Below are 57,671 nucleotides of genomic sequence, written 5' to 3' on the forward strand. Positions count from 1 at the left end.
GCCCATCTTCGGATGAGCCGCAGTGAAAAGGTCCAGGCGACTGTTTATCAAAAACACAGGGCTTTGCTAAATTGAAAGATGATGTATAAGGCCTGACACCTGCCCGGTGCTGGAAGGTTAAGTGGAGTTGTTAGCTTCGGCGAGGCAATGAAATGAAGCCCCAGTAAACGGCGGCCGTAACTATAACGGTCCTAAGGTAGCGAAATTCCTTGTCGGGTAAGTTCCGACCTGCACGAATGGTGCAACGATCTGGACACTGTCTCAGCCATGAGCTCGGTGAAATTGTAGTATCGGTGAAGATGCCGATTACCCGCAGCGGGACGAAAAGACCCCGTGAACCTTTACTATAGCTTCGTATTGGTTTTGGATAAGTAATGTGTAGGATAGGTGGGAGACTATGAAGCGGCGTCGCTAGGCGTTGTGGAGTTGTCCTTGAAATACCACCCTTTGCTTATCTAGAATCTAACTCAGCAATGAGAACAGTGCGTGGTGGGTAGTTTGACTGGGGTGGTCGCCTCCAAAAGAGTAACGGAGGCTTCTAAAGGTTCCCTCAGCACGTTTGGTAACCGTGCGTAGAGTGCAATGGCATAAGGGAGCTTGACTGAGAGACATACAGGTCGATCAGGTACGAAAGTAGAGCATAGTGATCCGGTGGTTCCGCATGGAAGAGCCATCGCTCAAAGGATAAAAGGTACTCCGGGGATAACAGGCTGATCTCCCCCAAGAGCTCACATCGACGGGGGGGTTTGGCACCTCGATGTCGGCTCGTCACATCCTGGGGCTGGAGAAGGTCCCAAGGGTTGGGCTGTTCGCCCATTAAAGTGGCACGCGAGCTGGGTTCAGAACGTCGTGAGACAGTTCGGTCTCTATCTGCTGTGGGCGTTAGAAATTTGAGTGGATTTGACTTTAGTACGAGAGGACCGAGTTGAACTAACCTCTGGTGTATCTGTTGTTCCGCCAGGAGCATTGCAGAGTAGCTACGTTGGGAAGGGATAAGCGCTGAAAGCATATAAGCGCGAAACCCACCACAAGATGAGATTTCTTTAAAGGGTCGTGGAAGATTACCACGTTGATAGGATACAGGTGTAAAGGCAGTAATGTCATAGCCGAGTATTACTAATAACCCATAGGCTTATGTATAGTTCCCGGTCTTCGAGCCGGGACGCAAACTCTTTTGATAATTTACGATATGATTTTACTAGTATGTTAACTTATACAGTTGAAATATACTGAACGATTTAAGGTGATTATCGCAATGGGGCTCACCTCTTTCCATCCCGAACAGAGAAGTTAAGCCCATTTGCGCCGATGGTACTGCCAATGGTGGGAGAGTAGGTCGTTGCCTTTCTTTTAAACCTCAATCTATTTATAGATTGAGGTTTTTTTTTGCGCTAAAATGAAATGAAGAATAATGATGGGCAGGACCAATAGTTGTGGGATTTGGATATATTGATGTAGAGTTTTATAAGAAGATGTTTGTAACGATTCATCCTATTTATTGGAATAGATTGGAAAAATAGAGTGAAAAAAAATAAGACTTTCATCAGATAGTAAAATGGTTTACAGGTTATGATGAAAATAAATTACAATCACTTATTGAAATAAATTAACATTTAAAACGTTTTTTGAGAGTGCAAAAATCCATTCTAATGCACATATAATTAAAGGAGTTGTTTGTGGCTATCTAATTAAAAAATAAACGATGAATTTGAAGTATACAAACAATACATGCATTTTTAAAAAATTGATAGATAAGTTAGTTATAGGGAGAAAAATGGAAAAAATATTAAGATTAGAATAAAGTATAGTCTTATTCTGTTTATAAATAATATTGGCTCTTGTTAATTTATACAAATTACTATCTTAAAAAAACTATTTTTACAACTTTAAGAGAAGCGTAGCATAATTTTGCAATGACAGAAAACAGAGAATTAGAGCTTGCCATTCAGTTTATAGAAAAAACAGATAGAAATCTTTTTATAACAGGAAAAGCTGGTACCGGAAAAACTACTTTTTTACATAAAATAAAAAGTGAGTCTTTAAAAAGAATGGTTATTGTTGCGCCAACTGGTGTAGCAGCAATTAATGCTAAAGGAGTTACTATTCATTCTTTTTTCCAAATGCCATTTGAGCCAATCTTACCCAATCAATTAACAAATACAACCAATCAACAACGTAAATTCAATAAAACTAAAATAGACATTATAAGATCGTTAGATTTAGTTATTATTGATGAAATTAGTATGGTTAGAGCGGATTTATTAGACGGTATAGATCAAGTTTTACGTAAATATAAAGACCGTAATAAAGTTTTTGGAGGCGCCCAAGTTTTAATGATTGGCGATTTGCAACAATTGTCACCTGTTGTAAAACCAAACGAATGGAGCTTGTTACAACAGCACTATAATTCGGTTTATTTTTTTAGTAGTAAAGCCTTTCAAGAATCAAACACAGTAAGTATTGAATTAAAGAAAATTTACAGACAAGATAACGAAGAATTTATCGCTATTTTAAATGAGATTAGAAATGATTCTTTATCAGAAAAATCTGAACAAATATTGAACAAAAGATATAATCCGGATTTTGAACCACAGAAAAACGACGGTTATATTACTTTAACAACGCATAACAGACGTGCGGACGCTATTAATAACTTAGAATTAGAAAAGCTAAAGAAAAAAAGTGTTTTTTTTAAAGCAATTGTTTCTGGTAAATTTAATGAGAATGCTTATCCCAATAGTGAAAAACTTGAATTGAAAGTTGGTGCTCAGGTAATGTTTATCAAAAATGACAGTTCACCTGAAAAAAGATATTTTAACGGTAAAATCGGTAAGATTACAATGATAGATGATGATACTATTTATGTAAAATGTCCGAATGACGATGCTGAAATTGAAACTAAAAAAGAAACTTGGGAGAATATAAATTACTCGATAAATGAAGAAACCAAAGAGATAAAAGAAGATGTTACTGGTGCTTTTTCTCAAATTCCATTACGATTGGCTTGGGCAATTACCATTCATAAAAGCCAGGGTTTAACTTTTGAAAGAGCGATTATTGATGCAGAAGCATCTTTTGCACATGGGCAAACTTATGTAGCTCTTAGTAGGTGTACAACTTTAGAAGGAATTGTTTTAAAAACACAGATTAAAAATAGTTCGATTATTAATGATAAAACTGTAGATTCTTTTAATAAAAATGTAAATGAGAATCTTCCTGATGAAAGCGTTTTAAGTGAGGCAGAAAAAACCTATCAACTAAATTTAATTGCTGAATTGTTTGATTTCAGGACATTTTTATATCCAGTAACCAGAGCTATTGATATTTTTTATAAAAATAGAACGAGCTTAAACGGTACTATAATTGATCAGTTGTTGACGATAAAAGATAACGGCGCTATTGCCTTGTTAAAGATTGCAAACGGTTTTAAAATTCAACTACAGCAACTTTCAGAAGATGATATTTTAGCTGAAAATAGTGAAGCTATTAATGAACGTTTTATAAAAGCAGTGGCTTATTTTATCAATCAAACAGAAGAATTTATTAAAAAACCATTGGAAGAAATTTCTTTTTCTACGGATAACAAAGCCGTTGAAAAAGATTTAGAAAAACAAATTTATACGTTGCAGGATGCATTGTCTATAAAGTTATTTTGTTTTTTGAAATTAAAAGATGGTTTTCAAGTTGAAGACTATTTAAAGATTAGAGCTAACGCAGTTTTGCAAAATGTAGAAAAAGCTAAGAAGAAAAAAATAAGTTCTTCTAGAGATCCTATTTTAGCATTAAGTTTACGTGATTTACGTGATGAAATTCATAAAAAAAATAAGATTCCTCATTTTCAAATTTTCACTCAAAAAACGTTATATGCTATTTGTGATACGCTTCCTAAAACCGCACAACAACTATTAAAAGTTGATGGAATGGGGAAAATTAGAGTCCAAAAATATGGTGGTAGAATTTTAGATACTGTAAGTAGTTATTGTAAAGAACACGGAATTAAACAGGAAGAACAATCAAAAAAAGATAAAATCCCTACAAGAGAAGTAACATTTAAGCTTTTTAAGGAAGGTGTTTCAGTTAGAGAGATAGCATCAAAAAGAGGATTAACGGTTAATACAATAGAGAGTCATTTAGCTAGTTTTATTGAAACTGGTGACATTGATGTGTTAGAACTCATTCCGTTAAAAAAATATAACAAAATTGTAAAAGCTATTGAAAGTGTAACTTTTAAAAGTTTAACCGACTTAAAAGAAAAAGTAGCGATGGATTATAGTTATATGGAATTAAGAATGGTGTTGAAATCATTAGACTTATAATAAAAATAATATCGAAAAAACATCAAATGTTTTTCCGATATTAGGGGAGTAAATAAGGGGCTGCGTTTTATATTCCGTTTAAGTTCCAGTTATATTCTAAATAACTAACGCTAGCATTATCGTTCACTTGAATATCAGAATATTTGTTTATATAATCAACTAAAGAATATTTTATTGTAAAATCTTCTTGATACCACTCAAACATTTTTGAAACTTCAATTTTACTAGAAGATATTTTATTTTTAGTATTATCGTTAATAAAGCCTCGCATTAACGATTCTAATTCCGATTCAATATTCTCAGCCGTAAAAGCATAATTTGCAAAACGAGGCCTGATTTAGAAGCTGCATTTATAGCTACATGAACTCTAGGATCGTCATGCCAACGACGTAATATTTTATGTTCAATATAATCAAGAGAATATGTTTTTCTGCCTACTATAGCAAAAGGTATTTTCCATGCATTTCTCCCTTTTCTTTTAATATCTGTAATCTTCTTTAAAGGGTAACTATCTAATATTAATTTAATGGTATATGCGTTGTAAGCATTAATCCAAAATGCTTTTGCTTTTGAAGTTGACCATCTTTTACCAGGGATTGTTTTTTCTAAATGATTTAAGTATAAATCTAATAAAGCACGATTTTTTCTTAGTCCTTTATAATCTACATTTCCTGTTGTACTAACATAAGTTTTAAGTAGAGCGTTAAAAACATCGGTTTGTGATTGCGATTGAATACTAATAAATAGTAAACTGAAGAGTATTATTGTTTTGCGCATCTTTTTCTAGTTTTAAGTTTTGGTTATTCCTTTTGACGAAATGTTTTTTACATCATTACAAAACCCAATTAAAAAAAGAAAGACCATTCAATACTGAATGGTCTTTTATAGTAAAATGCTAATTTTTATGTTATAAATCGAATCCGATATTAACACCTAATTTATTAGCTATTAATTTGTTAATTCGTTTTTTAACTTCAGGTATTTTTACGCTTTCTAATACTGTATTAGCAAAGGCATACATTAATAAAGCTTTTGCTTCTTTCTTCGGAATTCCTCGTTGTTGCATGTAAAACAACGCATCTTCGTCTAACTGACCAATAGTACAACCGTGAGAACACTTTACATCATCAGCAAATATCTCTAATTGAGGTTTTGCATTGATTGTTGCTTTATCGCTAATTAAAATATTATTATTTTGCTGATAAGCATTTGTTTTCTGAGCTTCTTTTTCAACAACAACTTTTCCATTAAAAACAGCTGTAGAGCGATCACCATAAATACCTTTGTAATCTTGATGAGACTCACAATTAGGCTCTATATGATGTACTAATGTATGATGATCTACATGTTGCTTTCCTTCAGTAATAGTAATTCCTTTTAAGATAGAATCGATATGCTCTCCTCTTTGATAAAAGTTTAAGTTATTACGTGTAATATTTCCTCCGAAAGAAAAAGTATGTACAGAAACGACACTATTTGATTTTTGCTCTATGTAAGAATTATCTACCAAAGAAGCATTTTCATTATCATTCTGAATCTTATAAATATCTACCGTGGCATCTTTTGCAGCATACACTTCTGTTACGGCATTTGTTAAAACCGAATTAGAAGTTAAACTCTGATGACGTTCTATAATTTGAACATGTGCATTTTGTTCTGCAACAATTAAATTACGAGGCTGTGTCATCGTAGCTTCCTCAGCGCCTGTAGTAAAATAGATAACCTGAATTGGCTTGTCTACTTCTACATTTTTAGGAATGTTGATGTAAGCACCTTCATTAGCAAAAGCAGTATTTAACGATGTTAAATTATCTTGCTTAGCAATTTTATTGAAATAGTTTTCAATAACAGCTTTATATTTTGGCTTTGTTAATGCTGATGACATTAAACAAACATCAATCTTATCATGTGTAGTTTCAGATAAGAAAGAACTATATTTTCCGTCGATAAATACAATTTTATAAGTATCTATATCATGAATAAAATATTTCTTAACATCTGCCAATTCTACAGTGTTTTCCGAAGAAGGAAAAATACTATAGTCTTGTTTTAATACAGCGTTTAAAGAGGTGTATTTCCAAGCTTCTAATTTCTTAGTAGGAAAGCCTAATTCTTCAAAGTTCTGTAGCGCTTTTGTTCTAATATCGTGTATATCCGAATTGATATCCAAACCATTTTCAAAAGCGACGTACGACGTGGTTAATTTATCTTTTAACTCCATTTTTCTTAAGAATTAACTTCTTCCTTAATCCAATCATATCCTTTTGCCTCTAACTCTAAAGCTAAAGAAGCATCACCTGATTTTACAATTTTACCATCGTATAATACGTGTACAAAGTCAGGAACTATATAATCTAATAAACGTTGATAGTGTGTAATTACAACTACAGCATTGTCTTTAGATTTTAATTTATTAACACCGTTAGCTACAATACGCAATGCATCGATATCTAAACCAGAATCTGTTTCATCTAAAATAGCTAATTTAGGTTCTAACATTGCCATTTGAAAAATCTCGTTACGCTTCTTTTCTCCTCCAGAAAAACCTTCGTTTAAAGAGCGAGATAAAAATTTACGATCTATTTCTAATAATTCAGATTTTTCGCGAATCATTTTTAACATGTCTTTAGCAGGCATATCTTCTAAACCTTTAGCTTTACGGTTTTCGTTAATTGCTGTTTTAATAAAGTTCGTAACAGAAACACCAGGAATTTCTACAGGGTACTGAAAAGATAAAAATACACCATTGTGCGCTCTTTCATCAGAGCCTAATTCGCTTATATCTTCGTTATTTAACTCTATTGAGCCATCTGTAACTTCGTACTCTTCTTTTCCTGCAATTACGTTGGCTAACGTACTTTTACCAGCACCATTAGGCCCCATTATTGCGTGAATTTCACCTGCTTTAACTTCTAAATTCAATCCTTTTAAAATTGATTTATCTTCTATGTTAGCGTGTAAGTTTTCTATTTTTAACATTACTAGTTACTTTTTTAATAGATTTTGTAATTTCTTGAAAGCTTTTGGTGAATGTTGAATAATCACCTCAGCATTTTTTTCTTTAGCGAAAGCTTCAAATTTTTGCATGCTTTCTAAAGTTTGCTCAACATTATAGTTGAATGAAGGAACACCTTTACTGGCTCTGTTCTCTTCAAAATGATATAAGTCACCCGTTAATAAAACTGGCTTTTCAATACCTGATACTTTTACGTATAAAGCTTGATGGCCAACTGTATGACCTGGCATGTATTTTATAACAACAGTACTGTCGCCAAAAACATCAAAATCACCATTTAATTTTTTAACATTTTTTAATGCTGCTACCGCAGGATTTTTCTGTTTTAAAGAATCTCCAGCAACCGAATTATATTCGTTTTCTTGTACCAACCAAGTTGCATCTTTCATGTAGTTTGCATGCCCGGTATGATCGAAATGCGAGTGAGACATTGCAAAATATTTAAAATCTTCAATTTTAAAACCAATAGTTTTTAATTGATTTACTAAAGAGTCTGGTCTTTGTACAGTGAATGTTCCATCACCCGGAGTTACAGGCTCTGGTAATACTAGATTTTCTGGTAAACCAGCATCCCACATTAAATTTCCTTTCGGATGTGAAATTACGTAGTAAGCATCAGTAAATTGTTTTGTTTGCCCTGTGTAAGTTGTATCTTGCGAAAAAACCTCTAATTTATTTACTAAAATAGAACCTCCAACTAACTGAAATAATTTTACTTCAGTTTTTTTGATTTCGTTTTTAACTTCTTTCTTTTCTGATTTTTTACAACCAATAACTAAGATAGAAAGTATTATAAATACTATTTTTTTCATTTCACCTTCTTTTATTATCCTACAGAGCCTTCTAAACTAATTTCTAATAGTTTTTGAGCTTCAACAGCAAATTCCATTGGTAATTTATTTAGTACTTCTTTACTAAATCCGTTAACAATTAATGCAATTGCTTTTTCGGTATCTATACCACGTTGGTTACAGTAAAATAATTGGTCTTCACCAATTTTACTTGTGGTAGCTTCGTGTTCTATTTGTGCTGATTTATTTTTAGTTTCGATATATGGAAACGTGTGTGCGCCACATTCGTTACCCATTAATAAAGAATCACACTGAGAGAAGTTACGAGCATTTTCTGCACGTGATCCAATTTGAACCAAACCTCTATATGAATTTTGTGATTTTCCAGCAGAGATTCCTTTCGAAATAATAGTCGACTTGGTATTTTTACCTAAGTGAATCATTTTCGTTCCAGTATCAGCTTGCTGATAATTATTAGTTACAGCAATTGAATAAAATTCTCCAACAGAATTGTTTCCTTTTAAGATACAACTAGGGTATTTCCAAGTAACTGCCGATCCTGTTTCAACTTGTGTCCAAGAAACTTTTGCGTTCGTTTCGCAAATAGCTCTTTTGGTAACGAAGTTATAAACACCACCTTTTCCTTCAGCGTTTCCAGGATACCAATTCTGAACTGTTGAGTATTTAATTTCAGCATCATCTAATGCAATTAACTCAACAACTGCGGCATGTAGTTGGTTTTCATCTCTACTTGGTGCAGTACAACCTTCTAAGTAAGAAACGTAACTACCTTTATCGGCAACTACTAATGTTCTTTCAAACTGACCGGTTCCTCCTTCGTTAATTCTGAAGTAAGTTGATAATTCCATTGGGCAACGAACGCCTTTCGGTATATAACAAAAAGATCCATCAGAAAAAACTGCTGAATTTAACGCTGCATAAAAATTATCGGTAGTAGGAACTACGGTTCCTAAATGCTTTCTTACTAATTCTGGATGTTCTTGAATAGCTTCAGAAATAGGCATAAAAATAATACCTTTTTCTCCTAATGTTTCTTTAAAAGTTGTTGCAACAGAAACTGAATCCATTACAATATCAACAGCAACATTAGCTAGTTTTTTTTGCTCATCTAAAGAAATACCTAAACGTTTAAAAGTATCCAATAATTCTGGATCAACTTCATCTAAACTATTTAATTTTGGCTTTTCTTTCGGTGCAGAATAGTAAGCAATGTCTTGGAATTTTGGTTTTTCATAATGAACATTTGCCCATTCTGGTTCTTCCATTGTTTGCCAAACTCTAAAAGCTTCTAAACGCCATTCGGTCATCCATTCTGGTTCGTTTTTCTTTTTAGAAATTGCACGAACTACGTCTTCATTCAGTCCTTTAGGAAAGGTTTCGCTTTCTATTTCAGTATAAAAACCATATTCATATTCTTTGGTTTTTAACTCTTCTCTTAAATCATCTTCTGTATACTTGCTCATAATTGAGTTGTAATATTATAGTGAAAAACTTTCGCCACATCCACAGGTACGGTTTGCATTCGGATTGTTAAATACAAATCCTTTTCCGTTTAAACCTCCAGAATATTCTAATGTTGTTCCTACTAAGTATAAAAAACTTTTTTTATCAACAACGATTTTAACGTTGTTCTCTTCGAAAATTTTATCGTTTTCTTGTGTGCTTTTGTCAAAAGTTAGGTCGTAAGATAAACCTGAACAACCTCCGCTTTTTACGCCAACACGCACAAAATCTACTGTAGCATCAAAACCGTCATGAGTCATTAACTCGATAACTTTGTTTTTTGCTGTATCTGAAACTTTTATCATTATTTAAGTGGATTAACTCTAAATAGTTTGCAAATATACAATATAAGTATCAGTTAAGTACACAAGTCGGCATTGTGTTTTTTGATGGGTTTATTAGATTTTCTGATTATTCTTGAAAATCTAAATTATTAACAAAATCATTATCAGATAGTGAAAGTAAAAATGCTTTTAAGTTAGGCTTTTTGTTCTGAGTACTTTAAGATGATTTTTTTAGTAAAGGTATTTAAAAGAGGTAATAAATGTTGTGAGGTGTATGATAAGTTTATTGTGAAATTTTCCCTAAGCTAAAAACACCATTTCTCCCATTTTCTGACATTTTTTTTGAGCATCAAGATTTTCTGTTAACATTGAGTTTAGTTCATTTAAATTCCAATCATTTGGGGTTTTGAACCATTGAGAAACATTCATTCTGATTTCTATAGTAGCATTGTCTTTAATATTTATTGAGCCTAAATCAACAGTGAAAAAAGTGCCTTTGTTGTCAGTAATATTAGTATCTATATAGTTTGTAGTGTGAAATTTGTAGTCTTCCCAAGTATTTTCTTCATTGAAAAACTCCCCATCAAGTTGCATAAAATGATAGCTGTTACGATTCGTATCCCAAGGAAGTGTAGTTAAATCACTATAAATATTAATGTTGTCGTCGTTATTAAAGCCAAAGGTTATAGATAGATTGTAGGTTCCTTCAGTTATTTTAGAAAATAAATCAGTAGTTAAACTTTCCTTATTATTTAAATCAATTAATTGATAACCATCATAAATGGTAGAAATGCCAGCGCCATCTGTTAAAGTGATTTTTGAAATTAAATAACGTAAGTTATTAATGGTAAGTTTAGTTCCTGATTTGTTAGTAAATTGGGTGTTATTTAAATCTGATTTTTCAATTGTAACAGCATCCCAGTTTTGTGTAAAATTAACTTTAACGGCTACTTCTTTTATCAATTCGTCATTATCTGAGCTGCAGGAAAAAAAGAGTAGACTTAAAAAAAACATTAAATATTGTTTCCTTTTTATATACTGATTTTGATGTATGCTAGCTGTGTTAACCATTCTTTTTGTATTAATAACAATGTTTCGTTTAAAAAACGATAAAGTTAAAAAATATACTAATTATAAAACATTTAAAAACGACAAAACCTTATATTTATTTTAAAAACGATTGGTTTTGTTTAAAAGCTATGTTTAGTACCTTTGCAAAATGTTAGAAGATAAAAACCAAGAAAGAACATCATTAGCTCAGTTAGGAGAATTTGGGTTGATAAACCATTTAACGGAGCATTTTAAAACGCATAATTCATCAACTGAAAAAGGAGTTGGCGATGATGCAGCTGTTATCGGTTCAACTGATAAAGAATTATTGGTAACAACCGATTTATTAGTAGAAGGTGTGCATTTCGATTTGAGTTACATGCCCTTAAAACATTTAGGTTATAAAGCGGTAATGGTAAATTTATCAGATGTATATGCAATGAACGGTGTTGCTGAACAAATTACGGTATCGATTGCTGTTTCAAATAGGTTTCCGTTAGAAGCGTTAGAAGAATTGTATGCCGGTATTCAATTAGCGTGCGATACTTATAAGGTGGATTTAATTGGTGGAGATACAACTTCGTCGACTAAAGGAATGTTAATTTCGATTACCGCAATAGGAACGGCAAAAAAAGAAGATATTGTATATCGAAACGGCGCTAAAGCAACTGATTTAATCGTTGTTTCTGGTGATTTAGGTGCCGCTTATTTAGGGTTACAAGTTTTAGAAAGAGAAAAACAAGTATTTCAGGTAGATCCACAAAATCAACCAGATTTAGATAATTATACTTATTTAATTGAACGCCAATTAAAGCCAGAAGCACGTAAAGATATTTCAGGATTATTAAAAGAACTAGAAGTAAAACCAACCGCAATGATTGATATTTCTGATGGACTTTCTTCTGAAATTATGCATATTTGTACACAAAGTAAGTTGGGTTGTAAAATTTATGAAGATAAATTACCTTTAGATCCACAAGTGATTTCTACTTCGGAAGAATTTAAGATGGATAGCACGATGATTGCTTTAAGTGGAGGTGAGGATTATGAATTATTGTTTACCGTACCACTTGCCGATTTCGATAAAATTAAAGCAAATCCAAATTTGTCAATTATTGGTCATATGGTTGAAGAAAATCAAGGCATGAATTTAGTAACTAGAGCAGATCAAGAAATTGCATTAAAAGCGCAAGGGTGGAATTCGTTTGAGGAATAAATTTCACACATTATAATAATAAGAAAAGCCATACTTTTAAAGTGTGGCTTTTTTGCTGTTTATTAAAGTAGAAATTACCTTCTGACTTTAAAAATTATTTTCTTAATAATTAAAAATGGCATAAAAAGTGTATATTAGTAAGCAGAAAGTAAATTAGTAATTAACAAAAAATCAAAAAAAGAATGGGAATTTTTTCATTTATTAAAAATGCTGGTGCCAAAGTATTTGGTGTTGGAAAAACAACTGAAGAAGAAGCTGCTGAGAAATCTGCAAAATTAGTAGATGCAGTAACCAAATTAGAATTATCTGTTGAAAACTTAGTTGTAGCAATCGACGATGATAAGGCAACGGTTTCTGGTGAAGCATCAGATTTAGCAACAAAAGAAAAGGTTGTTTTAGTCGTTGGAAATACAAACGGAATTGCATCTGTAGAAGATAATATGACCGTTGCTGAGGTTGAAGAAATTGATGTTGCAGCAATGGCACAATTTCATACCGTAGTTAGTGGCGATACTTTAGGTAAAATTGCAAAAGAATTTTATGGAGACGCAATGAAGTATCCTGTAATTTTTGAAGCAAATAAGCCAATGTTATCACATCCTGATAAAATTTATCCAGGGCAATTATTAAGAGTACCGCCTTTAGTAGATTAATTAAAGAAGGTTATAAATTAAAAGAGAAACGCTGCATTTTGCAGTGTTTTTTTTTGAATAAAATCCAACAATAATTTTCATCTTTGCAGCGATATTAAACATGTAAAAAATGAATCAAAGAACGTTGGCGCTTATAGCAGCATCAATTGCTACCCTTATTTACGGAGTTACTTTTACGGTAGCTAAAGAAGTTATGCCCGTATATATTAAGCCTTTTGGTTTTATATTGCTTCGTGTAGGTGGTGCAACTATTGTTTTTTGGTTGCTAGGGCTTTTTGTGAACGCAAAACCAATAGAAAAATCGGATTATAAAAAAATAATGATTGCTGCTTTTTTTGGAGTAGGGTTTAATATGCTTACTTTTTTTAAAGGATTAAATTATACAACACCAATCAGTGCATCGGTAATGATGGTAACGGCACCTATTTTGGTTTTAATCTTTGCAAGTATTCTTTTAAAAGAAAAATTAATTCTAAGGAAAATAACGGGAGTTGTAATCGGGTTAATAGGCGCGATTATTTTAATTGTTTACGGGAGTTCATCAAATGTAGACGCTAAAAATATGATGTTGGGTAACTTTTTAGTGTTTATCAACGCTGCTTCTTATGCAATGTATTTAGTACAAGTAAAAAAGCTAATCGCAAAATACAACCCGATCGTATTTGTAAAGTGGTTGTATTTATTTGGGCTGTTATTTGTGATTCCGTTTGGCTTCTCTGAATTAACAGAGGTTCAATGGCAATTAATGCCTGCATCAATTTATTTTAAGGTAGGTTTTGTAGTGTTATTTACAACTTGTATAACATACTTGTTTAATCTATTTGCATTATCAAAATTAAAGCCAACTACGGTTAGTGTTTTTATTTATATACAGCCAGTTATTGCATCAATTTATGCGTTGATAGTAGGAAGTGATAGTTTAAATACCGTGAAGATAGTTGCAACTCTTTTAATCTTTTTAGGAGTCTTTTTGGTAACTAAACAGGTAGCTGCTAAAAATAAATAAATGTATCTTTGCGCTTTATTAAATTGAGAATATGATACAGTCTATGACGGGTTATGGAAAATCCGTATTACATTTACCTACGAAAAAAGTAACCATTGAAATCAAGTCACTTAACAGTAAAAACTTAGATTTAAATGCCAGAATGCCATCTTATTATAAAGAAAAAGAATTAGCGGTTCGTAAAAAACTAGCTAGTAATTTAGTGAGAGGTAAGATAGATTTTTCTATTTGGGTAGAAATGACTGCAGAAGAAACCTCAACAAGGGTTAATAAAAATGTTGTATTAGAGTATGTTCAGCAGTTAAAAAACACATTATTTACGGGTTCAGATAATGATGTTGAGCTATTGAAAATGGCTATAAAAATGCCAGATGCTTTAAAGACCGATCGTGAAGAGTTAGATGAAAATGAGTGGACTCAGATTGACGCGCATATTGATGAAGCTTTAAAAGAAATTATAGCTTATAGAACTGATGAAGCAAAATCGTTAGAAGATGATTTTAAATTACGAATAGCAAATATTCAATCAGCTTTAGAAGAAGTTAAAAAGTTAGACGGAGATAGAGTAGAAAACGTAAAAGATCGTTTACAAAAAGCTTTAACAGAATTAAAGCTTGAAATTGATGAAAATCGCTTCGAGCAAGAGCTTATTTACTACTTAGAGAAATTAGATATCAACGAAGAAAAAGTTCGTTTAGAAAATCACTTAATATATTTTTTGGAGCAGTTAGATACAGCAGATTCTAATGGAAAAAAATTAGGATTTATCGTCCAAGAAATCGGAAGAGAGGTAAACACGATGGGCTCTAAAGCTAATTTTGCGGTAATGCAAAAAATAGTGATTCAAATGAAAGATGAATTAGAAAAAATAAAAGAACAAATTTTAAACGTTTTATAAAATGTCTAAAGATTTTAAAGGAAAATTATTTGTGTTTTCAGCACCTTCAGGATCAGGGAAAACAACAATCGTTCGTCACTTATTAAAACAAGAAAAATTTAATTTAGAGTTTTCTATTTCTGCTACTTCAAGAGAAGCAAGAGGTTTTGAAGTTGATGGTGAAGATTATTATTTTATTTCTACAAGAGATTTTAAAGATAAAATTAAAGCCGACGAGTTTTTAGAATGGGAAGAAGTATATCGAGATAATTTTTACGGAACTTTAAAAACAGAAGTAGAACGTATTTGGGCATTAGGAAAACACGTTATTTTTGACATTGATGTAGTTGGAGGTTTGCGTATAAAACATAAATTTCCAGAAGAAACATTAGCTGTTTTTGTAAAGCCACCTAGTGTTGATGAGCTTAAAATTCGCTTAAAGAAAAGAAGTACCGAAAGTGAAGATAAAATAAACATGCGTATTGCCAAAGCATCGGTTGAGTTAGCAACGGCACCACAGTTTGATAAAATTATTAAAAACTACGATTTAGAAGTTGCTTTAAAAGAAACAGAAGATTTGGTAGCTGATTTTTTAGAATTAGATAAAACTATTTCTTAATAGTAAAAAGAAGTTTTAAGCAAGCTTATGAAAAATATCGGATTGTATTTTGGTACTTTTAATCCCATTCATATCGGGCATCTAATTATCGCCAATCACATGGTTGAAAATTCTGATTTAGATGAAATTTGGATGGTTGTTACACCTCACAATCCGTTTAAAAAGAAAAGCACTTTATTAAATAATAATCACCGTTTAGAAATGGTGTACTTGGCAACCAAACAATACGATAAAATTAAGCCGTCAGATATTGAGTTTAACTTACCACAGCCAAATTATACGATTAATACATTAACACATATCTCAGAAAAGTACCCAAATTATAATTTTAATTTAATCATGGGAGAAGATAATTTAAAAAGTTTTCATAAATGGCGTAATTATGAAGCTATTTTAGAAGATTATAAGATATATGTATATCCAAGAATTTCAGACGGAATCGTTGAAAATCAATTTATAGATCATGCCAAAATTCATAGGGTTGATGCGCCAATTGTACAAATTTCCTCTACTATGATTCGTAACGGAATCAAATCTCAAAAGAATATTCAGCCATTATTAGTTGCTAAAGTTTGGAGTTATATCGATGAGATGAATTTCTATAAAAAATAGATTCGAAATTTTTTCGTTGTATATTTGAAATCCAAACCAGTATTAAAGTGACAAAAATTCAAAATAAGCGCAAGTTTAAACAAAAACTTGTTGATAAATATCGATTGGTAATTTTAAATGAAAACACTTTTCAAGAAAAATTTTCGTTAAAATTATCACGACTAAACGTGTTTGTTTTTGGCGGTGTATTTTCGGTATTACTTATCGTATTAACTTCATTATTAATTGCCTTTACAGGTTTAAGAGAATACATACCAGGTTACTCATCTACCTCATTAAAAAAGAAAGCTACGCGATTAGTATATGAAGCAGATTCTTTAAAAACGCGATTGGCAATTATAGAGCACTATACAAAGGTACTAAGGCCTGTTTTAACGGGAGAAATAGTTCCCGAAAAAATAGATTCTATAAAAAACGAAGCACAAAGTATTACACTGGACGAAGCCAAGTTACAAGCAACAAAACAAGATTCTTTGTTTAGGGCAAAGGTTGAGGGTAAAGATCGTTACCCATTGTTAGAAGGAGCTGAAGGTAGAGCTAAAGTAGTGTTCTTTTCACCTTTAACAGGTAATGTTTCACAAGAGTTTAGTATGAATGATAAGCATTATGCCCTTGATATTGTTGCGCAAACAGGAACGCCTGTAAAAGCAATCGCAGATGGAACAGTGATTTTAGCAGAGTGGACTGCCGAAACAGGTTATGTGATTACCATACAGCACCCTAACGAGTTTATATCGGTTTATAAACATAACGGAACATTACTGAAACAGCAAGGTGATATTGTAAAATCTGGAGAAGCAATAGCAAGTGTTGGTTCTACAGGTGAATTAACTACAGAGCTACATTTACATTTCGAGTTGTGGAGTAACGGTTTTCCTGTTAACCCGACAGATTACGTAGATTTTCAATAGTAAACATACCATTGTTGTTCGTAAAATAATGGTATTTATAGAATTAAAACATTTCATATTAAAATGGGCATTAAATCAATCCTCGCAATTCCTTTTGCAAAACAAGTACGAAAGCAAGTTTATAAATGGGCAAATAAACCTCATGAAACTCAAGAAAAAGTTTTTCAGTATTTGGTAGCAGAAGGGTGTAAAACTGCCTTCGGAAAAGATCATGATTTTATTTCTATCAATAATTATGAAGATTTTAAAAAACGTATTCCAGTAAATGATTACGAAGGATTACGCACTTATGTAGATAGAATGGTTGCAGGTGAAGAAAATATATTATGGAAAGGAAAACCGTTGTATTTCGCTAAAACTTCAGGTACCACTTCTGGAGCAAAATACATTCCTATTACAAAAGAATCTATGCCAACCCATATTACAGCGGCACGAAATGCTTTGTTGTTTTATGCAGCCGAAAAAAACGATGCTAGTTTTGTAAATGGTAAAATGATTTTTTTACAGGGAAGTCCGGTTTTAGAAGACATGAATGGTATAAAATTAGGACGACTAAGCGGAATTGCAGCACATTATGTGCCTAATTACTTACTAAAAAACCGTTTGCCTAGTTGGGAAACGAATTGTATTGAAGATTGGGATACGAAGGTTGATAAAGTAGTTGAAGAAACTATTAATGAAGACATGTCTGTTATTAGCGGAATTCCGTCTTGGGTACAGATGTATTTTGAGAAGCTAATTGATAAAACAGGAAAAACGATTTCAGAGTTATTTCCGAATTTTAACTTTTTTGTATACGGAGGTGTAAATTTCGAGCCATATAAAAATAAATTCGAAACTTTAATAGGTAAAAAGATTGATTATATAGAGTTATACCCAGCATCCGAAGGGTTTATAGCTTATCAAGATTCACAAATCGAAAAGGGAATGTTATTGCAATTAAACTCGGGTATTTTTTACGAGTTTATACCTGCAACTGAGTTTTTTGACGAAAATCCAACACGTATTTCTTTAAAGGATATAAAATTAGGCGTTAATTACGCTATTATTTTAAATACCTCTGCAGGTCTTTGGGGATATAATATTGACGATACTGTTGAGTTTACCTCGTTAAAGCCATATAGAATTAAAGTAACTGGTCGTATAAAACATTTTATTTCTGCCTTTGGCGAACATGTAATTGGTAAAGAAGTAGAAAAAGCATTAAACGATGCAATTGTAGGAACTAATGTAAATATAAGTGAGTTTACAGTAGCACCACAGGTAAATCCGGAAAGCGGATTGCCATATCACGAATGGTTTATCGAATTTGAAAATGAGCCAGATAATTTACAGGAATTAGCATTAAAAATTGATGCTTCTATGCAAGCCCAAAATGTATATTATTTCGATTTAATTTCAGGAAAAATTTTACAGCCATTAATTATTAGAAAGGTTAAAAAAGGTGGGTTTCATGAATACATGAAATCGATAGGTAAATTTGGCGGACAAAATAAAATTCCGCAATTATCTGATAATCGCAAGATTGCTGATGTATTAAAAGAATTTTTATTGTAAATTTATAGCTTTAGTTAATAAGAATAAGATGAGTATAACAACTAACGGAGTAACATTGAACCTAGTTCAGTTTTTAGAATTTGACACGAATATTCCTGCTGCAAATAAGCCATCAGGACCATTAGTTAATGTATCTGAATTTGAAAAGGGTAATAATGTGCCATATATATTAACGGTATTAGCTTACTTACCAAGTAATACATTAAACCCAGTAGAAAACACCAGTGGTTTACCTTTAAAAGGAAATACAATTTATTTAAATTATTACGGAATTAAACCTACAACAATTCTAAAAAAAGACGGAACTACAGGGGCTATTCAGTGTAGAGATTTTCGTGTAGAATTTAATTGTGATGAAGAAACTACAGAGTACGATTTATACTATGTGCAGTTTACATATCAAATAAATGATGGAAGTTCTACGGATGCTGTTTTATTAAGAGATGATGATGAAGATCCAGAATTAGATAGAGGAACTGTAACCACTCCAATAAAAGTACCACCTACATCTTTAATCTAGTTTTTTTGAAAAAATATATACATATTTTAATACTTTTTATTGCCTCTTTTGGTTTTTCGCAGCAAGAAAAAGAAAAGAGTTTCAATTCTATGTATCTAAAAGGAGAGGAAATCTGCAATAAAACTAAAGAAATATCTTTTTGTAAATCTTATGTTTTTTTTAAAAATAAAGAATATGATTCTTGTTATGCATATTCAAATAGGGCTTTATCACTAACAAAGGATATTGCGGAAAAAAATTATTTAAATTATATCCTTGCTTATAGTGCTTATGATAAAGGTTTTTATAAAAAAGCATTGTCTAGTTTATTGTCAATTACGAATGATAAGCATTATGAATTGTCCAAATTAGTTTTGTTAAGTGGCATTTACTTAGGTCAAAAAAAGTATGATAAAACAATCCTTAATATTGAAAAGTGGATAGATAAAGACACCATTTTTAGAGAAGAAACGAGAAAGACTATGTATCATAATTTAGGGTTGTGTTACTTACATAAAAAGGACTTTAAAAAAACTAAATATTATTTTGATAAAGAGTTTTCTTTAATTAAGAAAAATGATACTCTCTCTTTAATTAGGACAAAAATGGAACTCGCTAACGTGTATTATAGCCAATATTTAGATAATGAAGCTATTCCTTTATTTAAAGAGTCCTATGACTTAGCTAAATTATATTCTAATATAGAGCTAAAACAAAACGCAACCCAAAACATGGCGGTAGTTGAACGTAATAGAAAACGTTATAAAGAAAGTGTTGGGTATTATAGAGAATTCATTAAGTGGAAAGATTCTATTACGAGTAGAGATCGTATTTGGCAATTGACTGAAAAGGATAAAAAAATAGCAGTTGCACAAAAACAACAAGAAATTGCTGTACAAGATGAGCAAATAAAACGTCAAAAAGTAGTTCAAAAAGGTTTGCTTTTCGGTGCTTCTGGTTTGTTAGTTTTTTTAGGTGGATTGGCTTTTTTTTATAAAAAATTGCAAAGTAAAAATAAGCTTATTACAGAGCAGAAAGAAGCTTTAAATATTGCTAATAACACCAAGAGTTATTTGTTTTCTGTGGTTTCCCACGATTTACGTTCGCCTATAAATAGCATAAAAAGGCAGCATCAAAAATTAGCGAAGCATATTGCTAATAACGATTTACCTGCAATTAAAGAAGCTACGAAATCGGCTATTGCAGTTACCGAAAGTACGAGTCATTTATTAAACAATGTATTGCATTGGTCGTTAGAGCAAAGTAATCAGTTAAATTTTTCTCAAGAAGATCACGTATTGCAACCTGTTATAGAACAGGTATTATTCGATTACGAAGATTTAGCAGAAGCGAAAGATATTTCAATTTCTAGTAATTTAGAAAGTGATATTGTTGTGCTTACAGACAAAGAATCGTTAAAAATAGTAATCCGTAATTTAATTGATAACTCGATTAAATACATGGATGGTTCTGGAAGTATCTCTGTGAAAACAGAAAAATATTCAGAGATTCTAGCTCGCATTGAAATTAAAGACTCAGGTATTGGAATAGCTGAAGAAAAACTTCAAAAAATTAATGCATTAAAAGATTTATCTGTTGATAAAATTGATCGTTCTAAAGGTGTTGGATTAGGCTTGTTATTATGCCAAACGCTAGTTAAAAAAAACAACGGAACATTATTCTTTAAAAGCGAAGAAGGAACAAGTACCACAGCGGTTATATTGTTGCCTTTAGCTTAATTTTATTATAATACGAGTGGTATAAAAATCACTCGTATTTTTACCTCTTTTTTTATTTTGTTATGATTTCGAAGTATGAACCAGTTTTATTACGTCATAGCGAATGCAGTGAAGCAATTTGTATTTGGTGAGTTTTAAATATTTAAGATTACCTCGTCATTCTTCCCCGTAATGACGAGTGTTTTGTTATTGTGAGATACTAAACAACCTTGGATTCAACGTTGTAACGCAACAAAACGTTAAGATTACTTTGTAGTTCTTTTTCATAATAATGCGTTATATTACAGAAAGCTAAGTAGTTTTTTGATTAAGACTTATTATCTAAAGAAGTATCTTCGTAAAAACAAACACTAAAAACATTTTTGCTTCAATGACTAATTTACGGTTACTACTTTTAGAAGATTTAGATGAGGAGGCTTCAGAAATTATTGATTTTTTAGAAGATAATAATTACGAAGTTGTTCATGTTAAAAATGCAGTTGAGGCTGAAAAAGAAATAAAGAATCGTTTTTTTGATGTTATCCTTCTTGATATTATGATTGATGGAAAACCAGAAGGTATTTCGTTAGCACATCGATTAAATAAACAAAACATTGAAGTTCCTTTTTTATTCTTAACAAGTATGCAAAGTAAAGTTGTTTTTGATGAAGCAAAGCTTACAAGGCCATATACCTACTTGTTAAAACCTTTCAATAAGTTAGAATTATTATATTCATTAGAACTAGCTTTAGAGAAATTTCATGAACAATCAAGTAGTATTAGCTTAAGTGATAAAAATGCAATTGTAAGTCCGTCTTTTTTATTCGTAAAAAAGAAAAGAAGTATTATGAAGGTTGATACGCATTCTATTATTTATGTAGAAGTAAAAGAAAAGTACTGTAAACTGGTTTGTAATGAAGATGATTATTTAATAAAATTATCGTTAATCAAAATTAAAGAATTACTTGGTGATGCAGATTTTACACAAACTCACAGAAACTATTTGGTGAACACAGCAAAGATTCAGGAGATTTATTTTGAAGATAATTTATTGATTTTACAAAATAACCACAAAATATTATTTAGCGAACGTTTCAAGAATCAGTTTATAAAGAATAATACTATTTTCAGATAAAAAAGCAGTAAAAAACACAATGTATTTCCCCCCCCGAAATTAGTTATGTTAATTACCGCTTTTAACTATTTCAAAAGTATACTTCTATTAAGGTTCTTTGTAAAGTAAATCTTTAAATGAATGCGATTTAAGTATAAGCGTGTGTAGAAACGATATAAGCGTTTTTTATTTTGAAAGGAGTAAAAAAAAGGAGACATAAAATATAATCTCCCCTTTATGGATTATATCTTAAAGCTCCTTTTCTTGAACGTGTTGATTAAGAATGTTACCCCTTATGTGTATTCTTAATTAGTCAGTTAAAATAATCCCCTTTTTATATCTTAACTGATGTAAATATAATGAGCCATTGTTATTTGTTTAAAATACAATTCCTCAGCGATTTAAAATAGGGGAGTAACGTATGATAAAAAGGTATAAGTGTTTTAGGAAATAAAAGTATTTTAAATAAAAATTAGATTAAATGAAAATTGTATCTACAAATATTGGTGATAGAAAGGACGTTAATTGGAAAGGAGAATTTATTACTACAGGGATTTTTAAATATCCAGTAACTTCTCCTATTTTTTTAGATATAGAAGATGTTGTTGGAGATACGGTTTGTGATAGGGAAAATCATGGTGGAGTAGACAAGGCAGTGTACGCATATTCTTTAAAGCATTATGAGTATTGGAAAGCAATACACCCAAATTTAGATTGGCAATTAGGTATGTTTGGCGAAAATCTAACAGTTGATGATTTAGATGAGTCGAAACTTCATGTAGGGGATACTTTTAAGGTTGGTGAAACTATTTTAGAGGTAACAAAACCACGTTTGCCTTGCTTAAAATTAGGCGTTCGCTTTAATGACATGAAAATGGTAAAACAATTTTGGAAACAAAACTTGCCAGGGCTTTATTTTAAAATACTACAAACTGGTTTTGTGAAAACAGGAGATGAATTTGTGCAAATAAAATCTTGTCCTGAGAATTTAACAATTACAGCTGTTTATCAAAATAAAAGAGTAGAAAAAGAAGTTTAGTTCTCTTTCTCTAATTCAAATACTTTTTGAAGCATTTTATCATCTGCTTCGTTTACCTTATATAAACCTTCGTCGCTAAAAAGTTCGCGAGCAATTAATGTTTTTAAGTTTCTTTTAAGTTGATTTTTTGTTTTTTCAGAAAGTCTATAGCTTTTAAGTTTTGCTAAAAATTCATTAGATACTTCGTTATTTGTATCAAAATTGTCAATAAAATCGCTAACAGTGGTGTTCTCTAGTTTTTTACGATTGGTATCTACGTAGGTAAATGCGAAGTCGTTTAAAGGTCTAAAAAATATGGTAGGAATATAGGTTGCGGTATCAACAGCTACAAAATGATCGGGGATTATTCCACCACCACCAAATACTATTTTACCTTTCGGGGTTGTAAACTTTAAACTATCAATAGTTTTTATACTATCTCGGTTAAATAATTCACCGTTAGAATACCTGTTTTCTAAATCGTTTGCATAAATAGAAGAAGGTGCTTCTTTTGTGTATGGTTTCTGAATAGATCTACCAGTTGGAGTATAATAACGAGCTGTTGTTAAACGAACAGCAGAACCATCACCTAAATCCATTTCTTGTTGTACTAATCCTTTACCAAAAGAACGACGTCCAATAATAATTCCTTTGTCGTTATCTTGTAATGCACCTGCAACAATTTCTGAAGCCGAAGCAGAGTTTTCATCAATTAAAACATATAACCCACCTTTTTCAAAATCACCTTTATTGGTGGCAAAAGATTCATTAATATCTCCTTTATTATTTTTTGTAAAAACGATTAATTTATCATCTTCTAAAAACTCATCAACAATACTATTGGCAATATCAATAAATCCACCGCCATTTCCACGAAGATCAAGTACCAAATCGGTCATTCCGGTTTCTTTAAGAGTATCTAAAGAAGTTTTAAATTCTCGGTAAGAATTACGTGCAAAACGGTTTAACTTTATGTAACCAACACTGTCGTTTAACATGTAGGCAATATCAACACTTTTAATATTTACTTTACCTCTGTTTATGGTTACATTAAAAATACTATCAGTTGTTTTTCTATAAATCTGAACGTCTACCTTTGTGTTAGGTTTCCCTTTTAAGGCTTTCATTATTTGAGGAGTTTGTAGGTTTTTACCGTACAAAGTATCTTTATTAGCCATTAAAATTCTGTCACCAGCTTTAATACCTACTTTTATACTTGGTCCTCCTTTTATAGGAGCAATAACAGTAATTGTATCGCCAATCTTACGAAATTGCACTCCGATTCCTACAAAATTACCTTGCATGTTTTCGGTTACTAGTTGTAAGTTCTCTTTTGGAATATATACTGAATGTGGATCGAGTTTACCAAGCATTTCTTTAATAGCTCCATCTAGTAATTCATCAGTATTTACGTTATCAACATAATCACTTTGAATATAATCAATGAGTCGTTTTATCTTTTTTTCGTTGGATGAATTCTTGCTAATAAAATTAGTTGAGCTTCCGTTGCTAAAAAAAGTTCCGATAAGAATACCGAAAACTACAGCAATTGAAAAATATATAGGTAAATTATTCTTGTTCATAAGGTAAATTGGTTAATTCAACACCTGCTTTTTCTAGAAAATCTACACCAGAGGTGTCTTTGTAAGCTTCAGCATATACAACACGTTTTATACCTGCCTGGTGTATTAATTTACTGCATTGTTGGCAAGGAGAAAGTGTAATGTATAAAGTAGCTCCTTTACATGATTGTGTGGAGGCGGCAACTTTTAAAATGGCATTTGCTTCGGCATGTAAAACATACCATTTTGTATAACCTTCTTCGTCTTCACAGTAATTTTCAAATCCTGATGGCGTACCGTTGTATCCGTCAGAAATTATCATACGATCTTTAACAATTATAGCGCCTACTTGTTTACGTTTACAATGTGATAATTTACCCCATTCTTGCGCCATTTTTAAATAGGCTTTGTCGTATTTTAATTGTTTTTTACTCAAAGTTAAAGTTGTGTGAAGTGCTAAGATAGGCAGATTAAAAAAGGTGTGTCGTTAAATTTTTACCAAAAAACGCGGTTTACCATCATTTGAAAAGCGAAACCAATTACGATTGATGATATAATTAAAATCCAATCGCGACGATTTACACTAAATATAGATTGCGCTAAGGTTCCTATCAATAAAATGATTAAAACGATAATAATCTGTGCGGCTTCTACACCGATTGCAAACTCTAAAAGAGGTACTAATTTATCAGAAGTTTTACCAATCATTATTTTAAAATAATTAGAAAAACCGAGCCCGTGAATTAATCCGAAGAATAAGGCAAAAAATAAATTCTGATTTTCTTTTCCTACGGATGCTTTTTTAGCGGTTAACACATTCATTAAACCAGTAATAAAAATAGTTAACGGAATTAAAAACTCCACCAAATTGCTGTTTACATTTAAAATTCCGTAAGCCGATAAAGCTAAGGTTATAGAATGCCCAATGGTAAATAATGTGATAAGCCATAATACTTTTGTCCACTGTTTAAATAAGTATACAACGGCAAGTACTATTAAAAATAAAATATGATCGTAAGCTCTAATATCAAGTACATGAAATAAGCCCATTTTAAAGTAGAAAATAAATTCGTTCATTCGGGGTTTTTAAATTTTTATTTGTCGGTCTATTTGTTGGTCTAAAGATATAAAAGTTTCTGTTCTTGAAACCCCTTTTATGTTTTGAATATCTTTATTTAACAAGTGCATTAAATCTTCGTTGTTTTTACACAAAATTTTAATAAAAACAGCATAATTACCGGTTGTATAGTGACTTTCAACAATTTCAGGGATTTCTTTTAAACGTTTTATTGCTGATGAATACATGCTAGAAGAATCTAAAAACACCCCTACAAAAGCGGTAGTATTATAGCCTAAAGCCTTCGGGTTTAATGTCATTTTATAGCCATCAATTAAATCAGAAGCTTCTAGTTTTCGTAAACGTTGATGTATGGCAGCTCCTGAAATTCCTACTTCGCGGGCAATACTTAAAATAGGTATACGAGCATCTGCAACCAATCGTTTGATAATGATTTTATCAATTCCGTCAATCTTTAATTTCTTAATCATACAGCAAAAATAAGAAAAGTTTAATTATCAATAATTAATAATAAATTATTGTTTTTCGATAATTTTATTATATTTGCAGTGTAAATGAATTTATTTTAGAATCACATTTTACAGTAAGCTGTAGTTGTGATGAGAACCTGAAACAAGTTCAGGTTGACATAACCTAAATTATTAAAGCTTAAAAATATGAAAACAGAAAGAATATTAAAAATTATGAAATTTTTTTCATGGTTTGCATTTATCGGATTAATGATTAAATCCGGAGCAATTTTAGTAACTTATTTGCTAAGTATTAGCAACCCAGAGGTTTCAAGAAATTTATATGAAGGCATGAATCTTTTTGAATACAGAGAGTATAGTTTTATGCAATATTCATTTATTGTTGGGTATAAAATATTACTATTTGCAACTGAAGCTTATATTGCATTTTTAGTAATAAAATTACTTAGAAGCTTAAATATGAAACACCCATTTAATATGAATGTTCAAAAATTTATGCAACAAATAAGTTATGGTATTTTCTATTTATGGATTTTAGCTATTGTGCATAACACGCACATGCAATTGATTGGTAAAAAACATGGTTTTCAGATGTACTTATTCTCAAGTGATTTTGTTTTCTTATCAGTAGTGATTTTCATTTTTGCACAAATTGTAAAAAGAGGAATTGAAATTCAAACAGAAAATGATTTAACTATATAGATTATGAGAAAATTACACATACTAAAAAGTCTGGTTGACTTTCTTTTTATTACTACAAGCTGCGTAGTTCCTTTTTTAATTTTAGGAATCCCCGCTGTTTTTATACTGTCAGAAAATATTACAAGTGATTTTTTAAAAATAAATATTACCGAAAGTATAACGATACTGCACAAAGTTTTTTTCGCGATTTTTTTACTTTCTTATTTATTGATTTATTACACAATTTATAAATTTAGATTGGTTTTAAATGAATTTGTTCGCTCTCGAATTTTTACAGAAAAAGTAATTGCAAACTTAAAATCAGCAGGAAACGTTTTAATGATAGCAGGTTTATTAATGATTATAAGTGAAGTTGGATTAAAACTAGTTATTGAATCTAAAATAAGTTTTGATTTTGGAATCAGTACACATTATTTATGTATTTGCTTCGGGTTGTTTTTTGTGGTGCTTTCTGAAATTTTTAAAGTATCTAAAAACATGAAACAAGAAAACGATTTAACTATATAGATTATGAGAAAATTAAAATTATTTAAACAGATAACATTTATTCTTTTTGTGTCAATATTAATCCTATTTTTATTTGATAACATATTAGTAGCACTCGCATTAGTATTTGAAAAAGATGTATTACATTTTGGGCATTTTGATAATGATTCGCCTTCTTTATTTGTGAAAACAGTAATTGTAACAAAATCTATAACATTTAGTTTCTTTATGTACGGAGCATCGTTTTTAATTAGAATTTTATTATTAAAAAATATAAAAGATTATTTTAATAATAATACCTCTTTATTCCTTTTTAAAGCAGGGAAATTTATAGCTTTAGCTAACTTTGTTTCTTTCTTTTTAAGTTTTGCTGTTTTTTTTATTGATGTAAAATATGTGGTTTATTTTGGAGGAGATTCTAAATACTTATCATTGTTAATGATAGTTTTCGGTTTGTTTTTAATGATATTTAGTAAGGTGTTGATAGAAGGAAATCAAATCAAACAAGAAAACGATCTAACAATATAACTATGCCAATAATTGTAAACTTAGATGTAATGCTTGCCAAACGCAAGATGAAAAGTAAAGATTTGGCAGAAATTGTGGGGATAACTACGGCAAATTTATCCATCTTAAAATCAGGAAAAGCCAAGGCAATTCGATTTTCAACTTTAGAAGCAATTTGTAAAGCTTTAGAATGTCAGCCAGCAGATATTTTAGAATTTGTAGAAGACTAAAACTTAAGATTAATTACCTTTACCAATATGTATGCGTTGGTAGATTGTAATAATTTTTATGCTTCTTGTGAACGGGTTTTTAATCCGAATTTACGAGGGAAACCAGTTGCTGTTTTAAGCAATAATGATGGTTGTGTAATTGCGATGAGCGACGAGGCTAAAAACATAAACCTCCCGTTTGGTGCGCCAATTTTTAAATGGGAACGATTTTGTAAAGAACATAATATTACGGTATTATCTTCCAATTATCCGCTGTATGGCGATATGAGCACTCGAGTAATGAAAATATTAGAGCAGTTTTCTCCAGATATCGAAGTGTATTCCATCGATGAAGCTTTTTTACAATTTAAAGGATTCGAAAATTATAATCTCCAAGAATACGGAACCGAAATTAGAAGTAAAGTTTTACAGTGGACAGGAATTCCGACCTGTGTAGGTATTGCGCCAACCAAAGCATTAACTAAAATAGCGAATAAGATTGCGCGTAAATTTCCGAAGCAAACAAAAGGAGTGTATGTAATAGATTCTGAAGAGAAAAGGATTAAAGCTTTAAAATGGACAGCGATAGAAAACGTTTGGGGAATAGGAAGCCGTTTATCAAAAAAGCTACAAGCAAAAGGATGTATAAAAGCCTACGATTTTACACAATTAGATGATACTTGGGTTCGCAAAAACTTATCAATCACCATTTGGAAATTGAAAAAAGACTTAGAAGGAGATTCTAAGATATTCCTAGACGAGCCAGTTACTAAAAAAGCAATTGCCACCACACGAAGTTTCGAACATACTTTTTCTGATATTGATAATATAAAAGAACGTATTTCAACCTTCGCAGTAAGTTGTGCAGAAAAATTACGCAAGCAAAACTCAAGTTGCCATATGGTTATGGTTGTGTTGCATAGCGACCGTCATAAAAAAGATAGCGAACAACATCGTGCAAGCAGAACGGTTGTTTTTTCATATCCAACAGATTCAACTTTAACAATAAGCAAAAGTGCTGTAGAAGCCGTAAAAACTATTTTTAAAAAAGGCGTAAAATACAAGCGAGCAGGAGTTATTGTAACAGGGTTGGTACCGTCGGATAATTATCAAATAAATATGTTTGAAACTGAAAATCCGAAGCATAAACCACTAATGCAAGCTATTGATAAAATAAATCTGACTTTTAAGTCAGATAAGGTTAAATTAGCGAATCAAGATTTAAAACGTACTTGGAAAATGCGTCAAGAGCGATTATCGCCAAAATACACCACAAATATTAACGATATTATTAGGGTAAAATAATTTATGAAAACAACAGAAGCATTAACTTTTTTATTGCCAAAAGAAATGAATGAAAGTGCAGGGGCAATTTTTATGGATATTGGTATTTCTGCTGGATTTCCTTCACCTGCGGATGATTTTAAAGAAACACGTATTTCGTTAGATGAAGAGTTAATACGAAATAAAGAGGCTACTTTTTTTGCCAAAGTTAGTGGTCAATCTATGATTGGTGCAGGGTTAGATGATAACGATTTATTGGTGATTGATAGAAGTATTTCACCTGAAAACAATAAAATAGCGATCTGTTTTTTAGATGGAGAATTTACCGTAAAACGATTAAGAGTAGAAAAAGATGAGGTATGGTTGCAACCTGAAAATCCAGACTATCCAATCATAAAAATTACCGAAGAAAATAATTTTATTATTTGGGGTATTGTTACCAGTGTAATAAAAAAAGTGTAACAAAAAAGTCCAGCAAATTTGCTGGATTTTTTTATTGACTCTAATGCGAATTATTATTCACAAAATTCATCGTAAGCTCCTGCTAAGTTCTGAGCAATAGCTTGAGCCGAATGACCTTCAATATGGTGACGCTCTAACATGTGTACTAAGTTACCATCTTTAAATAATGCAATTGCAGGAGATGACGGAGGAAAAGGAACCATAAGTTCTCTTGCTCTAGCGGTAGATTCTTTTTCTACACCTGCAAAAACAGTAGTTAAGTTTGTAGGAGTTTTGTCAGCTCCTAAAGAAGCAATCGCTCCTGGTCTAGCAGTACCTGCCGCACAACCACAAACAGAGTTTACCATTACTAAAGTTGTTCCTTTTTTTGCTAAAGCTGTATTAACATCTTCGGCAGTATATAAAGCGTCAAAACCAGCATCGATTAATTGGTCACGCATCGGTTTTACTAATTCTTCTGGGTACATAATTTTTAATTAAATAATTTAAGCAAAGGTACTTTATTTAACAGCAAAAATCAAGCGAAAACAAATGCTGCTTTTTGTAAAGACTTAATAGTATATTTACATCTTTAAATTTAAAAAATGGGAAAATTTGCAAAATGGCTTGGAGCCGGAGCAGGATTTACAATGGGTGGTCCAATAGGTGCCATTATAGGGTTTGCAGTTGGTAGTTTTATTGATGGAGTTTCGGTAGAAGATTTTACGGCAGAACAAAAAGAATATCAACGACAATCAGAACCGCAACGAAGAGGAAGGGCTACTTCTGGCGATTTTGAAATCACTTTATTGATTTTAGCCTCAGTAGTTATTAAAGCAGATGGTAAAATTGATCAACGAGAGTTAGATTATGTGCGTATGCATTTTGTAAAAATGTATGGAAAAGAACGGGCAAATCATGCGTTTAAGTTATTTAGCGGAATTATTAAAAAGCAGATATCAACCCGTCAGGTGTGTATGCAAATCCGCCAACATATGTCGCATTCTTCTCGATTACAATTAATACATTTTTTATTCGGAATAGCAAAAGCAGACGGACAAGTAGCTTCATCCGAAGAAGAAGAAATAAGAAAAATAGCGGGATATTTATATATAAACGACCCTGATTATTCATCAATAAAAGCGATGTTTTATAATGAGTCAGATAGCGCATATAAAATATTAGAAATAACCAAAACAGCTACCAACGACGAATTGAAAAAAGCATATAGAAAGATGGCTAAAAAATACCATCCAGATAAATTAGAAGGCTTTGGAGAGGAACATAAACAGGGAGCGAAAGAGAAATTTCAAAAAATTCAAGCTGCTTACGAACAAATAAAAGAAGAGAGAGGTATTTCTTAAAAAGTAGAATCGAATTAAAAAGCCTTTATTTAAGGGCTTTTTTTAGTGTCAACTACTACAATTACAAGAAAATACGTAATTTTGCCAATTCAATTAATACAATTACAAAATGAGTACGAAGTTTACTGAATACAAGGGGCTTAACTTGCCAAATGTTGCTGATGAAATCCTTAATTACTGGAAAGAAAACAACATTTTTGAAAAAAGTATAACTACCCGTGATGATAACAAGCCGTTTATCTTTTTTGAAGGAATACCTTCAGCAAATGGTTTACCAGGTATTCACCACGCAATGGGACGTACCATTAAAGATATTTTTTGCCGTTACAAAACCTTAAAAGGATTTCAAGTAAAGCGTAAAGCTGGTTGGGATACCCATGGTTTACCAGTGGAACTTGGTGTAGAAAAAGAATTAGGAATTACCAAAGAAGATATCGGTACTAAAATTACGGTAGAAGAATACAATATTGCTTGTAAAAAAGCAGTAATGAAGTATACGGATATTTGGAATACACTTACCGAAAAAATGGGATATTGGGTAGATATGGAAGATCCGTATGTTACCTATAAACCAAAATATATGGAAACTGTTTGGTGGTTGTTAAAGCAAATCTATAACAAAGATTTGATGTATAAAGGATATACAATTCAGCCATATTCACCAAAAGCAGGAACTGGATTGAGCTCTCATGAGGTAAATCAACCAGGAGCCTATCAAGATGTTACCGATACTACTGTTGTAGCACAATTTAAAGCAGTTACCGAAACACTACCAAGTATTTTACAAAACGGAAGTGATGTTCATATTTTAGCTTGGACAACTACTCCTTGGACGTTGCCAAGTAATACAGCACTAACCGTTGGACTAAAAATTGATTATGTTTTAGTAAAAACATTTAACCAATATACATTCGAACCTACGCAAGTAATTTTAGGAAAGCCTTTAGTAGGAAAGCAATTCGCAGGAAAGAAGTTTAAGGCTGTTGAAAATGAAGCAGATTTAGCAAGTTATAAAGCAGATGATAAGCAAATACCTTACTTGGTTGTAGCAGAATGTAAAGGAGCAGATTTAGTGGGTACTAAATACGAGCAATTATTACCGTATGTACTACCTTATGAAAATGCTGAGGATGCGTTTAGAGTAATTCCAGGAGATTTTGTTACTACGGAAGACGGAACAGGAATTGTACATACAGCACCAACTTTTGGAGCTGATGATGCTATTGTTTGTAAAGATGCAGGTGTACCACCAATGTTAGTTAAAGATGCGAACGATAATTTAGTTCCTTTAGTAGATTTACAAGGTAAGTTTACTAAAGAAGTAGGTGAGTTTGCAGGGATGTACGTTAAAAATGAATACTATGCTGATGGAGAAGCTCCAGAAAAATCAGTAGATGTACAAATAGCGATAAAATTAAAAGAAGAAAATAAAGCCTTTAAGGTAGAGAAATATGTGCACAGTTATCCGCATTGTTGGAGAACTGATAAGCCTATTTTATATTATCCGTTAGATTCTTGGTTTATAAAAGTAACAGACGTTAAAGAACGTATGCACTCTTTAAACGAAGAGGTTAATTGGAAACCAGCATCAACCGGAACAGGTCGTTTTGGAAATTGGTTAAAAAATGCCAATGATTGGAACTTGTCACGTTCTCGTTTTTGGGGAATTCCACTACCAGTTTGGAGAACAGAAGATGGTAAGGAAACTAAAATAATGGGTTCTGTAGCTGAGTTAAAAGAAGAAATGCAAAAGGCTGTAAAAGCTGGAGTAATGTCTGAAGATATTTTTGCTGATTTCGTATCAGGAGATATGTCAGACGAAAATTATGATACGGTTGATTTACATAAAAATGTAGTTGATAAAATCACCTTGATTTCTGATTCAGGAGAACCGATGAAACGTGAAGCAGATTTAATTGATGTTTGGTTCGATTCTGGTTCTATGCCGTATGCACAATGGCATTATCCGTTTGAAAATAAAGAATTGGTAGAAGAAGGTTGGAAAACAGCCGATTTCATTGCCGAAGGAGTAGATCAAACTCGTGGATGGTTTTATACCTTACACGCTATTGCAACCATGGTTTTTGATGATAAAGCCTATAAAAACGTTGTTTCTAACGGATTGGTGTTAGACAAAAACGGACAAAAAATGTCGAAGCGTTTAGGAAATGGAGTAGATCCGTTTTCAACGTTAGATAAATATGAATCCGATGCTACGCGTTGGTACATGATATCGAACGCAAATCCTTGGGATAATTTAAAGTTCGATTTAGACGGAATAACAGAGGTTAGTAGAAAATTTTTCGGAACACTTTACAACACGTATTCTTTCTTTAGTTTATATGCAAATTTAGATAATTTCAATTATAGCGAAGCTGAGGTTCCTTTAAACGAAAGACCAGAAATTGATCGTTGGATTTTATCAGAATTAAATACTTTAGCTCAAAAAGTTGATGTTTTTTATGCAGAATATGAACCAACAAAAGCAACGAGAGCAATCTCTGATTTTGTACAAGACCATTTAAGTAACTGGTATGTTCGTTTGTGTAGAAGACGTTTTTGGAAAGGCGAATACGCACAAGATAAAATATCAGCATATCAAACTTTATATACTTGTATGCTTACGGTAGCTAAATTGGCATCGCCAGTAGCGCCTTTCTTTATGGATAAATTGTATAAAGATTTAGTTAGCACAACAAATATCGAAGGATTTGAAAGTGTGCACTTAGCAGAATTTCCAAAATACGATGCTAATTTAATTGATAAGTCTTTAGAACGTAAAATGGAAAACGCACAAACAATATCTTCATTAGTTTTATCGTTAAGAGCTAAAGAAAAGATAAAAGTACGTCAACCATTACAAAAAATAATGATTCCGGTTTTAGATGCAACTCAAAAAGAAGAAATTTTAGCAGTTGCTGATTTAATTAAATCAGAGGTAAATGTTAAGGAAATAGAGTTGTTAGACGATGCTTCAGGTATTTTAGTAAAACAAATAAAACCAAATTTTAAAGCTTTAGGGCCAAAGTTTGGTAAGGATATGAAGTTGATTGCGAATGAGATACAGAAATTTACGCAAGAAGATATTATCAAAATAGAAAAAGAAGGAACTATTTCTGTTGAGATTAATGAGAAAATGATTAATTTAGAAACCGCTGATGTAGAGATTTCTTCTAAAGATATTGAAGGTTGGTTGGTAGCAAATGCAGAGGGTTTAACCGTTGCTTTAGATGTTACAATAAACGAAGATTTACGTAAAGAAGGTGTTGCAAGGGAATTGATAAACAGAATTCAAAATGCACGTAAGGATTCTGGTTTAGAAGTAACAGATAAAATAAAATTAACCATTTTAAAAGCTGCTGATTTACAAGAGTCTGTAGCAGCAAATGCCGCTTATATTAAAGCGGAAACATTAACAAATGAATTAGTTTTTGTTGATGTTTTAAAAGATGGTACAGAAATTGAATTCGATACCATAAATAGTAGAATGTTAATTGAAAAAATATAGCTTTATGGAAGATGTTACAATAAGATACTCCGATAATGATTTAGAAGAATTTAAAGGAATCATTTTAAATAAAATTAAGCAGTCAGAAGAAGATTTAAGCTTATTACAAGCTTCTTATAAAAACGGTTCAGATAATGGTACAGAAGATACTTCACCAACATTTAAATCGTTTGATGAAGGTTCAGACACAATGGCAAAAGAGGCAAATATGCAACTAGCTATTCGTCAAGAAAAGTTTATCCGTGATTTAAAAAATGCGCTAGTTCGTATTGAAAATAAAACATATGGTATTTGTAGAGTTACAGGAAAATTAATTCAGAAAGAACGCTTAAAATTAGTTCCTCATGCTACATTAAGTATAGAGGCAAAGCGTAAACAATAAGATTTTGTATAGTTACAATAATAATAGGAAACCTCTTTTTAGAGGTTTCTTTTGTTTTAAGTACGTTTGTTTAAAGGTGTTTTTATTTACAAACATGTTTCTTTTTGCTCAAGAAAAATTAATTAAAAAAAGCACTTTTCAATCAGAAGAAATAGAAATTATTACAGATGGATTGGACGATGTAGTTATTGAAACTGCTACAAGTAACCAAATAGAAGTAATATTGTTAGATGAAAATCCGAATACACATACAATTCTTATCACAGAAGAAAATGACATTTTAAAAGTAGGCTTTAAACTTGATTTTAATACATTTAAGGAACCCGTTTTTAGGAAATATATTACAAAACGACTGCAACGAGCTGCGGCAATAATTAAAATACCAAAAAATAAGATTGTAAATATCTACGGGAAAACGATTGCAATAACATCTAAAAGTTATAACGGAGATTTAAATATTTATATAGATAAAGGAACTGTAAACTTACATAAAGTAAAGAGAAATGCGCTGGTTCAGTTGTTTTTAGGAAATGTTTCTGCTGTTTTACCAAAGAAAAGTGCCGTAAGTGTTGAAACAAAAAATGGAGAAATACGTGTAAATGAAAATAGTTATAAGCAGCAGTTTTATACTAAAAACACCAGAAAAGCTATCCACGATTTTAAAGTGCGTTCTATGAACGCTAATGTTCTCCTAATAACGGAATAAAAACGAATACTTTTCTTATTTTAGCTGCTATTAAATTTATAAAATGTCTAAAAAAAATATAGCAATACTTACCGTAGTTTTAGCAATTTTAATTGATCAAATCAGTAAAATATATGTTAAAACACATTTTCAACTAGGAGAAGAAGTAGTTGTTTTTGGTGATTGGTTTAAAATACATTTTACTGAAAATAATGGTATGGCTTGGGGCTTTGAATTTGGCGGTAGAGCGGGTAAGTTATTTTTAACTTTATTTAGAGTTGTAGCAGTTTCTGGTATTGTATACTGGCTATGGCAAACCATAAAAAGACAAGCACATACAGCTATTGTTATTGCAATTGCATTAGTTTTAGCTGGTGCAGTAGGTAATATTATCGACTCTGTTTTTTACGGAGTAATCTTCGATAGCTCGTACCATAATGTAGCAACATTATTTTCTGATAAGCCTTACGGTGAATTATTTTACGGAAAAGTGGTAGATATGTTATACTTTCCGATGTATGAAGGAGAAAGTTTTACTTTTTTTAATGCTATTTTTAACGGAGCAGATTCTTGGATAAGCATCGGAGTTGCGTTGCTGTTCATATTTAATAAGCAAGCGTTTCCGAAAGAAGAAGAAAAAGAAGCTTAAGCTATAAACCTTTCAGTAAATATATTTTTTTATATTTATAATTGATTGTTTATCATTTATATTTATAGAAAAATAAAAGTATGCGTATTCTTAAATATTTAGCTATCTTTTTATTGGGCTTTTTAATTGCCAAGTTTTGGTATGAAAAGAAAGAAGAGAAACATCAAAAAGAAGAAATTAAAGTTGTTTTAAACGGCATACAAAACTTAAGTAAATTAGTAGTTTCTGAAGGTGTTTTTTCTGAAATGTATAGTTTCTCTGATACTAAAAAATATTTATACGATTATTTATCTTTCGAAAAAAAAGCAATTCTTTCTGTTAATGCTAAAGTTGAGGTTGGTTATGATTTATCGAAGTTAGAAATTCAAATAGATAGTATTGGTAGGCGAATAATCATCAACAAAATTCCGAAAGAAGAAGTTTTGATATCTCCTGATATTCAGTATTTCGATTTACAACAAAGTCAGTTTAATACTTTTTCAAAGACTGAGTTTAATAAATTGAATGCTAAAGCGATTGAAAAGATACAATCGACAATTACAGTGTCTAAACTACAAAAGGATGCTAAAGTGCGTTTACTTGAAGAATTATCGAAGATTTATCAACTTTCTAAAATATATAATTGGAGTGTGGTTGATAACACAAACTCCAATTTATTGGATGCTGTTTTAATGAAGGAGTGAAAACTTTATAATTGATAAATTATTTAATTTTAAGGCTAGTTATTATTGATTATAAAAGTAGTTCTCGACTTCACTCGAACTGATATAATAGAAAAAAGAGACTAAAAATTTAACCTAAACACAATAAATAAGTTTAGCCCCGATTGTAGCAATTGTTTGAGCTCCTCGCAGAGAGCGAGTGCGAAAAGCGGGAAACAGCTACTAATTATTGTTAAGAATTAATTAGGTAGTTTTTTACTTAGTAGTCCATAAATAAAAGCACCCAACATTGCACCTATTAAAACAATAATTATAGGGAAAATACCATGACCAATTAACACAAAAATAGGAGCAGGGCAAGCGCCTGCCAAAGCCCAACCCAACCCAAAGATGGTTCCGCCAACAAGTGTTCTTATAATCCCTTTTTTCTTTTCTTTAATATTGATCTTGTTTCCTTGATAATCTTTTATTTTTCCGTTTTTAAAGAAATACATCAAAACCATAGAAACTGCTACTGCCGATCCTATAATTCCGTACATATGGAAGGATTGGAATTTAAACATTTCATAAATTCGATACCATGAAATGGCTTCGGATTTTGTCATAATAATTCCGAATAAAATACCTACTATTAAAAATTTTATATTTTTCATGTTATCCGAAAATTAAAGGGAATAATACCCATGTCATTAGTAAACCACCTATAAAAAAACCAATTACCGCAATTAACGATGGTAATTGTAAGCTACTTAAGCCTGTAATAGCATGGCCAGAAGTGCATCCGCCAGCATAGCGAGTTCCGAAGCCAATTAAAACTCCGGCAATTAGTAAAATTGAAAAACCTTTTAAAGTAAGCATGTTTTCGATACTGAAAATTTCAGAAGGTACATATGAGTTTCCTGCATTGACAAAACCTAAATCGGCTAATTCTTGTACGGTTTTTGGGTTTAAATTAATTGTGTTTGTTGCTGATAAATAAGTAATGCTTATAAAGCCGCCAATAATTAATCCTACCAAAAAAGTAAGTGCCCAATCACGTTCTTTCCAATCTTTTTTAAAGTAATCAGAAACTTTACCCGCACCTGCAATGGTACACATGGTTTCTAGATTTGTAGAGATGCCAAAGTTTTTTCCGAAGTAAAAAAACAAGAAAAGCACAAAGGCAATTAGTGAATCCGATAGATACCAAGGCCAAGGTTGTAATATAATATCCATTATAAAGTTTTTTAATATATGCTATTATGATTTTAGTAGCCACCAATACTGTTTGCTATGCACTTTTGGTTTGTGCCACCTAATTTAGTTATTAAAACACTACTGTTTTTAGCGTTGTAAAAGTACTGGAAAATTCCTCATTATTTGTAACAATTGTAACACTGCTTATTTTTGGTAAACCCGTTGTTTTTTTATGATTGTTCTCTGTTAGTTTTTTTATTTTATTGAAATGTTAATATTTTAGTGATATAGAATTATTGGATAACCTGTAATTCTTAGGTAATATGACTATGTTTATATTGAAAATAACTTACTTTTGAATCTTATACAGATTCGTTTAATTTTTATATAAATAAGATGGGGATAGATTTTGTGGTTACTTGGGTTGATATGGATGATCCTAAATGGATTAAGGAATTTTCGAAGTATTCTAATAAAATAGATAATTCAGTGAATGAGCTTTCTGAAGCGCGTTTTCGTGATCATGGATTTTTAAAATATTGGTTTAGAGGTATTGATAAATTTACTCCTTGGGTTCGAAAAATTCATTTTGTTACGAGTGGTCAAAAACCAGAGTGGTTAGATGAAAATCATCCTAAAATAAATTTGGTAAGTCATTCAGATTATATTCCAAAACAGTACTTACCAGTTTTTAATTCGAATTTAATAGAAATTTACATGCACAAAATTCCTGATTTGTCAGAGCGATTTGTGTATTTTAATGATGATTTTTTTATTACGAATACTGTTCCTAAGACTCGTTTTTTTGAAGGAGGATTACCTAAAGATATTGCTACTTTTAGAAAAAATACAGGTATTTCTCAATTCGAAAAAATGCTTAAAAACAACATACGACTTATCAATAAACATTTTGATAAGAAGGAGGTTTTTAAAAGAGATCACGCAAAATGGTACGATCCGTCTTACGGTAAGAGAGGAAGGTTAACAAAGTTATTGAAGTATTATAATGAGTTTATTACACTTCGTACTCCTCATAATGCACAACCTTTTTTAAAATCTACTTTTGAAGATGTTTGGAAGCATTGTAATGAGGAACTTACTGAAATGTCTGAGCATAGGTTTAGAAGTAATGATGATTATACTCCTGAGTTATTTAAAACATGGCAAATATGTAGTTCGAATTTTGTGCCGTATAATACGTATCAAGATACTAAAATGTTTCCATTACTCATTAAATCAAAAAAAGCTATTAAGGCAGTTAGAGAACAAACATATAAACTTGTTTGTTTGAATGATAATATACATATTAGAAATTATGATAAAGTAATGCAAGATATAACCAATGCATTTGAGAGTATATTACCAGAGAAATCAAGTTTTGAAAAATAGTTTTTAGTTAATTGATTTAAGTAATAAGGAGCATTTAGAAATGTATCCGTAATCAGATGATTTACTGTTTTGTGCAGCTTTTAAACATTTTTCAGCACCTTGCTTCGCAATGTTTTTTTTGTTTAACTTGAGTGCTAATTCGGCTTTATAATAAGTATACCAAAAAGCACTAGGTCTTAATTTTTCAGCTTTTTTAAACCATTCAAAAGCAGTATTTAATTCTTTATTTTTTAAATAATAAAACTGAGCGGCATCAAAATATGTTTGAGCTTTTGCACTTGTTTTAGAATTAATAATTTTTGTATTTATTTGCTCTTGAATTATAGCATCAGAATTTACAAAAACGGGAATAATTATTTTAGTTTTCTCCCAACTTAATATTAAATCAGCACCATCAACAGTAAAGTTTTCGAAATTAATATTTAAAGTTTCGTTAGTATCTTTTGTCTTTTTTACGGGAACTGTAAATCTTAACAAGTCATTTTCTTTTTGGTAACCAGCATCTCCCCATAAACTACTTTTTTTGTGAATAATAATAGTCCATTCTTTTTTGTTTGGTATAGTATATAACCCATAAGTACCAGCAGGAATTATATGACTTGCAAGTGTAATTTCTTTATCAGTAGTTATTTTTGTTGAACCATTAGCTCCTGTTCTCCATAATCTATTAAAAGGAATTAATGAACCAAATATTTTTCGCCCTTGTTTATTAGGTTGTCCATATTCTAATGTAATAGTAGCTAAACCTACTTGTTGTTTTGTTATCTTTTTCGGACTTAAACTTGGCTTGTTTATCTGAGAATTTAAACTAAACGAAGCAAAGATTATTAATAATAGATTAAAATTAATTTTCATGGTTTTATTTTTATCTATTAATAGTCGTTGTAGTATTAAATAATTACAATTTTTCAAAAAAAAAAGACTGTCTTTTAAAACAGTCTTTTTAATATTATTTCATTTCAAAATCTTCCATAAATTTGGTGGTATAATTACCAGCAATATAATCAGGATGATCCATTAACTGTCTATGAAAAGGAATTGTTGTTTTAACACCTTCAATTACATATTCATCTAATGCACGTTTCATTTTGTTAATTGCTTCTTCACGAGTTTGTGCAGTTACAATTAATTTAGAAATCATCGAATCATAATTAGATGGAATCATATAACCTGCATATACATGGGTGTCGATACGAACTCCATGACCTCCTGGTGCATGGTATGAAGTAATTCTACCTGGTGCAGGTCTAAATCCGTTAAAAGGGTCTTCTGCGTTAATTCTACATTCAATAGAATGTAATTGAGGTAAGTAATTCTTACCTGAAATAGGCACACCAGCAGCTACTAAAATCTGCTCACGAATTAAATCATAATCAACTACTTCTTCAGTAATTGGATGCTCTACTTGAATACGCGTATTCATCTCCATAAAGAAGAAGTTACGGTGTTTATCTACTAAAAACTCTACAGTTCCAGCACCTTCGTATTTAATGTATTCAGCAGCTTTTACAGCAGCATCTCCCATTCTAGTACGTAACTCATCCGTCATAAACGGAGAAGGAGTTTCTTCAGTTAACTTTTGATGACGACGTTGTACAGAACAATCTCTTTCTGATAAATGACATGCTTTACCGTAAGAATCTCCAATGATTTGAATTTCAATATGACGAGGCTCTTCAATTAGCTTCTCCATATACATGTCATCATTACCAAATGCAGCTTTAGATTCTTGACGTGCAGAATCCCACGCTTCTTTTAAATCTTCAGCTTTCCATACAGCACGCATTCCTTTTCCGCCACCACCAGCTGATGCTTTTAGCATTACAGGGTAGCCAGTTTCTATGGCTGTTTTTTCACAAGCTTCAAAAGTTTCTATAACACCTTCGCTACCAGGTACACATGGTACGCCAGCTTCTATCATGGTCGATTTAGCATTTGCTTTATCTCCCATACGGTCAATCATTTCAGGTGAAGCTCCAATGAATTTTATATCATGTTCATCACATAATTTAGAAAACTTAGCGTTTTCTGACAAGAAACCATATCCAGGGTGAATAGCATCAGCATTTGTAATTTCTGCAGCAGCAATAATGCGATCCATTTTTAAATAAGATTCATTACTTGGTGCTGGTCCAATACAAACTGCTTCATCGGCAAATCTTACATGTAAGCTTTCTGTATCTGCTTTAGAATAAACAGCAACAGTTTTTATTCCCATTTCTTTACAGGTTCTAATTACGCGTAGCGCAATTTCACCTCTATTGGCAATTAATATTTTTTTAAACATACGTTCTAAAAATTTTAAAACTCCAAATATGAAGTATTTACTTTTATTTGGAGTGCTATATTATTTAAGATGGATCTACTAAAAATAATGGTTGATCAAATTCTACAGGAGAAGAATCATCTACTAATACTTTAACGATTTTCCCTGAAATTTCAGATTCAATTTCGTTAAATAATTTCATTGCTTCAATAACACAAACAGTATCACCTACTTTTACTTCACTACCTACCTCTGCAAAGTTTGGCTTGTCTGGAGATGGTTTTCTGTAGAAAGTTCCAATAATTGGAGAGTTGATTGTAATGTATTTAGAATCTTCTTCAGCACTTGAATTATCATTTGAAGGAGCTGTTGGAGCTGCTGCTACAGGAGGTTGCGCCATCATTTGAGGAGCTACACCCATTGGGGCAGCTGTCTGAATAATTGTAGTTTCAGGGGTTTCACTTCCAGTTTTAATGGTGATTTTAATATCTTCCATTTCTAACTTTACTTCACTTGCGCCTGACTTTGCTACAAATTTTATAAGATTTTGAATTTCTTTAATATCCATATTCCTAATTTTAGTTGTTTGGTTTTTTATGAATTGTATGCCCATTTTAAATAGATAGCTCCCCATGTGAAGCCTCCACCAAATGCTGCAAAAATTAAGTTATTTCCTTTTTTCAAATCCTTTTCATAGTCAGCAATTAATAAAGGTAAAGTAGCTGAAGTGGTGTTTCCATATTTATGGATGTTTACCATTACTTTTTCAGATTCTAAACCAACTCTATTTGCTGTAGCTTCGATAATTCGGTTGTTTGCTTGATGCGGAACTAACCAGTCAATATCGTCTTTCGAAAGGTTATTTCGGGTAAGCATTTTTTCTGAAACATCTGCCATGTTAGAAACAGCGTATTTAAAAACACTTTTTCCTTCTTGATGTACGAAATGTTGTCCGTTTTTAAGTGTTTCTTCAGAAGTAGGTAAAATAGAACCTCCAGCTTCAATTTTAAGAAACTCTCTACCAACACCATCACTTCTTAGGTATTCATCTTGTAAGCCTAAACCATCAGTATTTGGTTCGAATAATACAGCTCCAGCTCCATCACCAAAAATGATACATGTTGCTCTATCCGTATAATCGATAATTGAGGACATTTTATCGGCTCCAATTAGTAATACTTTTTTATAACGACCGCTTTCTATATACTTAGCAGCTGTAGACATTCCGAATAAAAAACTAGAGCATGCTGCTTGTAAATCGTAAGAAAAAGCATTTACAGCTCCTATTTGAGAAGCAGTGTAGGCCGCGGTTGAGGCAACAAGCATGTCGGGTGTTGCAGTAGCAACTATTACTAAATCAATATCTTTAGGGTCTATTTTTGATTTTTGAAGTAAATCTTCAGCTGCTTTAATCGCCATAAAAGAAGTTCCTTTGCCTTCGCCTTTCAAGATTCTTCTTTCTTTGATTCCCGTTCTACTAGTGATCCATTCATCATTAGTATCTACCATTGTTGCTAGTTCCTCATTTGTTAAAATGTATTCAGGAACAAATTTTCCTACTGCGGAAATCGCTGCAGTTATTTTAGTCATAATTGTTTGTTTTGTGGTAAAACCAGTTTTCAAAAGTACTGAAAATTATTTCACTTTTTTAAAGAAAAAACATCAAAAAAAATAATTTTTAACGCAAAAACACAAAAAAACCCTCAAATAGAGGGTTTTTTTGTTTTATGAGAAATAGTTTTTAAGCCTCAGCAACTGCATTTTCTAATACTACTTGACCTCTGTAGTATAATTTACCTTCGTGCCAGTGAGCTCTATGGTATAAATGAGCTTCTCCAGTTGTAGGATCAACAGCTATTTGAGGTACAGAAGCTTTATAGTGAGTTCTTCTTTTATCTCTTCTAGTTTTCGATATTTTTCTCTTTGGATGTGCCATTTTATGTTTTATTTATCTGTTAGTAAATCCTTTAATTTATCCCACCTTGGGTCTGCTGACGTTTGTTCAACAGTTTTTTCTTCGTTTATTCTTAATTCATTTAATCTATCTAAAGCATCAGATTTCATCGTGCCGTTTAAAACAGCTGGATGAATTCTTTTACTAGGAACTGACAAAACAATTAACTCATATATATATTGAGCAACGTTCATTTCATATACTTCATGCGGAAGTATTAAAATTTCATCATGTTCGTCATTATATTCAGTGCCAAATTTAACAATTAAATCTAAAACACCATCAATTTCTAAATCAAATGGTTCTCCAGTGGTATCGCAAGGTACGTTTACAGTACCTTTTATTGTAAAAGTAAGCTCGAATAAGGTGCTTTTTTTTACAAAATTAATATCCGCGGTTAGGTTTGTATCGTTAAATTCATCAAACTGAAATGCTTCAAAGAACTTTTCTTCAATTTGATATTGAAATAAATGACTTCCTTCTTTTAAACCTACAAAAGGTATATTGAATTCTTTTATGTCTTTCATCTGTAAGATCAATTTGAGCGTGCAAAGATATAAAAAATGTTTATATTTTTATATTTTACGTTAAAAAAAATACTATTTAACTTTTAGTATGTTTTTTGTTAGTTCTATATGTTGTTTTCGGTTCTTAAATATTTGTAATGAGGTGAATAAAGCTTCTTTGAATGACAAAGGATTTGCTTTGTTTTTACCAGCAATATCGAAACCTGTTCCATGATCAGGTGAGGTTCTTACTTTGTTTAATCCAGCAGTGAAATTTACACCGTTACCAAAAGATAGCGTTTTAAAAGGAGCGAGTCCTTGGTCATGATACATTGCTAAAACACCATCGAACTGTTTATAAGTTTGAGATCCGAAAAACCCGTCAGCGGCATAAGGCCCGAAAACTAACTTTCCAGATTCTTTAATTTCGGCAATTACCGGGCGTGTAATTTTATCATCTTCGCTTCCTATAATTCCGTTATCACCACAATGAGGGTTTAGCCCTAATATGGCAATTTTAGGTTTGTTAATGCTAAAATCTTGCTTTAATGAAGCGTGCATAATTTCAACTTTCTCTTTAATTAATTCTGGAGTAATTGTTTGTGCTACTTCAGAAATAGGAATATGACCTGTAATTAAACCGATTCGTAATTCATCTGTCATTAAAACCATTAAACTCTTGCCGTCTAAGTTTTGTTCTAGATATTCTGTGTGTCCAGGGAAATTAAAGTCTTCAGATTGAATGTTTTCTTTGCTTATTGGTGCAGTAAGTAAAACATCAATATGATTGTTTTTAAGAGCTTTTGTAGCAGCTTCAAGTGATTTATAAGCAAATTTACCGCCTATTTCAGTGGTTTTTCCTATTTCAATCTTAACTTCTTCATTCCAAGAATTCATTAAGTTGATTTTGTCATGCGAAATTTTATCAATCGAATTAATACCTTGAATATTAGTGTTTAATTTCAAGTTTTTCTTGTGGTAAGAAATCAATCTTGTTGAAGCAAATATAACAGGAGTACAAAACTCAAGCATACGCTTGTCTTCAAAAGTCTTTAAAATAATTTCAATTCCAATTCCGTTTATATCTCCAACTGAAATTCCAACAATAATTTTGTTTGTAGTATCCATAGTTACTTTCGTACGTAAAAGTTGTATTTTTGATGTTAACAAAAGTAATTAAAATTTAGAGAATGTTTACGGGAATAATTGAAACTCTTGGAATTGTAAAAAGAATCACAAGAGATAAAGAAAACTTACATATTACTGTTGCTAGTGATATTACTGGTGAATTAAAAATAGATCAGAGTGTGGCTCATAATGGTGTTTGTTTAACAGTAGTTAATATTGTTGATGATGAATATACTGTTACAGCAATTAAAGAAACACTGGATAAAACTAATATAGGAGATTTAAAAGAAGGAAATGAAGTTAATTTAGAACGAGCCATGAAATTAGGTGCTCGTTTAGATGGTCATATTGTACAGGGGCATGTTGATAGAACCGGGGTATGTAAAAATATTAAGGATGAAGATGGGAGCACGGTTTTTACTTTTTCTTATGATTTTGATGGTGATAATGTAACTATTGAAAAAGGGTCTATTACTGTAAACGGAGTAAGTTTAACAGTAGTGAATTCTCAGAAAGATGAATTCAGTGTTGCGATTATACCATATACATTGGCGCATACTACTTTTAAAAATTTTACTATTGGTAGTAAGATTAATCTTGAGTTTGATGTGATTGGTAAATATGTAGCAAGATTAACTCAATTAAAATAAAAAACCACTTACATTGCTGTAAGTGGTTGAATTTAAACGTGATTCCACGAGGACTCGAACCTCGAATCACCTGATTATGAGTCAGGTGCTCTAACCAACTGAGCTATAGGATCGGTTAAATTAGGACTGCAAAAATAGTAACTTTTTTAAATAAAAAAACTTTTTTTATACTTTTCTGCTCATTAAATTTTCACCGAACAAACGCAAGCCTTCTTTGGCTTGATTAGAAATGTTTAGGTGTGCTAAACTTTCGAAAGACTTATTTGTGTAGTATTCAATAAGTTCGTGCGTAAATTTGGGTATGTTGTTTTTTGAAAAAATAGCAGAAACAGTACTTATTTTTGTTGAAATATTTTCTTGTTTTTCGTTGTAAAGAGCACTTAATTTCTTTTTGTCATCGTCATTTGCTACTTCTAAAGCCTTTAAATAAAGAAAAGTTTTCTTGTTTTCGATGATATCACCACCAACTTGCTTTCCAAAAGTTTCTGGATTTCCGTAGGTATCTAAATAATCATCTTGTAATTGAAAGGCAATTCCTAAATTTAATCCGTAATTATACAAATGTTGCGCTTGATCGTCGTTAACTTCGGCAACAATAGCGCCCATTTTTAAAGCGGCAGCAACTAAAACAGATGTTTTTAGGGTAATCATTTTAATGTACTCTTCGATAGTAACATCATTTCTTGTTTCAAAATCAACATCTAATTGTTGTCCGTCACAAACCTCAAGAGCAGTTTTGCTAAATAATTGCGCTAGTTTTTGAAAAACAACAGGATTGTAGTTTTCGAAATGTTGATAAGCAAGTATAAGCATTGCATCTCCCGATAAAATACCTCTATTAATATCCCATTTTTCATGAACAGTTTTATGTCCTCTTCTTAAAGGAGCATCATCCATAATATCATCATGCACTAGTGTAAAGTTGTGAAACACTTCAACAGCTAAAGCGGCAGGCATTGCTTTTTTATAATCTCCAGAAAAAATATCTGAAGCTATAAGAGTTAGTATTGGTCGGATTCTTTTGCCGCCTATTTGAAGAATGTAATCTATAGGTTCATATAGGTTTTTAGGTTCTCTAATAATTTTTTTAGATTCTAGGTAAGATAAAAAGTCTGACTGATATTGTAGTATGTCCAAATCTTAAATTTTTTGTAAAAATACGTTAAACAAAAATTTTAGAAAGAAGAGAATGTTAAAAAAACATTAAAACTTAGGAAACTTTTTTTGTTTCTAAAGTTTCCTGCCGTACATTTGCCAGAATTATGAGAGATAAAATTATAAATAAGGCAGGAGAAATGTTTTTAACCTTAGGGTTTAAAAGTATAACGATGGATGATATTGCAAGAGAGCTTGGGATATCAAAGAAGACTCTTTACAAATATTTTTCAAAAAAAACCGAATTAGTTGATGCCAGTACAGGAGCAGTTCATAATACGATTAATGAGGCTATTATTAACATTAAAGAGCAAGGATATAACGCAATTGAGGAAGAGTTTGCTGTAAAAGCAATTTTTAAAGAAATGTTTAAAAATGCAAAAACTTCACCAATGTATCAGCTTAAAAAGTATTATCCAGAAACATACACGAGCTTAATGGAGCGTGAAGTGTGTATGTTTAGAGATTGTAATGTTGATAACCTTGAAAAGGGAATTGAACAAGGTTTTTATAGAGAAGGTTTAAATATTGAGTTGATAGTTAATTTTTATTTCACATTAATTTTTGGTGTTTTTGAAACCGAAATGTATGGTAGTGAAATGCAAGAGTTAATGAAGATTGAGTACCAAATTTTAGAATACCATATAAGAGCAATTGCAACACCAAAAGGAATTAACGAGTTAGAGAAACAATTAAAAACAATAAATCAAAATTAAAACCAATGAAGAAATACATATATAGTGTATTTATATTCTTTTGTACGAGCTTTCTGTTTGCGCAAGAAGAACTTAACATATCAATGCAAGAAGCAATTGATTATGCGATAAAAAACAATTACGAAAATAAGATAGCTTTAAATAATATTGAAGCAGCTAAAGAGAGAAAATGGGAAACCACTACGATGGGTTTACCTCAAATAAACGGAAAGGTAGATTATCAAAATTGGTTAAAACAACAAGTTTCGTTATTGCCTGCTGAAATTTCTGGTGGTGCTCCAGGAACTTTTACGCCAGTGAACTTTGGAACGAAACAAACAATGGACGCTTCATTGACTTTAAAGCAATTAATTTTTGATGGTTCTTATTTAGTCGGATTACAATCGGCAAAAACATATTTAAAAATATCAGAACAGGCTAAAGAAAAAACGGAGTTGGCAACAAGAGAAGCCGTTATTAACTCGTACGGAAATGTATTGGTTATAGAGAGAACAATTGATATTTTAGAGAATAACCGAACGGCACTTCAAAAAAACCTAGATGAAACTCAAAAAATATACGAAAACGGATTAACAGAGTTAGAAAACGTAGAGCAGCTACAAATAACACTTGGTACTATTGAAAACAATTATAGTAATGCCAAAAGAATGAAAAGCATTGCTTATAAAATGTTAAACATTGCCTTAGGTAATTCAATAGAAAAAAAGATTGTAGTAACTGATAATTTAGATGATTTAGTTCTTGCAAATACAGATTTAAGTTTGCTAGCAAAAGTTTTTAATGTTGATGATCATATCGATTTTAAAATAGCAGAAAATGAAACGGAAAGCAAAAAGCTTTTAATGAAATTAGAGCAAAGTAAAGCACTGCCAACATTATCGGCATTTGTAAATTACGGTGCAAGTGCAAATTCAAATGACTTTGATTTTCTTAAAGGTTCTCAAGAATGGTTTGATTACTCACTATTAGGAGTAAGTTTAAATGTGCCAATATTTAGTAGTTTTGGAAGACGATCAAAAACAGCGAGAGCAAGAATAGAACTTGAAAACGCAGAAATACAAAGTAAAAATATTGAGCAAAAATTAAAATTGCAAGCAGAAACTGCAAAAAGTGATTATCAGCTTAGTATTGAAAGTTTTCAAACTGCAAAGAAAAATTTAGGATTGGCTGAGCGTATAGAGAAAAAACAACAAATAAAGTTTTTTGAAGGACTTTCATCAAGTTTCGATTTATTACAAGCGCAAAATCAGTTATACACACAACAAAATAATTACGTACAATCTATGTTGAACGTAATAGCAGTAAAGGCACAATTAGAAAACGCATTAAACATACCACTAAAATAAAATTACCTATAATGAAAAAAATATATTCACTACTCGCAGTAACACTAATTTTAGCTTCCTGCGGAGGAAATAAAAAACAATCAATTGAAGATGTAATTGCTTCTAACGATTTGGTAAAAATACGTGCTAAAAAAACAGCTTTAAATACTCAAATACAAACATTATCAGCAAGTGTTAAAGTATTAAACGCTAAAATAGCGACATTAGATACTAATAAAAAAGTACCGTTAATAACAATTATATCAGCAAAACAAACAGTATTTAATCATTATTTAGAATTACAAGGAGATGTAAAAACGAAGCAAAACGTTTTAATATATCCAGAAATGGCTGGGCAATTGGTTCGAATTTATGTAAAAGAAGGACAATATGTAAAAAAAGGACAATCATTAGCTAAAATTGATGATGGTGGGTTATCTAATCAATTAGCACAAGTAGAAGCACAGGCAGCACTTGCAGAAACTACTTACGAACGTCAAAAACGATTATGGAATCAAAAAATAGGTTCAGAAATACAGTTTTTACAAGCTAAAACTACTTACGAAGCACAAAAAAATACTGTAAGTCAATTAAAAAGACAATTAGGAAAATCGGTAATAAAAGCGCCTTTCTCTGGAGTTATTGACGATGTAATTAAGGAGCAAGGAACGGTGGTTGCACCCGGAATGGGAGCTGAAATTTTTAGAATTGTAAATCTTTCTAAAATGTATATCGAAACAGCAGTACCAGAAAGTTATATTACTTCTATTAAAAAAGGAAAAAATGTTGAAGTTGAATTCCCTGTTTTAGGAAAAAAGATCAATTCAAGTGTGCGTCAGGCAGGTAATTTTATCAATCCAGCAAATCGTACTTTTAAAGTAGAAATAGCTGTTGATAATAAAGACGGAAGTATAAAACCAAATTTATCAGCGAAGTTAAAAATTAATGATTACACGAATACAGCAGCCTTGTTAATTCCACAAAGTATCATTTCAGAAAATGCAAAAGGGCAACAATATGTGTATGTTGTTACCGCTTTAAAAGATAAAATGGGTACAGCAAAACAAGTAATTATTACTACAGGAAAAACACAAGGAGATGTTGTAGAGATTTTAGAAGGTGTTAAAGCGGGTGATCAAATTGTTATGGAAGGTGCTCGTAGTGTTCAAAATGGTCAGCAAGTACAAATTTTAAACTAACTCATAAGTAAAATTATAAATATGTCTAAAAAGAACAAACAGGTAGATAAGGAATTTGGCTTATCTTCTTGGGCAATTAACAACAAAACTACCATGTATGTGGTGATGTTAGTTATCTTTTACTTAGGTGTTTCTGCTTTTTTTGAAATGCCTCGTGAGAGTTTCCCAGAAATTAAAGAAACAAAAATTTATATAAGTACCCCGTTTTTTGGTAATACGGCCGAAGATATCGAGAAACTTATTACGGATCCGTTAGAAGAAAAACTAAAAACGGTAAGTAACGTTGTTGAAATCACTTCTACATCTCAAGAAGATTACTCAATGGTAATTGTTGAGTTTAACGAGCATATAGAAGTAGAAGCAGCAAAACAAAAAGTTAAAGACGAAATAGATTCTGAAACTTCTAGTGAGGATTGGCCAACTTTTAATGGAGCAAAAGTAGAACCTAACGTTTTTGCTTTAAGTATGAGTGAAGAAATGCCAATTCTTAATATTAATATTTCTGGAGATTATACGGTAGGAAAATTAAAAGAGTTTGGAGAATATCTTCAGGATGAAATTGAAGGATTGCAAGAAATTAAACAAGTAGATATTCGTGGTGTACAAGACAAAGAAGTTGAAGTCGCTGTAGATATTTATAAAATGCAAGCAGCAAAAGTTAGCTTTGGTGATATTATAAATACGATTAACGGTGGTAACTCAACCATGTCTGCAGGTAATTTAATTACAAGCGGACAACGTCGTACGATTCGTATTTTGGGCGAAATAGAAAAGCCGTCAGATTTAGAAAGTTTTGTTGTAAAATCTGAAAAAGGAAATTCTATTTACTTAAAAGATGTTGCAGATGTAACATTTAAAGAAAAAGATATTACAACTTATGCACGACAATACGGGGAGCAAGTTATTATGCTAGACGTTAAAAAACGTGCTGGATCAAATATGGTTGCTGCTGCAGAGCAGATTCAGAAAATGGTTCAGGATGCGAAAGAAAATGTTTTTCCTTCAGATTTAGAGGTTACTATAGCGAACGATCAATCTTCAGTAACTATAGCAGCAGTAGATGATTTAGTAAATAATATTCTTTTTGGTGTTATTTTAGTAGTGATGGTTTTAATGTTTTTCCTCGGATTTAAAAACGCAATTTTTGTAGGTTTTGCAATTCCGATGTCTATGTTTATGTCGTTGATGATTTTAAACTTATTAGGTTACACATTAAATACCATGATTCTCTTCGGGTTGATTATGGGACTAGGAATGTTGGTAGATAATGGTATTGTAGTTGTAGAAAACGTATATCGTTTAATGGATGAGGAAGGAATGAGTAGAGTTGATGCAGCCAAAAAAGGTATTGGAGAAATTGCATTTCCTATTATTATTTCTACAGCAACAACAGTAGCAGCTTTTATTCCATTAGGTTTATGGCCAGGAGTAATGGGAGAATTTATGAAGTTGTTACCAATTACATTGGCTATTGTATTAAGTTCTTCATTAATAGTAGCTATCTTTTTTAACTCGGTATTGGTCTCTAATTTTATGAGTACTGAAGATAAAAATATGCCTTTAAAACAGATAATTACCACAACGGCAATTATGACAATTATCGGAATTTTGGTATACTTAATCGGAGGAACTTATAGAGGTTTAGGAGCGTTAATGGTTTTTACAGCAATAATGCTTTGGGTGTATCGATTTTTTTTGCGCGGTTGGGCAAATGCTTTTCAAACAAAAGTACTACCTCGTTTAGAAAATTGGTATGAGCGCCAACTACGTCGCGCATTATCTAAATCTAGACCATATTGGTTAATAGGAGGAACTTTTGCTTTACTTATTATCTCTTTTATTGCATTTGGAGCATCATTAGCTTCACAACGTACTAAAGTTGAGTTTTTTCCTAATAATAAGCCAAATCAAATTATTGTTTATATCGAGTATCCGCAAGGAACAGATATTGAAAAAACAAACAGAATTACCAAGCAAATTGAAAAGAGGGTTGATATTGTTTTAAATGATGCACAATATACAGATGGTGATTATAACTTCTTAGTAGAAAGTACCGTTTCGCAAGTAGGTGAAGGTGCTGGGAATCCGACTGCTGATGCAGGTTCTGGAGGTGAATTACCGCACAAAGGAAAAATTACAGCTTCAATGCGCGAGTATAAATACCGTAGGGGAGAAGATAGTGAATTATTGCGTCAAAAAGTACAGCAAGCTTTAGTAGGTATTTATCCTGGAGTTTTAATTTCTGTTGAAAAAGATGCGAATGGCCCACCAGCTGGTGCGCCAATTAATATTGAGATAGAAGGAAATGATTATAGTGAGTTAATCGCTATTGCAGAAAAAATGCGTGATTTCATCAATGCAAGAAATATACCTGGAGTAGATGAAATTAAGATAGATGTAAATAAAGATAAACCAGGAATGCAAGTTCTTATAGATCGAAAAAAATCTGGAGAATTAGGGGTTAACGCATCACAAGTTGGACAACAAATTCGTAATTCTATCTTTGGTGCCAAAGCAGGGATTTACAAAGAGAATGGTGAGGATTATGATATATATGTTCGTTTTAATAAAGCGAATAGATACAATTCTAGTGCTATTTTTAATCAGAAAATAACTTTTAGAGACAATACGGGGCAAATAAAAGAAATCCCAATTTCTGCAGTGGCAGAGCATAGTAATAATTCAGGGTTTAGTGCCATTAAGCATAAGGATGTTAAGCGAGTTGTAACGGTATATTCTCAATTGTCACCAGGTTTTACAGATGCTGGCGCGATTGTAAATCAAGTACAAAACGAAATGAAATCGTTTGAAGGAATGCCTAAAGACATCAAAATAGATTATACAGGGCAAATTGAAGAACAGAACAAACAAATGGCTTTTTTAATGGGGGCATTATTAACTGGTTTAGGGTTGATTTTCTTTATATTGATTTTTCAATTTAATTCCATTTCAAAACCAACAATCATCATGATTTCTATTTTGTTAAGCCTTATAGGTGTGTTTGGCGGAATGGTAATTACAGGTTCTTCTTTTGTTATTATGATGACCATGATGGGAATTATATCATTAGCAGGAATTGTGGTGAATAATGGAGTAGTATTACTAGATTATGCACAACTATTAATTGATAGGAAAAAACTTGATTTAGGTTTAGAGGAAACAGCTTATTTAGAAACAAACGATTTGTTTGAGGCAATTGTAAGAGCAGGTAAAGCACGTTTAAGACCCGTGTTATTAACTGCAATTACAACCATTCTTGGTTTAATCCCTTTAGCAATTGGGTTTAACATAAATTTCTTTACATTGTTTGCAGATTTTGACCCTAAAATATACATGGGAGGAGATAACGTAATTTTTTGGAAGCCATTAGCATGGACTGTAATTTATGGTTTATTAATAGCTACCTTCTTAACATTAATAGCTGTACCTATTTTATTCTTCTTAATAACGAAGTTTAAAATGTGGTTACGAGTTAAAATGGCTTAATATAAAATAAGTAAACAATAAAAAAAGGGGGTTAAAGCTTTAAGTTTTCATCCCTTTTTTTATTGTTAAGATTTACTTGTCACTGCGAGGTATAAAGCAGTCTTTGCAATATGAATTAATCAGGTAAACGATCTCTGTCTTTTTTAGATCGATTAAATCGGTAGGTAAAAGTTATTGATGTAAGACTGCCGGCAGGTTTGTTGTAGCTATTTGTAGTGTAATTTTCACCTGTAATTAGTTGTTTACGAACTCTAGAATCTAAGATATTACTCATGTTTAAGGTAACGGTTGCCTTGTCGCTCCAAAAATCTTTACTAACCCCCAGGTTCATTCTATATTGAGCTTCTGTGAATATTTGACCACTTTGTCTTTCTCCGCTATAGTTAAAGCTTGATTGAAGCGTTAGTCCCGAAAATTTCATTCTAGAGTTTAAACGGGTAGACCATGTGCTATCATCAATTGTATAAAGGCCTCTTTGATTAAAAGAATAGTAATTAAACTCACTAGATAAACGCCACCATTTATAAGGAGAATATCGGATAGCTAATTCAGTACCAAATCTGTTTTCAGTTCCAGAATTAATAGGCTTTGAAATTAAAGCACCATCAGTATTTGGAGTTACCAAAGTTTCAAATACATTTGTTGTTTTCTGATAATAAACAGAAGGATTAAAAGTGAATTTACTCCAGCGTTTTAAGAAACCTAATTCGAAAGAATTTGTATACATTGGGTTTAAGTCTGGGTTACCAACACGAATATTACGTCGATCAGAAATCCCTCCAAAAGGATTTATATGCCAAAAACTAGGACGTCTTATTCTTCTACTGTAACTTAATTGCATATTTGCAGCATCGTTAAAGTTGTAGGTAAAATGCGCTGTTGGAAACAAATCAGTATAACTTTTAGAAGTTTCAAATTTATTATTCCTATCTGTACTACCTGTGTTTGCATATTCGGCACGCAATCCAAATAAATATTGCAGTTTATTTTTTTTATTTCCATACTGCACGTATGCTCCGTAAATACGTTCGTTGTATTTTAACAAATTATCTAAACTATCTATTAAAACAGTATTGTCCCACACTTTATAGTCACTATTAATATTTCTAATTTCACCTTTAATACCCATTTCTAGATGAGATTTTTCATTGATAGGTAACTTAAAATCAGTTTGAAATAAAAAGTCTTTACTACTTTCTATATCTCTACTTTTTAACAAGTTAATGGCTGAGGTAGTAGGGAAAAGTTCTTGTTCTTCTACAGATTCATTTTCATCGTCGTTCCAAAAATCATATTGAAAATTAGCAGTAAGCTTTTGTCCTTTTTTAGCAAATGTTTTTACATAGTTTAATTCAATTTGATTTGCAACTTGAGGTTCTCTGTATGCTTCTTTAGAGGTTAAAATATTTTCTGGTTGTTTTAAATTATCTAAGAAATTAAATGTGTAATCTACTTTATTCTTACTTGTATTATTTCTGTAATAATAACTTAATGTTAGTGTGTTTTTGTCATTTATGTAATAATCACTACCAAAGTAAAGATTAAAAGTACGTCGGTTTCTATTTGAAATTGTTGTTCTGTTAGAAAATGAATCAATAGTACCATTGTTGTAGTTCGTTCTGTTTAAATAACCATCTCCATTGAAAGATCTATAACGATATGAAACATTAGAGAATAGATTGAATTTTTCTTTTTTATAATTTACGTTATAATTAATACGATGATTATCAGGAGTACCTGTTGTTAACTGTAAAGAACTTCCAAAGCCACCATTTTTATTTCTCTTTAAAATAACATTAATGATTCCCCCAGTACCTTCGGCATCATATTTTGCTGATGGATTGGTAATTACTTCAATCTTTTCTATACTTTCAGAGGGAATAGATTCTAACCCATTGTTAGCCGTTAATACAGACGGTTTTCCGTTAATCAAAACGCGAACATTGGTGTTTCCTCGTAAACTTACAGCACCTTCAATATCTACATTAACGGACGGTACACTGTTTAAAATGTCGTTAACAGAGCCTCCTTTTGAAATTAAATCTTTTCCTACGTTAAAAACACGTTTATCTAATTTATATTCTACAGTAGATTTTTCTGCAACAACCTCTATTTCGTCTAATGCCTGAGCATCTTCCTGTAAGAGAATTGTGCCTATTGAGTGATTTTTTGTTAATGAAATATTGTTTATTAAGTGGTTTTTAAAACCAATGAATTCAATTTTAACGTTGTAATTTCCTTTTTTTATTTTGATAGAAAATTCTCCTTTGTTGTTAGTAGATTCTCCAGTAATAAGTTTCTTAGTAGTTACATCAGTTAAAATTACAGTAGCAAATTCTAAAGGTTGTTTTGTGTTTTTTTCAACAATTTTACCTGTAAGCGTTGTCTGAGCAGATAATTGAATAACACTTAATAGTAAAAGTGCAAATAGTATTTTTTTCATTTGATGTGTTTTTTATGATGCAAATATGAGTTTGATTATAATACTATATTTAATTAATAGACGAATGAGTGTAAAAAATCGACGTTTGATTTTTTTTAGTTTAAAAGATTCATTTAGGAGGTAAAAGGTTATATTTAGGAGTGAAAAACGCAGATTTATCGATTTGTAATTATTATTGATGAAGCTATTTATATATTTACCGTTATGATTACAACAATAGCCATTATTAAGTTTTTTCAAAAGAATAAAATATTACAACATGTGTTATTTTGGTGCGTTTTTTTCGCGCTAGACTTTCCTAAAGATCTGTTTAGTCATCAAAAAAACTTTGCTTTTTCACGAACTTTTGTAATGTCGTTGTGCCATTTAATTCCGCAAATAATTACCTCTTATTTTTTAGCTTATTACGTAATTCCAAAATTTTTATTGAAGAAAAAATATATAAAAGCAATTATTTTATTTTTAGTTGGAACATATTTACTAGCAGCATTTGATAGGGTTTTAATTGTACATGTTGGAGAAATTTTAGTACGAAGAGGAACTTTTACGCAAGAACCTTTTTTAGAAATTTTAATGGATTGGAAAAAATTACTATTTTATTATGTTCCTAGTATGTATTTAATGACTTTTATTTTTCTTTCCACAAAATATTTTATGGACTACAAGAAGGTAAAAGAAAAAGGATTGGTTTTAGAAAAAGAAAAGTCGAAAAACGAATTAAAAACATTAAAAGCACAGTTAAATCCGCATTTTTTATTCAATACATTAAATAATATATACTCATTATCTGTTAGTAATTCACCAAAAACATCTGTTTCAATAGGTAAACTTTCAGAAATATTAGATCATGTATTATATCGATGTAATGGCCAGTTTGTATCACTTTCAAGTGAAATAGAATTGCTTAAAAATTATATTGAATTAGAAAAATTACGTTATGATGATCGATTACAAGTTTTATTTACAACAAATATAGAGGAGGATACCGAAATACCACCACTAATTTTGTTGTCGTTAGTAGAAAATGCTTTTAAACATGGGGCTGGTGAAGATAGTGGTTCACCAAAAATTGATATTCATATTTTAAATAACCAAAAAGAATTTACTTTTAAAATTTCGAATACCATATCTAAAGACTATCAACCAAAAAATAAAGAAAGTATTGGGCTTATTAACATTAGAAAACAGCTTAATTTAATTTATAAAAATAACTATAATTTGAATATAGATTGTTCTAAAAGTACCTTTACAGTTGTGTTAAATGTTAATCGAAATTAATTATGAAAGTAAAATGTTTGTTAGTTGATGATGAGCCTTTGGCAATTAAATTAATTGAAAATCATATTTCTAAAATTGATGCTTTAGAGGTTGTTGCAACATGTAATAATGCCTTAAAAGCATTCGAAATTATAAACACGCAACAAATTGATTTGATGTTTTTAGATATAAAAATGCCAAATATTACTGGAATCGATTTTTTAAAAACACTTAAAAACCCACCTAAAACA

At 31.3% G+C, this 57,671-nt stretch carries 58 protein-coding genes, 1 tRNA gene and 2 rRNA genes (2 of these 61 running past the window's edge); 36 read left to right on the top strand and 25 right to left on the bottom strand.

Going from position 1 to position 57,671, the window contains the following annotated elements; all coding sequences use genetic code 11:
* From PG912_RS01555 to PG912_RS01570, 4 genes are all read left to right on the top strand, one after another.
* A 23S ribosomal RNA gene (locus tag PG912_RS01555) occupies window positions 1-1,140 on the top strand (it extends 1,742 nt beyond the left edge of the window).
* A 99-nt stretch (window positions 1,141-1,239) separates the two neighbouring features.
* Window positions 1,240-1,348: ribosomal RNA gene (rrf, locus tag PG912_RS01560) — 5S ribosomal RNA — on the top strand.
* 291 nt (window positions 1,349-1,639) lie between these two features.
* The gene (locus tag PG912_RS01565; RefSeq protein ID WP_275688996.1) at window positions 1,640-1,699 is read left to right on the top strand and encodes a hypothetical protein; all 60 of its coding nucleotides are present in this window, start codon (window positions 1,640-1,642) and stop codon (window positions 1,697-1,699) included.
* A gap of 214 nt (window positions 1,700-1,913) precedes the next feature.
* The gene (locus PG912_RS01570; RefSeq protein ID WP_275688209.1) at window positions 1,914-4,316 is read left to right on the top strand and encodes a helix-turn-helix domain-containing protein; all 2,403 of its coding nucleotides are present in this window, start codon (window positions 1,914-1,916) and stop codon (window positions 4,314-4,316) included.
* A gap of 67 nt (window positions 4,317-4,383) precedes the next feature.
* Here the strand turns inward: PG912_RS01570 and PG912_RS01575 are convergent, their stop codons facing one another.
* From PG912_RS01575 to PG912_RS01610, 8 genes are all read right to left on the bottom strand, one after another.
* On the bottom strand, window positions 4,384-4,587 hold the full coding sequence (locus tag PG912_RS01575; protein ID WP_275688210.1) for a hypothetical protein: 204 nt from the start codon (window positions 4,585-4,587) through the stop codon (window positions 4,384-4,386).
* An 8-nt stretch (window positions 4,588-4,595) separates the two neighbouring features.
* The gene (locus tag PG912_RS01580; protein ID WP_275688211.1) at window positions 4,596-5,093 is read right to left on the bottom strand and encodes a DUF547 domain-containing protein; all 498 of its coding nucleotides are present in this window, start codon (window positions 5,091-5,093) and stop codon (window positions 4,596-4,598) included.
* A gap of 130 nt (window positions 5,094-5,223) precedes the next feature.
* Complete coding sequence (sufD, locus tag PG912_RS01585; RefSeq protein ID WP_275688212.1) at window positions 5,224-6,537, bottom strand: Fe-S cluster assembly protein SufD; 1,314 nt, start codon at window positions 6,535-6,537, stop codon at window positions 5,224-5,226.
* A 5-nt stretch (window positions 6,538-6,542) separates the two neighbouring features.
* Entirely contained in the window at window positions 6,543-7,295 is a 753-nt protein-coding gene (gene sufC, locus PG912_RS01590; protein ID WP_275688213.1) for a Fe-S cluster assembly ATPase SufC, read from the bottom strand.
* Between the two features lie 6 nt (window positions 7,296-7,301).
* A complete protein-coding gene (locus PG912_RS01595; RefSeq protein WP_275688214.1) occupies window positions 7,302-8,144 on the bottom strand; it encodes an N-acyl homoserine lactonase family protein in 843 nt (280 codons plus the stop codon).
* Window positions 8,145-8,158: 14 nt separating this feature from the next.
* Window positions 8,159-9,607, bottom strand: a complete 1,449-nt coding sequence (sufB, locus tag PG912_RS01600; protein WP_260586488.1) for a Fe-S cluster assembly protein SufB — start codon at window positions 9,605-9,607, stop codon at window positions 8,159-8,161.
* Between the two features lie 15 nt (window positions 9,608-9,622).
* Window positions 9,623-9,952, bottom strand: coding sequence for a HesB/IscA family protein (locus PG912_RS01605; protein WP_260586487.1), 330 nt, complete (start codon window positions 9,950-9,952; stop codon window positions 9,623-9,625).
* 279 nt (window positions 9,953-10,231) lie between these two features.
* The gene (locus PG912_RS01610; protein WP_275688215.1) at window positions 10,232-10,894 is read right to left on the bottom strand and encodes an MbnP family protein; all 663 of its coding nucleotides are present in this window, start codon (window positions 10,892-10,894) and stop codon (window positions 10,232-10,234) included.
* 256 nt (window positions 10,895-11,150) lie between these two features.
* Here PG912_RS01610 and thiL point away from each other — a divergent pair, with 256 nt between their 5' ends.
* The 12 genes from thiL (at window position 11,151) to PG912_RS01670 (ending at window position 22,802) form a co-directional block, all read left to right on the top strand.
* Window positions 11,151-12,197 (top strand): thiamine-phosphate kinase, encoded by a 1,047-nt coding sequence (gene thiL, locus PG912_RS01615; protein WP_275688216.1) that lies wholly within the window; start codon window positions 11,151-11,153, stop codon window positions 12,195-12,197.
* A 182-nt stretch (window positions 12,198-12,379) separates the two neighbouring features.
* Window positions 12,380-12,850: a peptidoglycan-binding protein LysM gene (gene lysM / locus PG912_RS01620; RefSeq protein WP_275688217.1), complete on the top strand. Its 471-nt coding sequence runs from the start codon at window positions 12,380-12,382 to the stop codon at window positions 12,848-12,850.
* Window positions 12,851-12,959: 109 nt separating this feature from the next.
* Window positions 12,960-13,856, top strand: coding sequence for a DMT family transporter (locus PG912_RS01625; RefSeq protein WP_275688218.1), 897 nt, complete (start codon window positions 12,960-12,962; stop codon window positions 13,854-13,856).
* A gap of 31 nt (window positions 13,857-13,887) precedes the next feature.
* Window positions 13,888-14,754, top strand: coding sequence for a YicC/YloC family endoribonuclease (locus tag PG912_RS01630; protein WP_275688219.1), 867 nt, complete (start codon window positions 13,888-13,890; stop codon window positions 14,752-14,754).
* Window position 14,755: 1 nt separating this feature from the next.
* Window positions 14,756-15,352 carry a guanylate kinase gene (gene gmk / locus PG912_RS01635; protein WP_275688220.1) on the top strand — a complete coding sequence of 199 codons (597 nt, stop codon included), beginning with the start codon at window positions 14,756-14,758 and terminating at the stop codon, window positions 15,350-15,352.
* 27 nt (window positions 15,353-15,379) lie between these two features.
* The gene (gene nadD, locus PG912_RS01640) at window positions 15,380-15,964 is read left to right on the top strand and encodes a nicotinate (nicotinamide) nucleotide adenylyltransferase (protein ID WP_275688221.1); all 585 of its coding nucleotides are present in this window, start codon (window positions 15,380-15,382) and stop codon (window positions 15,962-15,964) included.
* Window positions 15,965-16,011: 47 nt separating this feature from the next.
* Window positions 16,012-16,875, top strand: coding sequence for a M23 family metallopeptidase (locus tag PG912_RS01645; RefSeq protein ID WP_275688222.1), 864 nt, complete (start codon window positions 16,012-16,014; stop codon window positions 16,873-16,875).
* Window positions 16,876-16,938: 63 nt separating this feature from the next.
* Window positions 16,939-18,432 carry a GH3 auxin-responsive promoter family protein gene (locus PG912_RS01650; protein ID WP_275688223.1) on the top strand — a complete coding sequence of 498 codons (1,494 nt, stop codon included), beginning with the start codon at window positions 16,939-16,941 and terminating at the stop codon, window positions 18,430-18,432.
* A 28-nt stretch (window positions 18,433-18,460) separates the two neighbouring features.
* On the top strand, window positions 18,461-18,952 hold the full coding sequence (locus tag PG912_RS01655; protein WP_275688224.1) for a hypothetical protein: 492 nt from the start codon (window positions 18,461-18,463) through the stop codon (window positions 18,950-18,952).
* A gap of 5 nt (window positions 18,953-18,957) precedes the next feature.
* A complete protein-coding gene (locus PG912_RS01660) occupies window positions 18,958-20,670 on the top strand; it encodes a tetratricopeptide repeat-containing sensor histidine kinase (protein WP_275688225.1) in 1,713 nt (570 codons plus the stop codon).
* A 370-nt stretch (window positions 20,671-21,040) separates the two neighbouring features.
* Window positions 21,041-21,784 (top strand): LytR/AlgR family response regulator transcription factor, encoded by a 744-nt coding sequence (locus PG912_RS01665; RefSeq protein WP_275688226.1) that lies wholly within the window; start codon window positions 21,041-21,043, stop codon window positions 21,782-21,784.
* A 460-nt stretch (window positions 21,785-22,244) separates the two neighbouring features.
* A complete protein-coding gene (locus PG912_RS01670) occupies window positions 22,245-22,802 on the top strand; it encodes an MOSC domain-containing protein (protein ID WP_275688227.1) in 558 nt (185 codons plus the stop codon).
* Here PG912_RS01670 and PG912_RS01675 read toward each other — a convergent pair.
* From PG912_RS01675 to PG912_RS01690, 4 genes are read right to left on the bottom strand one after another with little or no spacing between them, the layout of a single operon-like run.
* Window positions 22,799-24,364: a S41 family peptidase gene (locus tag PG912_RS01675; RefSeq protein ID WP_275688228.1), complete on the bottom strand. Its 1,566-nt coding sequence runs from the start codon at window positions 24,362-24,364 to the stop codon at window positions 22,799-22,801. The two genes, PG912_RS01670 and PG912_RS01675, sit on opposite strands and share 4 nt — an antisense overlap.
* Window positions 24,351-24,779, bottom strand: a complete 429-nt coding sequence (locus PG912_RS01680; protein ID WP_260586472.1) for a deoxycytidylate deaminase — start codon at window positions 24,777-24,779, stop codon at window positions 24,351-24,353. Before PG912_RS01680 ends, PG912_RS01675 begins: the two co-directional genes overlap by 14 nt.
* A gap of 59 nt (window positions 24,780-24,838) precedes the next feature.
* Complete coding sequence (locus PG912_RS01685) at window positions 24,839-25,420, bottom strand: HupE/UreJ family protein (protein ID WP_275688229.1); 582 nt, start codon at window positions 25,418-25,420, stop codon at window positions 24,839-24,841.
* Window positions 25,421-25,429: 9 nt separating this feature from the next.
* Window positions 25,430-25,891, bottom strand: a complete 462-nt coding sequence (locus tag PG912_RS01690; protein ID WP_260586471.1) for an Lrp/AsnC ligand binding domain-containing protein — start codon at window positions 25,889-25,891, stop codon at window positions 25,430-25,432.
* A gap of 213 nt (window positions 25,892-26,104) precedes the next feature.
* On the opposite strand from PG912_RS01690, the gene PG912_RS01695 reads away from it, so the two are divergent.
* The 6 genes from PG912_RS01695 to PG912_RS01720 are packed head-to-tail and all read left to right on the top strand — an operon-like array spanning window position 26,105 to window position 29,541.
* Window positions 26,105-26,593 carry a DUF2975 domain-containing protein gene (locus tag PG912_RS01695; RefSeq protein ID WP_275688230.1) on the top strand — a complete coding sequence of 163 codons (489 nt, stop codon included), beginning with the start codon at window positions 26,105-26,107 and terminating at the stop codon, window positions 26,591-26,593.
* Between the two features lie 3 nt (window positions 26,594-26,596).
* The gene (locus PG912_RS01700) at window positions 26,597-27,100 is read left to right on the top strand and encodes a DUF2975 domain-containing protein (protein ID WP_275688231.1); all 504 of its coding nucleotides are present in this window, start codon (window positions 26,597-26,599) and stop codon (window positions 27,098-27,100) included.
* 3 nt (window positions 27,101-27,103) lie between these two features.
* On the top strand, window positions 27,104-27,607 hold the full coding sequence (locus PG912_RS01705; protein WP_275688232.1) for a DUF2975 domain-containing protein: 504 nt from the start codon (window positions 27,104-27,106) through the stop codon (window positions 27,605-27,607).
* Between the two features lie 2 nt (window positions 27,608-27,609).
* Window positions 27,610-27,816 carry a helix-turn-helix domain-containing protein gene (locus PG912_RS01710; protein ID WP_218771573.1) on the top strand — a complete coding sequence of 69 codons (207 nt, stop codon included), beginning with the start codon at window positions 27,610-27,612 and terminating at the stop codon, window positions 27,814-27,816.
* A 27-nt stretch (window positions 27,817-27,843) separates the two neighbouring features.
* Complete coding sequence (locus PG912_RS01715; RefSeq protein ID WP_275688233.1) at window positions 27,844-29,100, top strand: Y-family DNA polymerase; 1,257 nt, start codon at window positions 27,844-27,846, stop codon at window positions 29,098-29,100.
* Between the two features lie 3 nt (window positions 29,101-29,103).
* The gene (locus PG912_RS01720) at window positions 29,104-29,541 is read left to right on the top strand and encodes a LexA family protein (protein ID WP_275688234.1); all 438 of its coding nucleotides are present in this window, start codon (window positions 29,104-29,106) and stop codon (window positions 29,539-29,541) included.
* Between the two features lie 53 nt (window positions 29,542-29,594).
* On the opposite strand, the gene PG912_RS01725 is transcribed toward PG912_RS01720, so the two are convergent.
* Complete coding sequence (locus PG912_RS01725) at window positions 29,595-30,008, bottom strand: BrxA/BrxB family bacilliredoxin (RefSeq protein WP_260586466.1); 414 nt, start codon at window positions 30,006-30,008, stop codon at window positions 29,595-29,597.
* A 117-nt stretch (window positions 30,009-30,125) separates the two neighbouring features.
* Between PG912_RS01725 and PG912_RS01730 the strand changes: the two genes are divergently transcribed.
* The 6 genes from PG912_RS01730 (at window position 30,126) to PG912_RS01755 (ending at window position 36,791) form a co-directional block, all read left to right on the top strand.
* A complete protein-coding gene (locus tag PG912_RS01730) occupies window positions 30,126-30,884 on the top strand; it encodes a TerB family tellurite resistance protein (protein ID WP_260586465.1) in 759 nt (252 codons plus the stop codon).
* A gap of 109 nt (window positions 30,885-30,993) precedes the next feature.
* Window positions 30,994-34,392, top strand: a complete 3,399-nt coding sequence (gene ileS / locus PG912_RS01735) for an isoleucine--tRNA ligase (protein ID WP_275688235.1) — start codon at window positions 30,994-30,996, stop codon at window positions 34,390-34,392.
* Between the two features lie 4 nt (window positions 34,393-34,396).
* Complete coding sequence (locus PG912_RS01740; RefSeq protein WP_260586463.1) at window positions 34,397-34,774, top strand: TraR/DksA family transcriptional regulator; 378 nt, start codon at window positions 34,397-34,399, stop codon at window positions 34,772-34,774.
* Window positions 34,775-34,868: 94 nt separating this feature from the next.
* The gene (locus tag PG912_RS01745) at window positions 34,869-35,480 is read left to right on the top strand and encodes a hypothetical protein (protein ID WP_275688236.1); all 612 of its coding nucleotides are present in this window, start codon (window positions 34,869-34,871) and stop codon (window positions 35,478-35,480) included.
* 43 nt (window positions 35,481-35,523) lie between these two features.
* Window positions 35,524-36,108, top strand: coding sequence for a lipoprotein signal peptidase (locus tag PG912_RS01750; protein ID WP_275688237.1), 585 nt, complete (start codon window positions 35,524-35,526; stop codon window positions 36,106-36,108).
* 80 nt (window positions 36,109-36,188) lie between these two features.
* Window positions 36,189-36,791: a DUF4230 domain-containing protein gene (locus PG912_RS01755; protein WP_275688238.1), complete on the top strand. Its 603-nt coding sequence runs from the start codon at window positions 36,189-36,191 to the stop codon at window positions 36,789-36,791.
* Window positions 36,792-37,009: 218 nt separating this feature from the next.
* Here the strand turns inward: PG912_RS01755 and PG912_RS01760 are convergent, their stop codons facing one another.
* Complete coding sequence (locus PG912_RS01760) at window positions 37,010-37,423, bottom strand: DUF6691 family protein (protein WP_275688239.1); 414 nt, start codon at window positions 37,421-37,423, stop codon at window positions 37,010-37,012.
* Window position 37,424: 1 nt separating this feature from the next.
* Window positions 37,425-37,985: a YeeE/YedE family protein gene (locus PG912_RS01765; protein WP_275688240.1), complete on the bottom strand. Its 561-nt coding sequence runs from the start codon at window positions 37,983-37,985 to the stop codon at window positions 37,425-37,427.
* Window positions 37,986-38,342: 357 nt separating this feature from the next.
* Between PG912_RS01765 and PG912_RS01770 the strand changes: the two genes are divergently transcribed.
* The gene (locus PG912_RS01770; protein ID WP_275688241.1) at window positions 38,343-39,335 is read left to right on the top strand and encodes a stealth family protein; all 993 of its coding nucleotides are present in this window, start codon (window positions 38,343-38,345) and stop codon (window positions 39,333-39,335) included.
* A 3-nt stretch (window positions 39,336-39,338) separates the two neighbouring features.
* On the opposite strand, the gene PG912_RS01775 is transcribed toward PG912_RS01770, so the two are convergent.
* From PG912_RS01775 to pdxA, 7 genes are all read right to left on the bottom strand, one after another.
* Complete coding sequence (locus PG912_RS01775) at window positions 39,339-40,190, bottom strand: DUF2911 domain-containing protein (RefSeq protein ID WP_275688242.1); 852 nt, start codon at window positions 40,188-40,190, stop codon at window positions 39,339-39,341.
* A 94-nt stretch (window positions 40,191-40,284) separates the two neighbouring features.
* On the bottom strand, window positions 40,285-41,622 hold the full coding sequence (accC, locus tag PG912_RS01780; protein WP_275688243.1) for an acetyl-CoA carboxylase biotin carboxylase subunit: 1,338 nt from the start codon (window positions 41,620-41,622) through the stop codon (window positions 40,285-40,287).
* A gap of 64 nt (window positions 41,623-41,686) precedes the next feature.
* Entirely contained in the window at window positions 41,687-42,169 is a 483-nt protein-coding gene (gene accB / locus PG912_RS01785; RefSeq protein WP_260586455.1) for an acetyl-CoA carboxylase biotin carboxyl carrier protein, read from the bottom strand.
* A 26-nt stretch (window positions 42,170-42,195) separates the two neighbouring features.
* On the bottom strand, window positions 42,196-43,191 hold the full coding sequence (locus PG912_RS01790; protein ID WP_275688244.1) for a beta-ketoacyl-ACP synthase III: 996 nt from the start codon (window positions 43,189-43,191) through the stop codon (window positions 42,196-42,198).
* 151 nt (window positions 43,192-43,342) lie between these two features.
* The gene (gene rpmF / locus PG912_RS01795; RefSeq protein WP_218771557.1) at window positions 43,343-43,537 is read right to left on the bottom strand and encodes a 50S ribosomal protein L32; all 195 of its coding nucleotides are present in this window, start codon (window positions 43,535-43,537) and stop codon (window positions 43,343-43,345) included.
* 8 nt (window positions 43,538-43,545) lie between these two features.
* Window positions 43,546-44,082, bottom strand: a complete 537-nt coding sequence (locus PG912_RS01800) for a YceD family protein (RefSeq protein WP_275688245.1) — start codon at window positions 44,080-44,082, stop codon at window positions 43,546-43,548.
* 72 nt (window positions 44,083-44,154) lie between these two features.
* Window positions 44,155-45,189, bottom strand: coding sequence for a 4-hydroxythreonine-4-phosphate dehydrogenase PdxA (gene pdxA, locus PG912_RS01805; RefSeq protein ID WP_275688246.1), 1,035 nt, complete (start codon window positions 45,187-45,189; stop codon window positions 44,155-44,157).
* A gap of 62 nt (window positions 45,190-45,251) precedes the next feature.
* Between pdxA and PG912_RS01810 the strand changes: the two genes are divergently transcribed.
* Entirely contained in the window at window positions 45,252-45,839 is a 588-nt protein-coding gene (locus tag PG912_RS01810) for a riboflavin synthase (RefSeq protein ID WP_275688247.1), read from the top strand.
* Window positions 45,840-45,878: 39 nt separating this feature from the next.
* Here PG912_RS01810 and PG912_RS01815 read toward each other — a convergent pair.
* Both PG912_RS01815 and PG912_RS01820 read right to left on the bottom strand, forming a co-directional pair.
* Window positions 45,879-45,952: transfer RNA gene (locus PG912_RS01815), tRNA-Ile, on the bottom strand.
* A gap of 52 nt (window positions 45,953-46,004) precedes the next feature.
* Window positions 46,005-46,976: a polyprenyl synthetase family protein gene (locus PG912_RS01820; RefSeq protein ID WP_275688248.1), complete on the bottom strand. Its 972-nt coding sequence runs from the start codon at window positions 46,974-46,976 to the stop codon at window positions 46,005-46,007.
* Window positions 46,977-47,101: 125 nt separating this feature from the next.
* Here PG912_RS01820 and PG912_RS01825 point away from each other — a divergent pair, with 125 nt between their 5' ends.
* The 4 genes from PG912_RS01825 to PG912_RS01840 are packed head-to-tail and all read left to right on the top strand — an operon-like array spanning window position 47,102 to window position 53,720.
* On the top strand, window positions 47,102-47,710 hold the full coding sequence (locus tag PG912_RS01825; protein WP_275688249.1) for a TetR/AcrR family transcriptional regulator: 609 nt from the start codon (window positions 47,102-47,104) through the stop codon (window positions 47,708-47,710).
* Between the two features lie 5 nt (window positions 47,711-47,715).
* A complete protein-coding gene (locus tag PG912_RS01830) occupies window positions 47,716-49,056 on the top strand; it encodes a TolC family protein (protein WP_260586448.1) in 1,341 nt (446 codons plus the stop codon).
* Window positions 49,057-49,067: 11 nt separating this feature from the next.
* The gene (locus PG912_RS01835) at window positions 49,068-50,234 is read left to right on the top strand and encodes an efflux RND transporter periplasmic adaptor subunit (RefSeq protein WP_275688250.1); all 1,167 of its coding nucleotides are present in this window, start codon (window positions 49,068-49,070) and stop codon (window positions 50,232-50,234) included.
* Between the two features lie 21 nt (window positions 50,235-50,255).
* Window positions 50,256-53,720, top strand: coding sequence for an efflux RND transporter permease subunit (locus tag PG912_RS01840; RefSeq protein ID WP_275688251.1), 3,465 nt, complete (start codon window positions 50,256-50,258; stop codon window positions 53,718-53,720).
* A gap of 115 nt (window positions 53,721-53,835) precedes the next feature.
* Here the strand turns inward: PG912_RS01840 and PG912_RS01845 are convergent, their stop codons facing one another.
* Window positions 53,836-56,163 (bottom strand): TonB-dependent receptor domain-containing protein, encoded by a 2,328-nt coding sequence (locus PG912_RS01845; protein WP_275688252.1) that lies wholly within the window; start codon window positions 56,161-56,163, stop codon window positions 53,836-53,838.
* A gap of 426 nt (window positions 56,164-56,589) precedes the next feature.
* Between PG912_RS01845 and PG912_RS01850 the strand changes: the two genes are divergently transcribed.
* The gene (locus tag PG912_RS01850; RefSeq protein ID WP_275688253.1) at window positions 56,590-57,441 is read left to right on the top strand and encodes a sensor histidine kinase; all 852 of its coding nucleotides are present in this window, start codon (window positions 56,590-56,592) and stop codon (window positions 57,439-57,441) included.
* 2 nt (window positions 57,442-57,443) lie between these two features.
* On the top strand, window positions 57,444-57,671 hold the start of the coding sequence (locus PG912_RS01855) for a LytR/AlgR family response regulator transcription factor (protein WP_275688254.1). The gene runs 489 nt beyond the window's last position; 228 of the gene's 717 nt are visible here — the first part of the coding sequence; its start codon is at window positions 57,444-57,446; the stop codon falls past the right edge of the window.

It is taken from the genome of Tenacibaculum retecalamus (assembly GCF_027941755.1).
GTDB classification, from domain to species: Bacteria; Bacteroidota; Bacteroidia; order Flavobacteriales; family Flavobacteriaceae; genus Polaribacter; species Polaribacter haliotis_B.

Coding starts and splice junctions, on each gene's coding strand:
- PG912_RS01570 (WP_275688209.1), top strand. CDS start 1,914: ATGACAGAAAACAGAGAATTAGAGCTTGCCATTCAGTTTATAGAAAAA.
- accB (WP_260586455.1), bottom strand. CDS start 42,169: ATGGATATTAAAGAAATTCAAAATCTTATAAAATTTGTAGCAAAGTCA.
- rpmF (WP_218771557.1), bottom strand. CDS start 43,537: ATGGCACATCCAAAGAGAAAAATATCGAAAACTAGAAGAGATAAAAGA.
- PG912_RS01745 (WP_275688236.1), top strand. CDS start 34,869: ATGTTTCTTTTTGCTCAAGAAAAATTAATTAAAAAAAGCACTTTTCAA.
- PG912_RS01650 (WP_275688223.1), top strand. CDS start 16,939: ATGGGCATTAAATCAATCCTCGCAATTCCTTTTGCAAAACAAGTACGA.
- PG912_RS01605 (WP_260586487.1), bottom strand. CDS start 9,952: ATGATAAAAGTTTCAGATACAGCAAAAAACAAAGTTATCGAGTTAATG.
- nadD (WP_275688221.1), top strand. CDS start 15,380: ATGAAAAATATCGGATTGTATTTTGGTACTTTTAATCCCATTCATATC.
- PG912_RS01580 (WP_275688211.1), bottom strand. CDS start 5,093: ATGCGCAAAACAATAATACTCTTCAGTTTACTATTTATTAGTATTCAA.
- ileS (WP_275688235.1), top strand. CDS start 30,994: ATGAGTACGAAGTTTACTGAATACAAGGGGCTTAACTTGCCAAATGTT.
- PG912_RS01810 (WP_275688247.1), top strand. CDS start 45,252: ATGTTTACGGGAATAATTGAAACTCTTGGAATTGTAAAAAGAATCACA.
- PG912_RS01700 (WP_275688231.1), top strand. CDS start 26,597: ATGAGAAAATTACACATACTAAAAAGTCTGGTTGACTTTCTTTTTATT.
- PG912_RS01575 (WP_275688210.1), bottom strand. CDS start 4,587: ATGCGAGGCTTTATTAACGATAATACTAAAAATAAAATATCTTCTAGT.
- PG912_RS01840 (WP_275688251.1), top strand. CDS start 50,256: ATGTCTAAAAAGAACAAACAGGTAGATAAGGAATTTGGCTTATCTTCT.
- PG912_RS01690 (WP_260586471.1), bottom strand. CDS start 25,891: ATGATTAAGAAATTAAAGATTGACGGAATTGATAAAATCATTATCAAA.
- PG912_RS01625 (WP_275688218.1), top strand. CDS start 12,960: ATGAATCAAAGAACGTTGGCGCTTATAGCAGCATCAATTGCTACCCTT.
- PG912_RS01730 (WP_260586465.1), top strand. CDS start 30,126: ATGGGAAAATTTGCAAAATGGCTTGGAGCCGGAGCAGGATTTACAATG.
- lysM (WP_275688217.1), top strand. CDS start 12,380: ATGGGAATTTTTTCATTTATTAAAAATGCTGGTGCCAAAGTATTTGGT.
- PG912_RS01595 (WP_275688214.1), bottom strand. CDS start 8,144: ATGAAAAAAATAGTATTTATAATACTTTCTATCTTAGTTATTGGTTGT.
- sufD (WP_275688212.1), bottom strand. CDS start 6,537: ATGGAGTTAAAAGATAAATTAACCACGTCGTACGTCGCTTTTGAAAAT.
- PG912_RS01675 (WP_275688228.1), bottom strand. CDS start 24,364: ATGAACAAGAATAATTTACCTATATATTTTTCAATTGCTGTAGTTTTC.
- PG912_RS01685 (WP_275688229.1), bottom strand. CDS start 25,420: ATGAACGAATTTATTTTCTACTTTAAAATGGGCTTATTTCATGTACTT.
- pdxA (WP_275688246.1), bottom strand. CDS start 45,189: ATGGATACTACAAACAAAATTATTGTTGGAATTTCAGTTGGAGATATA.
- thiL (WP_275688216.1), top strand. CDS start 11,151: ATGTTAGAAGATAAAAACCAAGAAAGAACATCATTAGCTCAGTTAGGA.
- PG912_RS01725 (WP_260586466.1), bottom strand. CDS start 30,008: ATGTACCCAGAAGAATTAGTAAAACCGATGCGTGACCAATTAATCGAT.
- PG912_RS01765 (WP_275688240.1), bottom strand. CDS start 37,985: ATGGATATTATATTACAACCTTGGCCTTGGTATCTATCGGATTCACTA.
- PG912_RS01630 (WP_275688219.1), top strand. CDS start 13,888: ATGATACAGTCTATGACGGGTTATGGAAAATCCGTATTACATTTACCT.
- PG912_RS01665 (WP_275688226.1), top strand. CDS start 21,041: ATGACTAATTTACGGTTACTACTTTTAGAAGATTTAGATGAGGAGGCT.
- PG912_RS01710 (WP_218771573.1), top strand. CDS start 27,610: ATGCCAATAATTGTAAACTTAGATGTAATGCTTGCCAAACGCAAGATG.
- PG912_RS01750 (WP_275688237.1), top strand. CDS start 35,524: ATGTCTAAAAAAAATATAGCAATACTTACCGTAGTTTTAGCAATTTTA.
- gmk (WP_275688220.1), top strand. CDS start 14,756: ATGTCTAAAGATTTTAAAGGAAAATTATTTGTGTTTTCAGCACCTTCA.
- accC (WP_275688243.1), bottom strand. CDS start 41,622: ATGTTTAAAAAAATATTAATTGCCAATAGAGGTGAAATTGCGCTACGC.
- PG912_RS01835 (WP_275688250.1), top strand. CDS start 49,068: ATGAAAAAAATATATTCACTACTCGCAGTAACACTAATTTTAGCTTCC.
- PG912_RS01790 (WP_275688244.1), bottom strand. CDS start 43,191: ATGACTAAAATAACTGCAGCGATTTCCGCAGTAGGAAAATTTGTTCCT.
- PG912_RS01720 (WP_275688234.1), top strand. CDS start 29,104: ATGAAAACAACAGAAGCATTAACTTTTTTATTGCCAAAAGAAATGAAT.
- PG912_RS01670 (WP_275688227.1), top strand. CDS start 22,245: ATGAAAATTGTATCTACAAATATTGGTGATAGAAAGGACGTTAATTGG.
- PG912_RS01800 (WP_275688245.1), bottom strand. CDS start 44,082: ATGAAAGACATAAAAGAATTCAATATACCTTTTGTAGGTTTAAAAGAA.
- PG912_RS01775 (WP_275688242.1), bottom strand. CDS start 40,190: ATGAAAATTAATTTTAATCTATTATTAATAATCTTTGCTTCGTTTAGT.
- PG912_RS01845 (WP_275688252.1), bottom strand. CDS start 56,163: ATGAAAAAAATACTATTTGCACTTTTACTATTAAGTGTTATTCAATTA.
- PG912_RS01830 (WP_260586448.1), top strand. CDS start 47,716: ATGAAGAAATACATATATAGTGTATTTATATTCTTTTGTACGAGCTTT.
- sufB (WP_260586488.1), bottom strand. CDS start 9,607: ATGAGCAAGTATACAGAAGATGATTTAAGAGAAGAGTTAAAAACCAAA.
- PG912_RS01770 (WP_275688241.1), top strand. CDS start 38,343: ATGGGGATAGATTTTGTGGTTACTTGGGTTGATATGGATGATCCTAAA.
- sufC (WP_275688213.1), bottom strand. CDS start 7,295: ATGTTAAAAATAGAAAACTTACACGCTAACATAGAAGATAAATCAATT.
- PG912_RS01705 (WP_275688232.1), top strand. CDS start 27,104: ATGAGAAAATTAAAATTATTTAAACAGATAACATTTATTCTTTTTGTG.
- PG912_RS01755 (WP_275688238.1), top strand. CDS start 36,189: ATGCGTATTCTTAAATATTTAGCTATCTTTTTATTGGGCTTTTTAATT.
- PG912_RS01760 (WP_275688239.1), bottom strand. CDS start 37,423: ATGAAAAATATAAAATTTTTAATAGTAGGTATTTTATTCGGAATTATT.
- PG912_RS01715 (WP_275688233.1), top strand. CDS start 27,844: ATGTATGCGTTGGTAGATTGTAATAATTTTTATGCTTCTTGTGAACGG.
- PG912_RS01695 (WP_275688230.1), top strand. CDS start 26,105: ATGAAATTTTTTTCATGGTTTGCATTTATCGGATTAATGATTAAATCC.
- PG912_RS01740 (WP_260586463.1), top strand. CDS start 34,397: ATGGAAGATGTTACAATAAGATACTCCGATAATGATTTAGAAGAATTT.
- PG912_RS01655 (WP_275688224.1), top strand. CDS start 18,461: ATGAGTATAACAACTAACGGAGTAACATTGAACCTAGTTCAGTTTTTA.
- PG912_RS01825 (WP_275688249.1), top strand. CDS start 47,102: ATGAGAGATAAAATTATAAATAAGGCAGGAGAAATGTTTTTAACCTTA.